Source organism: Mycobacterium sp. MMS18-G62, from assembly GCF_053877835.1.
Window position 1 is genome coordinate 911,019 of record NZ_CM132662.1, and the last position, 55,400, is coordinate 966,418.

The 55,400-nt window shown below is 65.3% G+C and carries 58 protein-coding genes (1 of these 58 only partly in view); 28 read left to right on the forward strand and 30 right to left on the reverse strand.

The genetic code is table 11. The annotated features are described in order from the left end of the window. Positions 1–5: 5 nt before the first annotated feature. A complete protein-coding gene (locus ACWW36_RS04460; protein WP_456142359.1) occupies positions 6–698 on the reverse strand; it encodes a GAF and ANTAR domain-containing protein in 693 nt (230 codons plus the stop codon). Positions 699–910: 212 nt separating this feature from the next. Between ACWW36_RS04460 and ACWW36_RS04465 the strand changes: the two genes are divergently transcribed. From ACWW36_RS04465 to ACWW36_RS04480, 4 genes are all read left to right on the forward strand, one after another. Then, positions 911–2,128: an acetyl-CoA acetyltransferase gene (locus ACWW36_RS04465; protein ID WP_456140394.1), complete on the forward strand. Its 1,218-nt coding sequence runs from the start codon at positions 911–913 to the stop codon at positions 2,126–2,128. Continuing rightward, the gene (locus ACWW36_RS04470; RefSeq protein WP_456140395.1) at positions 2,128–3,639 is read left to right on the forward strand and encodes a carotenoid oxygenase family protein; all 1,512 of its coding nucleotides are present in this window, start codon (positions 2,128–2,130) and stop codon (positions 3,637–3,639) included. Before ACWW36_RS04465 ends, ACWW36_RS04470 begins: the two co-directional genes overlap by 1 nt. A 63-nt stretch (positions 3,640–3,702) precedes the next feature. Continuing rightward, a complete protein-coding gene (locus tag ACWW36_RS04475) occupies positions 3,703–4,560 on the forward strand; it encodes a winged helix-turn-helix transcriptional regulator (protein ID WP_456142360.1) in 858 nt (285 codons plus the stop codon). A 161-nt stretch (positions 4,561–4,721) separates the two neighbouring features. Continuing rightward, complete coding sequence (locus tag ACWW36_RS04480; protein WP_456140396.1) at positions 4,722–5,171, forward strand: Hsp20/alpha crystallin family protein; 450 nt, start codon at positions 4,722–4,724, stop codon at positions 5,169–5,171. A gap of 58 nt (positions 5,172–5,229) precedes the next feature. Here the strand turns inward: ACWW36_RS04480 and ACWW36_RS04485 are convergent, their stop codons facing one another. Together ACWW36_RS04485 and ACWW36_RS04490 are read right to left on the reverse strand one after the other, a co-directional pair. After that, positions 5,230–5,826 (reverse strand): GNAT family N-acetyltransferase, encoded by a 597-nt coding sequence (locus ACWW36_RS04485; protein ID WP_456140397.1) that lies wholly within the window; start codon positions 5,824–5,826, stop codon positions 5,230–5,232. Next, a complete protein-coding gene (locus ACWW36_RS04490; protein ID WP_456140398.1) occupies positions 5,823–6,257 on the reverse strand; it encodes a hypothetical protein in 435 nt (144 codons plus the stop codon). The genes ACWW36_RS04485 and ACWW36_RS04490 overlap by 4 nt, the downstream gene beginning before the upstream one ends. A 63-nt stretch (positions 6,258–6,320) precedes the next feature. Here ACWW36_RS04490 and ACWW36_RS04495 point away from each other — a divergent pair, with 63 nt between their 5' ends. Continuing rightward, complete coding sequence (locus tag ACWW36_RS04495) at positions 6,321–6,767, forward strand: cupin domain-containing protein (RefSeq protein ID WP_456140399.1); 447 nt, start codon at positions 6,321–6,323, stop codon at positions 6,765–6,767. Here ACWW36_RS04495 and ACWW36_RS04500 read toward each other — a convergent pair. Continuing rightward, positions 6,757–7,485, reverse strand: coding sequence for a 3-keto-5-aminohexanoate cleavage protein (locus tag ACWW36_RS04500; RefSeq protein WP_456140400.1), 729 nt, complete (start codon positions 7,483–7,485; stop codon positions 6,757–6,759). The genes ACWW36_RS04495 and ACWW36_RS04500 overlap by 11 nt on opposite strands. A gap of 51 nt (positions 7,486–7,536) precedes the next feature. On the opposite strand from ACWW36_RS04500, the gene ACWW36_RS04505 reads away from it, so the two are divergent. Then, positions 7,537–9,252 (forward strand): NAD-binding protein, encoded by a 1,716-nt coding sequence (locus ACWW36_RS04505; protein WP_456140401.1) that lies wholly within the window; start codon positions 7,537–7,539, stop codon positions 9,250–9,252. Here ACWW36_RS04505 and ACWW36_RS04510 read toward each other — a convergent pair. Further along, positions 9,227–10,000 (reverse strand): VOC family protein, encoded by a 774-nt coding sequence (locus ACWW36_RS04510; RefSeq protein WP_456140402.1) that lies wholly within the window; start codon positions 9,998–10,000, stop codon positions 9,227–9,229. The genes ACWW36_RS04505 and ACWW36_RS04510 overlap by 26 nt on opposite strands. A gap of 88 nt (positions 10,001–10,088) precedes the next feature. Between ACWW36_RS04510 and ACWW36_RS04515 the strand changes: the two genes are divergently transcribed. Next, complete coding sequence (locus ACWW36_RS04515) at positions 10,089–10,463, forward strand: nuclear transport factor 2 family protein (RefSeq protein WP_456140403.1); 375 nt, start codon at positions 10,089–10,091, stop codon at positions 10,461–10,463. Here the strand turns inward: ACWW36_RS04515 and ACWW36_RS04520 are convergent. The 13 genes from ACWW36_RS04520 to ACWW36_RS04580 form a co-directional block, all read right to left on the reverse strand. Continuing rightward, a complete protein-coding gene (locus tag ACWW36_RS04520) occupies positions 10,460–11,362 on the reverse strand; it encodes an amidohydrolase family protein (protein ID WP_456140404.1) in 903 nt (300 codons plus the stop codon). The two genes, ACWW36_RS04515 and ACWW36_RS04520, sit on opposite strands and share 4 nt — an antisense overlap. An 85-nt stretch (positions 11,363–11,447) precedes the next feature. Then, positions 11,448–12,872: an aldehyde dehydrogenase family protein gene (locus tag ACWW36_RS04525; protein WP_456140405.1), complete on the reverse strand. Its 1,425-nt coding sequence runs from the start codon at positions 12,870–12,872 to the stop codon at positions 11,448–11,450. Between the two features lie 14 nt (positions 12,873–12,886). Then, the gene (locus tag ACWW36_RS04530; RefSeq protein WP_456140406.1) at positions 12,887–14,593 is read right to left on the reverse strand and encodes a thiamine pyrophosphate-binding protein; all 1,707 of its coding nucleotides are present in this window, start codon (positions 14,591–14,593) and stop codon (positions 12,887–12,889) included. A gap of 14 nt (positions 14,594–14,607) precedes the next feature. Then, entirely contained in the window at positions 14,608–15,561 is a 954-nt protein-coding gene (locus tag ACWW36_RS04535; RefSeq protein WP_456140407.1) for an acyl-CoA dehydrogenase family protein, read from the reverse strand. Then, positions 15,561–16,772 (reverse strand): acyl-CoA dehydrogenase family protein, encoded by a 1,212-nt coding sequence (locus ACWW36_RS04540; protein WP_456140408.1) that lies wholly within the window; start codon positions 16,770–16,772, stop codon positions 15,561–15,563. Before ACWW36_RS04540 ends, ACWW36_RS04535 begins: the two co-directional genes overlap by 1 nt. A 32-nt stretch (positions 16,773–16,804) precedes the next feature. Then, positions 16,805–17,587, reverse strand: a complete 783-nt coding sequence (locus tag ACWW36_RS04545; RefSeq protein ID WP_456140409.1) for an enoyl-CoA hydratase/isomerase family protein — start codon at positions 17,585–17,587, stop codon at positions 16,805–16,807. Then, complete coding sequence (locus tag ACWW36_RS04550; protein ID WP_456140410.1) at positions 17,584–18,504, reverse strand: acyl-CoA dehydrogenase family protein; 921 nt, start codon at positions 18,502–18,504, stop codon at positions 17,584–17,586. Before ACWW36_RS04550 ends, ACWW36_RS04545 begins: the two co-directional genes overlap by 4 nt. Then, positions 18,501–19,652 (reverse strand): acyl-CoA dehydrogenase family protein, encoded by a 1,152-nt coding sequence (locus tag ACWW36_RS04555; protein ID WP_456142361.1) that lies wholly within the window; start codon positions 19,650–19,652, stop codon positions 18,501–18,503. Before ACWW36_RS04555 ends, ACWW36_RS04550 begins: the two co-directional genes overlap by 4 nt. A gap of 2 nt (positions 19,653–19,654) precedes the next feature. Beyond that, on the reverse strand, positions 19,655–20,818 hold the full coding sequence (locus ACWW36_RS04560; RefSeq protein ID WP_456140411.1) for a CaiB/BaiF CoA transferase family protein: 1,164 nt from the start codon (positions 20,816–20,818) through the stop codon (positions 19,655–19,657). After that, positions 20,811–21,734, reverse strand: coding sequence for an SDR family NAD(P)-dependent oxidoreductase (locus ACWW36_RS04565; protein ID WP_456140412.1), 924 nt, complete (start codon positions 21,732–21,734; stop codon positions 20,811–20,813). The genes ACWW36_RS04560 and ACWW36_RS04565 overlap by 8 nt, the downstream gene beginning before the upstream one ends. A gap of 43 nt (positions 21,735–21,777) precedes the next feature. Then, on the reverse strand, positions 21,778–23,625 hold the full coding sequence (locus tag ACWW36_RS04570) for a flavin-containing monooxygenase (RefSeq protein ID WP_456140413.1): 1,848 nt from the start codon (positions 23,623–23,625) through the stop codon (positions 21,778–21,780). A 2-nt stretch (positions 23,626–23,627) separates the two neighbouring features. Further along, on the reverse strand, positions 23,628–24,989 hold the full coding sequence (locus ACWW36_RS04575) for an aromatic ring-hydroxylating oxygenase subunit alpha (RefSeq protein WP_456140414.1): 1,362 nt from the start codon (positions 24,987–24,989) through the stop codon (positions 23,628–23,630). Further along, positions 24,986–25,843, reverse strand: a complete 858-nt coding sequence (locus ACWW36_RS04580) for an SDR family NAD(P)-dependent oxidoreductase (protein WP_456142362.1) — start codon at positions 25,841–25,843, stop codon at positions 24,986–24,988. The genes ACWW36_RS04575 and ACWW36_RS04580 overlap by 4 nt, the downstream gene beginning before the upstream one ends. Before the next feature lie 145 nt (positions 25,844–25,988). On the opposite strand from ACWW36_RS04580, the gene ACWW36_RS04585 reads away from it, so the two are divergent. The 17 genes from ACWW36_RS04585 (at position 25,989) to ACWW36_RS04665 (ending at position 40,831) form a co-directional block, all read left to right on the forward strand. Next, a complete protein-coding gene (locus ACWW36_RS04585; protein WP_456140415.1) occupies positions 25,989–27,590 on the forward strand; it encodes a Vgb family protein in 1,602 nt (533 codons plus the stop codon). Further along, on the forward strand, positions 27,587–28,324 hold the full coding sequence (locus tag ACWW36_RS04590; protein WP_456140416.1) for a GntR family transcriptional regulator: 738 nt from the start codon (positions 27,587–27,589) through the stop codon (positions 28,322–28,324). The genes ACWW36_RS04585 and ACWW36_RS04590 overlap by 4 nt, the downstream gene beginning before the upstream one ends. An 8-nt stretch (positions 28,325–28,332) precedes the next feature. Then, complete coding sequence (locus ACWW36_RS04595) at positions 28,333–29,886, forward strand: AMP-binding protein (protein ID WP_456140417.1); 1,554 nt, start codon at positions 28,333–28,335, stop codon at positions 29,884–29,886. A gap of 1 nt (position 29,887) precedes the next feature. Further along, positions 29,888–30,661, forward strand: a complete 774-nt coding sequence (locus ACWW36_RS04600; protein WP_456140418.1) for an SDR family NAD(P)-dependent oxidoreductase — start codon at positions 29,888–29,890, stop codon at positions 30,659–30,661. Next, positions 30,658–32,130 carry an acyl-CoA synthetase gene (locus ACWW36_RS04605; protein ID WP_456140419.1) on the forward strand — a complete coding sequence of 491 codons (1,473 nt, stop codon included), beginning with the start codon at positions 30,658–30,660 and terminating at the stop codon, positions 32,128–32,130. Before ACWW36_RS04600 ends, ACWW36_RS04605 begins: the two co-directional genes overlap by 4 nt. Positions 32,131–32,148: 18 nt before the next feature. Next, positions 32,149–32,580, forward strand: coding sequence for a VOC family protein (locus ACWW36_RS04610; protein ID WP_456140420.1), 432 nt, complete (start codon positions 32,149–32,151; stop codon positions 32,578–32,580). Then, positions 32,580–33,242, forward strand: coding sequence for an NAD(P)H-binding protein (locus tag ACWW36_RS04615; RefSeq protein ID WP_456140421.1), 663 nt, complete (start codon positions 32,580–32,582; stop codon positions 33,240–33,242). The genes ACWW36_RS04610 and ACWW36_RS04615 overlap by 1 nt, the downstream gene beginning before the upstream one ends. A gap of 30 nt (positions 33,243–33,272) precedes the next feature. Further along, positions 33,273–33,875 carry a TetR/AcrR family transcriptional regulator gene (locus tag ACWW36_RS04620; RefSeq protein ID WP_456140422.1) on the forward strand — a complete coding sequence of 201 codons (603 nt, stop codon included), beginning with the start codon at positions 33,273–33,275 and terminating at the stop codon, positions 33,873–33,875. A gap of 110 nt (positions 33,876–33,985) precedes the next feature. Beyond that, entirely contained in the window at positions 33,986–34,633 is a 648-nt protein-coding gene (locus ACWW36_RS04625; RefSeq protein WP_456142363.1) for a hypothetical protein, read from the forward strand. Positions 34,634–34,691: 58 nt separating this feature from the next. After that, positions 34,692–35,294, forward strand: a complete 603-nt coding sequence (locus tag ACWW36_RS04630) for a TetR family transcriptional regulator (protein WP_456140423.1) — start codon at positions 34,692–34,694, stop codon at positions 35,292–35,294. A gap of 143 nt (positions 35,295–35,437) precedes the next feature. Then, positions 35,438–36,970, forward strand: a complete 1,533-nt coding sequence (locus tag ACWW36_RS04635) for a MorD protein (protein ID WP_456140424.1) — start codon at positions 35,438–35,440, stop codon at positions 36,968–36,970. Continuing rightward, positions 36,967–37,767 carry an AAA family ATPase gene (locus ACWW36_RS04640; protein WP_456140425.1) on the forward strand — a complete coding sequence of 267 codons (801 nt, stop codon included), beginning with the start codon at positions 36,967–36,969 and terminating at the stop codon, positions 37,765–37,767. Before ACWW36_RS04635 ends, ACWW36_RS04640 begins: the two co-directional genes overlap by 4 nt. Positions 37,768–37,782: 15 nt before the next feature. Continuing rightward, positions 37,783–37,911, forward strand: coding sequence for a hypothetical protein (locus ACWW36_RS04645; protein WP_255397307.1), 129 nt, complete (start codon positions 37,783–37,785; stop codon positions 37,909–37,911). Between the two features lie 80 nt (positions 37,912–37,991). Further along, on the forward strand, positions 37,992–38,597 hold the full coding sequence (locus tag ACWW36_RS04650; RefSeq protein WP_456142364.1) for a hypothetical protein: 606 nt from the start codon (positions 37,992–37,994) through the stop codon (positions 38,595–38,597). Positions 38,598–38,616: 19 nt separating this feature from the next. Continuing rightward, the gene (locus ACWW36_RS04655; RefSeq protein ID WP_456140426.1) at positions 38,617–39,036 is read left to right on the forward strand and encodes a hypothetical protein; all 420 of its coding nucleotides are present in this window, start codon (positions 38,617–38,619) and stop codon (positions 39,034–39,036) included. Then, positions 39,033–40,262: a cytochrome P450 gene (locus ACWW36_RS04660; RefSeq protein ID WP_456140427.1), complete on the forward strand. Its 1,230-nt coding sequence runs from the start codon at positions 39,033–39,035 to the stop codon at positions 40,260–40,262. Before ACWW36_RS04655 ends, ACWW36_RS04660 begins: the two co-directional genes overlap by 4 nt. 2 nt (positions 40,263–40,264) lie before the next feature. After that, positions 40,265–40,831 (forward strand): isomerase, encoded by a 567-nt coding sequence (locus ACWW36_RS04665; protein WP_456140428.1) that lies wholly within the window; start codon positions 40,265–40,267, stop codon positions 40,829–40,831. A gap of 89 nt (positions 40,832–40,920) precedes the next feature. Here ACWW36_RS04665 and ACWW36_RS04670 read toward each other — a convergent pair whose 3' ends face one another. From ACWW36_RS04670 to ACWW36_RS04695, 6 genes are read right to left on the reverse strand one after another with little or no spacing between them, the layout of a single operon-like run. Continuing rightward, positions 40,921–41,358: a type II toxin-antitoxin system Rv0910 family toxin gene (locus tag ACWW36_RS04670; RefSeq protein ID WP_456140429.1), complete on the reverse strand. Its 438-nt coding sequence runs from the start codon at positions 41,356–41,358 to the stop codon at positions 40,921–40,923. A gap of 3 nt (positions 41,359–41,361) precedes the next feature. Further along, positions 41,362–41,541, reverse strand: a complete 180-nt coding sequence (locus ACWW36_RS04675; RefSeq protein ID WP_456140430.1) for an antitoxin — start codon at positions 41,539–41,541, stop codon at positions 41,362–41,364. A gap of 9 nt (positions 41,542–41,550) precedes the next feature. Continuing rightward, entirely contained in the window at positions 41,551–43,932 is a 2,382-nt protein-coding gene (locus ACWW36_RS04680) for a cation-translocating P-type ATPase (protein WP_456140431.1), read from the reverse strand. Continuing rightward, a complete protein-coding gene (locus ACWW36_RS04685; protein ID WP_456140432.1) occupies positions 43,929–45,482 on the reverse strand; it encodes a serine hydrolase in 1,554 nt (517 codons plus the stop codon). The genes ACWW36_RS04680 and ACWW36_RS04685 overlap by 4 nt, the downstream gene beginning before the upstream one ends. Positions 45,483–45,521: 39 nt before the next feature. Continuing rightward, a complete protein-coding gene (locus ACWW36_RS04690; protein WP_456140433.1) occupies positions 45,522–46,643 on the reverse strand; it encodes an MBL fold metallo-hydrolase in 1,122 nt (373 codons plus the stop codon). Further along, entirely contained in the window at positions 46,643–47,374 is a 732-nt protein-coding gene (locus ACWW36_RS04695) for an enoyl-CoA hydratase (RefSeq protein ID WP_456140434.1), read from the reverse strand. Before ACWW36_RS04695 ends, ACWW36_RS04690 begins: the two co-directional genes overlap by 1 nt. Before the next feature lie 25 nt (positions 47,375–47,399). Here ACWW36_RS04695 and ACWW36_RS04700 point away from each other — a divergent pair, with 25 nt between their 5' ends. From ACWW36_RS04700 to ACWW36_RS04710, 3 genes are read left to right on the forward strand one after another with little or no spacing between them, the layout of a single operon-like run. Continuing rightward, positions 47,400–48,869 (forward strand): carboxyl transferase domain-containing protein, encoded by a 1,470-nt coding sequence (locus ACWW36_RS04700; protein WP_456140435.1) that lies wholly within the window; start codon positions 47,400–47,402, stop codon positions 48,867–48,869. Next, the gene (locus tag ACWW36_RS04705) at positions 48,866–49,558 is read left to right on the forward strand and encodes an alpha/beta hydrolase (RefSeq protein WP_456140436.1); all 693 of its coding nucleotides are present in this window, start codon (positions 48,866–48,868) and stop codon (positions 49,556–49,558) included. Before ACWW36_RS04700 ends, ACWW36_RS04705 begins: the two co-directional genes overlap by 4 nt. Positions 49,559–49,573: 15 nt before the next feature. Next, complete coding sequence (locus ACWW36_RS04710) at positions 49,574–50,266, forward strand: hypothetical protein (RefSeq protein WP_456140437.1); 693 nt, start codon at positions 49,574–49,576, stop codon at positions 50,264–50,266. On the opposite strand, the gene ACWW36_RS04715 is transcribed toward ACWW36_RS04710, so the two are convergent. From ACWW36_RS04715 to ACWW36_RS04730, 4 genes are all read right to left on the reverse strand, one after another. Further along, positions 50,263–51,648: a 13E12 repeat family protein gene (locus tag ACWW36_RS04715; RefSeq protein ID WP_456140438.1), complete on the reverse strand. Its 1,386-nt coding sequence runs from the start codon at positions 51,646–51,648 to the stop codon at positions 50,263–50,265. The two genes, ACWW36_RS04710 and ACWW36_RS04715, sit on opposite strands and share 4 nt — an antisense overlap. 85 nt (positions 51,649–51,733) lie before the next feature. After that, a complete protein-coding gene (locus ACWW36_RS04720) occupies positions 51,734–51,982 on the reverse strand; it encodes a hypothetical protein (protein WP_456140439.1) in 249 nt (82 codons plus the stop codon). Positions 51,983–51,985: 3 nt separating this feature from the next. Next, complete coding sequence (locus ACWW36_RS04725) at positions 51,986–52,435, reverse strand: hypothetical protein (RefSeq protein WP_456140440.1); 450 nt, start codon at positions 52,433–52,435, stop codon at positions 51,986–51,988. Between the two features lie 9 nt (positions 52,436–52,444). Then, positions 52,445–52,987, reverse strand: coding sequence for a TetR/AcrR family transcriptional regulator (locus tag ACWW36_RS04730; protein WP_456140441.1), 543 nt, complete (start codon positions 52,985–52,987; stop codon positions 52,445–52,447). A gap of 101 nt (positions 52,988–53,088) precedes the next feature. Between ACWW36_RS04730 and ACWW36_RS04735 the strand changes: the two genes are divergently transcribed. Further along, entirely contained in the window at positions 53,089–54,213 is a 1,125-nt protein-coding gene (locus tag ACWW36_RS04735; protein WP_456140442.1) for an FAD-dependent oxidoreductase, read from the forward strand. Here the strand turns inward: ACWW36_RS04735 and ACWW36_RS04740 are convergent. Continuing rightward, complete coding sequence (locus ACWW36_RS04740) at positions 54,191–54,595, reverse strand: hypothetical protein (RefSeq protein ID WP_456140443.1); 405 nt, start codon at positions 54,593–54,595, stop codon at positions 54,191–54,193. The two genes, ACWW36_RS04735 and ACWW36_RS04740, sit on opposite strands and share 23 nt — an antisense overlap. 105 nt (positions 54,596–54,700) lie before the next feature. Beyond that, positions 54,701–55,400, reverse strand: partial view of an AMP-binding protein gene (locus ACWW36_RS04745; RefSeq protein WP_456140444.1) — the final stretch only. 929 nt of this gene lie beyond the right edge of the window; only the last 700 of its 1,629 coding nucleotides appear in the window; the start codon falls outside the window, past its right edge — the gene reads right to left on this strand; the stop codon is at positions 54,701–54,703.

The window sequence follows — 55,400 nt, forward strand, 5'->3', positions numbered from 1 at the left end:
AATTTTCAGGACTCACCGCGAGTGTCGATGACACGCTGCGCGATATCGATCAATCGTGTGTTGCTGTCCTGCGAAAGCTGGCGCAACATCTCGAACGCCCGCACGTCGTCAACCCCGTAGCGCTCCATGATGATGCCCTTGGCCTGCCCGATACGGTCCCGCGTCGACAGGGCCGATTCCAGTTGCTCCCCCTGGCGGCTGGCTAGAATTGCCGCGGCCGCATGCGCGGCCAGGACCGAGCCGATCGTCTCCGCTTCGGCGTTCCACACATTCGGCGTGAACCCGAACAGGTTCAGCGCACCTGCGGTTCGCTCAGCGGTATAGAGCTTGAACGACAGCCCGCTCAGTACGCCGATCTCCACGACCGCCTGTGAGTAGGCCGGCCAGCGCGACTCATTGCGGAAGTCATCGGTGCGCACGATGGTGTCGTCCAGCGCCGCCTGCATGCACGGACCTTCGTTGAAGGTGACCTGCAGCTCATCTAGCTCGTATGGCAAATCCGTCGTGCCAGCAAGCGATTCGAATTTTCCGCCCTTGCTGAGAAGCAAGACGCCCGCGGTATCGACTCCCGGTATCAATTCCACCGCCGCCTTCGTCACTTCTGACAGCACGTCTGGAACGCTTCGTGGCATTGCCGCGGACCGCGCCAGCTCAGCCATGCGCAGTGCCAGATCGTGGGTGTGTTGACGGTCCGTCATGACCGAAGACTTCCCGCTGCCCTTCGCCCGCACACCAAATTCGGATTCAGCGTTTGTCATTGGTCGTTTAAGGCAATGCCCCGGTAGGCGAGCACGGTGGTCGACCATCGCGCCCGCTGAGGTCTCGTCGGTTCAGACCAGGAGCCGGCGGGGCCGACCCCTATTGCGAATCCCGCCAAGTCACTCTCTTAGTTGTAGTACCGTCCCCGTTCATGGGCACTGCGAACGCATGGATCCTCGGCGGCTATCAAAGCGACTTCGCACGCAACTTGAGCAGGGAGGGCCGTGACTTCGCCGACCTGACCGCCGAAGTCGTGGATGCGACACTCGCGGCGGCCAAGCTCGGCGCCGCGGACATCGACGTGATCCACGTCGCCAATGCGTTTGGCGAAATGTTCACTCGCCAAGGCCATCTCGGCGCGATGCCGGCCAGCGTCAACGACGGGTTCTGGGATACGCCCGCTTCCCGCCACGAGGCCGCGTGTGCATCCGGCAGCGTTGCGACACTCGCGGCGATCGCTGACCTGCGGTCCGGCGCTTATCGCACCGCGCTGGTCGTCGGCGTCGAACTCGAGAAGACCGTGCCGGGTGACACCGCCGCGCAACACCTCGGCGCGGCCGCCTGGACCGGCCACGAAGGCGCCGAGGCCACGTTCATGTGGCCCTACATGTTCGACCGGGTCGCCAACGAATACGACCGCCGCTACGGAATCGACGAGTCCCATCTACGAGCCATCGCTGCGCTGAACTTCGCCAACGCGCGGTCCAATCCCAACGCGCAGACCCGCGGATGGACCGTGCCAGATCCGCTCGGCACCGACGACGAGACCAACCCGGTGATCGAAGGCAAGCTGCGCCGGTTCGACTGCAGTCAGATGACCGACGGCGGCGCCGGCCTCGTCCTTGTCAGCGACGACTACCTGCGCGACCACCCAGGAGTACAACCGATCGGCCGCATAGACGGATGGGGCCACCGCACCGTCGGACTCGGACTGCAGCAGAAACTCGACCGCTCCGCCGATGACCCCTACGTGATGCCCCACGTGCGCACGGCGGTGCTCGACGCGTTCGACCGCGCGCGGGTGACGCTCGACAACGTCGACGGCTTCGAAGTGCACGACTGCTTCACGCCCAGCGAGTACCTGGCCATCGACCACATCGGGCTGACCGGACCCGGCGAATCGTGGAAAGCCATCGAGAACAACGAAATCGAGATCGGAGGCCGCCTGCCGATCAACCCAAGCGGCGGCCTCATCGGCGGCGGCCATCCCGTCGGCGCCTCGGGGGTGCGGATGCTCGTCGACGCCGCAAAACAGGTCAGCGGCAACGCAGGCGACTATCAAGTCGAAGGCGCAAAGACGTTCGGCACACTCAACTTCGGGGGAAGCACCGCGACCACCGTCAGCTTCATTGTGAGCGGAGCCATCTGATGAGTGTCGAAATCGTCGGCAAGTTCCTGTCCACGTTGCCAGAAGACGACGACCACCCGTACCGGACCGGCCCCTGGCGTCCGCAGACCACCGAGTGGGACGCCGACGACCTGACTGCCGTCGAAGGCGAGGTACCAAACGATCTCGACGGTGTGTACCTGCGCAACACCGAAAACCCGCTGCATCCCGCGCTCAAGGCATATCACCCGTTCGACGGGGACGGCATGGTGCACGTCGTCGGTTTCCGCGACGGAAAAGCGTTCTACCGCAACAGGTTCATCCGCACCGACGGCTTACTGGCCGAGAACGAGGCGGGCGGGCCACTGTGGCCCGGCCTCGCCGAGCCCGTCGATCTGGCCAAGCGCGACCACGGTTGGGGCGCACGCGGCTTGATGAAGGATGCGTCGAGCACCGACGTGATCGTGCACCGCGGCACCGCTTTGACGAGCTTCTACCAGTGCGGCGACCTGTACCGGCTCGACCCGTACACCGCAGACACTCAGGGCAAGGAATCCTGGAACGGCGCTTTCCCTTTCGACTGGGGCGTGTCGGCGCACCCCAAGGTCGACGAAAAGACCGGCGAGCTGCTGTTCTTCAACTACAGCAAGCAGGCACCGTACATGCATTACGGCGTCGTCGACGCGAACAACGATCTGGTGCATTACGTCGACGTGCCGCTACCGGGTCCGCGACTGCCGCACGACATGGCCTTCACCGAAAACTACGTGGTTCTCAACGACTTTCCGTTGTTCTGGGAGCCGTCCTACCTCGAGCGCAACGCCCACGTCGCACGGTTTCACCGCGACATGCCGTCACGCTTCGCGGTCATCCCGCGGCGCGGGTCCGACATCACGTGGTTCGAAGCCGAGCCGACGTTCGTGCTGCACTTCACCAACGCCTACGAGGACGGCGACGAGATCGTGCTCGACGGCTTCTTCCAGGGCGACCCCGAACCGGCCGACAACGGCATGGGTAACAAGTGGGAACGCGCCTTCAGATTCCTTGCGCTGGACCGGATGCAGGCCCGGCTGCACCGCTGGCGGTTCAACCTGGCCACCGGCGGCGTGTCCGAAGAACAGCTCTCCGACAGCATCACCGAATTCGGCATGATCAACGGCGGCTACGCCGGGACCAAGTACCGGTACACCTACGCCGCCACGGGTAAACCGTCCTGGTTTCTGTTCGACGGGCTGGTCAAACACGACGTGCAGACGGGACACGAGGAACGGTTCACGTTCGGCGACGGGGTTTACGGCAGCGAGACCGCGATGGCGCCCAGGGTCGGCGGCACCGCCGAGGACGACGGCTATCTGGTCACGCTCACCACCGACATGAACTCCGACGCCTCATACTGCCTGGTGTTCGATGCCGCGCGGGTCGCCGACGGGCCGGTGTGCAAATTGGCACTGCCCGAGCGCATCTCGAGCGGCACTCATTCGACCTGGGCAGCGGGTTCGGAGCTGCGACGCTGGCACCAGGCCGACACCGCTGCGGGCGCGATCGGGCTGTAGGTGGAGCAGTCAGGCTCTCGCCCAACGGAATTGGCGGCGGGAGATGTCAACGCCGTCGGCCGGATGCTCGGCCTGCTCGGCGACGAGTGGACACTGCTTGTCGTCCAGCAGGCGTTGTTGGGCGCGGCCAGGTATGCCGAGTTCAAGGACAGCTTGCCGATCTCGCACTCGGTGCTGACCCGCCGGTTGCAGTCGTTGACGAATGACGGACTGTTGGAAAGGCGTGTCTACCAGACGAATCCGACGCGCTTGGAGTACCTGGTCACTGGTCGCGGTCGTTCGCTGTGGCCGGTACTGCTGTCGATTTGGGAGTGGGAACGGCATTGGGTTCCCGATCACGCCGAGCGTCTGCCGGCCATGTGCCACATCGCGTGCGGTGGCGAGTTTGTCCCGCTGGTGATGTGCCGCTCTTGTGGCGAGGCCGCCAGCGAGAAGGACGTGGTCGCGCGTTGGGGCCCGAGCGGTTCGTGGCCGCGGTCGGTGCCGGCGGCCTCGACGCGACGGCGGTCGCGCGGCGATTTGCGCGACGCACCCGCAGGGCTGTTCCCGCAGACGATGAGCGTGATGGGGAACCGTTGGGCGTTCGCACTATTGGTCGCCTCGTTCGTCGGTGTCAGCCGGTTCACCGACTTCCAGACACAACTCGGCGCGCCGCCCGGCTCGATCGCCGACCGGCTGTCGATCTTCACCGCCAACGGTGTGTTGGCCGCGGCGGACAGCCGATACCGGCTCACCGAGAAGGGCCGGGCGCTCTTCCCGGTGTTGGTCTCGGCACTGGAGTGGGCGCAACGGTGGTTCCAGGCACCGGAGGGGCCGGCGGTGATCCTCGACCACGTGGGCTGCGGCAGTCGATTCGGGCCGGTGCTGGTGTGCGACCAGTGCACCCAACCGCTGCGCGGAACGGACATCCGCCGAGCGTGAGCTTGAGTGCGAATCTGCCGCCAGATTTCGACAAAAAATTCACATTCGGCCGGAAAAATCTGCTAGCACTCTCATAGTGAGAGTGCTAACATCGCAGGTGCACAGTGATTTAGCTGCCCGCCAGGGTGGCGGGCTCTGAGTGACATAGGAGGTGGATTGCTGTGCTTCGCTTCGATCCGTTCAGTGACCTCGATTCCTGGACCCGGGGCTTGCTGAGCAGCCAATCAGGATCAAATCGCACCCCGCGGTTCATGCCGATGGATCTATGCAAGATCGACGATCATTACGTCTTGACCGCTGACCTGCCCGGCGTCGATCCCGGATCGGTCGATGTCAACGTCGACAACGGCACCTTGACCATCTCGGCGCATCGCACCGCCCGCTCCGAGGACGCCGTGCAGTGGCTGGCCAACGAGAGGTTCTTCGGCAGCTACCGCCGTCAGCTGTCCCTCGGTGAGGGCATCGACTCGTCCGCCATCTCGGCGACGTATGAGAACGGCGTGCTGACCGTGACCATTCCGATGGCCGAACGCGCCAAGCCGCGCAAGATCGACGTCGCCCACGGCGGGCAACAGAGATCCATCCAACCCACGACTGTCGATTCCGAGTAGGTAGCCGCAAGCGTGAACTTGTGCGCGGCTTGCGTCCACAGCTCGCGCACAAGTTCACTTACTCGTTGCGGGACAACCGGAATCGCAGACTATTGCGGACAGCCGGCCACTCGATGTCGAGTATCGAGTACACGACGGTGTCGCGCCGCGACCCGTCGGGCAACACCTGGTGGCTGCGCAGCACGCCGTCCAGTTTCGCGCCGAGCCGCTCGATGGCCGCGCGGCTGGCGAAGTTGAAAAAGTGAGTGCGGAATTCAACTGCCACACAGGCTAACTCGTCGAAGGCATGACCCAGCATCAGCAGCTTCGTCTCGCTGTTGACACCACTTCGCCGAGCAGCTTTGACGTACCACGTATTACCGATCTCGAGCCGCCGGTTGGCGGCGTCGACATTCAAATAGCTCGACGATCCCACCACCGTCCCGTCGAGGCGGCGCACCATGAACGTCAGGCCCTCGTTGGGCTTCTGCGCCGCCAGCCGAGTGTCCACCCAGCGCTCAACGGCCCCGGCCTTCGGCGCGTGTGTGAACCAGAGATCGCCCAGCTCCCCGTCGGCGGCCGCGGCCGCGATCTCCGGAATGTGCTCGCGGGTAAGCGGTTCCAGCGTGACCCATCGCTCGCCGGCCAACCTGACCTGTTCGACGAAACCGCTCATGATGCGCGAGCCACCGCGGCCCACGCCGCCACCATCGTCCACACCGACAGCAGCACCGAGACGGCCGCGAACACCACGCCGAGATAGAGGCCGTAGCCCGCGGCGACCGGCGGGTAGACGTAGAGCCGGTAGTACCACATCGTCAGCACGACGAGCAGCACCGAGATAGCCAAGGCCGTCGTCGCGGCCAGTCGTGCCGACAGACCACGCGCGGCCATCGCGCCCGCGACGATCAGCATCGACGCCAGCAAGACGATCAGCTGCCCCACCCCGAAACCCGGCGGCGGCACGGGCATGGTGCCGACGATGCCCCCGATCGCGTTGGCGTGTCCTCCCCCTTGGGCCTTGCTTGTCAACCACGGCAGCCAGGCACTGACGGCCAGGATCGCCGCGCACAACACGACCAGCCAACCGGGACGCAGGCGTGCCATGCGATGAGAGTATCGGGTGAGATCTCTACTGTTGAGTTGCCAAACCGATCGAGGGGGAACGTGATGAGCGAACTTCCGGACTGGGCGCGCCGGCTCGAGCTGTCCCCGCATCCGGAGGGCGGCTGGTTCAAGGAGACGTGGCGGAGCGGGCTGACGATGCCTCAATCCGCGCTGCCGCCGGACTACACCGGCCCGCGCAGCGCCGGAACGGCAATCCTGTTCCTGCTCATGCCCGGTCAGCAATCGGCGTGGCATACCGTGCGCAGCGCGGAACTCTGGCTCTACCATTCGGGTGGTCCGCTGCTGCTGCAGGTCGGACCCGAACAGGACGGCGCCACAACGCATCTGCTCGGTGCCGACATCATCGCCGGCGAACAACCGCAATTCGTTGTGCCACCCGGCCATTGGCAACGAGCGCGTCCCCGAGACGACGACCCGTGCCTGGTCAGCTGTGTCGTGGTGCCAGGATTCGACTACGCCGATTTCGCGCTGGCGGCGCCTACAGACTGAGCAACTGCACCGCAGCGGACACCAGCGCCGCGTTGTCCGGAGCAGTGGACCCGTCAGGCAGCCGCAGCGTGTCCTCCAAGCCGATGCGGGTCTGCACGCCCCGCGTCCCGGCGTGTTGCAGCAGCGGCCAACAACTTTCGTCCAAACCATGCAGCAGCACAGGCGCGGGCGAGCCGGCCGTCAGCACCTGGCTCAGCAGGTCGTCGGCGGTCGCAATATCACCGTCGCCGGACAGTTCGATCATCACCCGCATGCAGTGCTGCGCGATCTCGGAAGCCGCCCACGACTCGGCCGCCTCCGTGTGGAAAATGCCGCACTCGACGCCGATGCCTTTACTCAACAGCAGCCGGGCCAGCTCCTCCGAGCCCGGTTCGTGCCAGTTCACCGATGCGAAGTCAGGCAATACGGTCCACCCGTCGACGGCCCGCAGACGCGCCTCGGCGTCCGAGAGCGCCCAAAAACCCGTCGTCACGCCGAGCGGCAGGCCGGGAGCCGCGTGCCGCACAGCCGACACCGCGGCGTCCACGTGCTGCGGAAGCAGCGAGTCGACACCGTCGGCGGTCTTGGGATGCATATGCACCGCCTTGGCGCCGGCGCCATGTGCGGCCAGGGCCTCTGCGGCCAGCTGCTCGGGCGTCACAGGCAGCTTCGGATGTGCCTCCGGCGTCCGTGCGCCGTTGATACAGGCCTTCAGGTAGATCTTGGGACTGCTGGGCATGCTTGTATCTTCACCCTTCGTGGCCGAGGTTTCCGCGCTAGCGTGCTGAGCATGCAGGGGCACACCATCGTCTGCGGCGACGATGCGTTGGCGATACGGATCGTCGAGGAGCTGAACAACGCCGGCATCAGCGTTGTGAAGCTCACCGCCGCCGATGAACTGGCGGAGGCCGGTATTGCGCGCGCCAATGCGATCATCTGCGTCGGCGACGACGATGCCATCAATCTCGAAATCGCGCTGCTGGCAAGGAAAGCCAACCCGCACGTTCGGGTGGTCGCCCGGCTCGCCAACAGTGTATTGCGTGAGGCAGTTGCGGACGCCAACGGACCGGGAGCGATCCTCGACGTCGCCGACCTCGCGGCGCCGTCGGTGGTCGAGGACTGCCTGGCGCGCACCACCCACGCCTTCGACGCGGCCGGCATCAAGTTCGTAGTCTCCGGCGCCGACGCGCCCCACGACGCGACACTGCGGGAGATCTACGGCGACCTGGCCCCGGTCGCGGTCATCCGCGGCGAAAACTCGGCGTCCCCAGGTGAGGTGATGGCCTGCCCCGGCCGCGATCTTCGGGTGCACGCCGGCGACTGGACCGCGATGATCGGCACCGCCGATGAGCTGGCCGTCCGCGGCATCAAAGTTCCTCGGCCGAGGTCGCACGAGCGGGCGCGCCGCACTCCGCTGCGGCGCGTAGGCGACGCCCTGCGAACAGTGCGCGACGACATCAATCCGATGTTCCACCGCGCGTTGGTCGTCGCCTTGGCCCTGCTGATCGGCTCGACGGTGTTGCTGCGCTTCGCCTACCAGTTGCCGGGGATGACCTGGGTGGACGCGTTGTATTTCTCCACCGAGACGATCGCGACCGTCGGGTACGGCGACTTCAACTTCATCGACCAGCCGACGTGGCTGCGACTGTGGGGCGTCGTGATGATGTTCGCCGGCGTCATCACCGTGGCGATTCTGGTGGCATTCATCGCCGATCTGCTGTTGTCGCGCCGATTCGCCCATTCCGCCGGACGCCGACGTGTACGCCACTTGCGCAACCACATCGTGGTCGTCGGGCTCGGCTCGTTCGGCGTCCGCGTGGTCAGCGACCTGCGGGCCGCCGGATACGACGTCGCGGTCATCGAGCGCAACGAAAACAACCGCTTCCTGTCCACGGCGGACCAACTCGACGTCCCGGTGATCTTCGGTGACGCCACCCTGCACCAGACGCTGGAATCCGCCAGGGTCGACGAAGCCCGAGCGATCGCGGTGCTGACCCAGGACGACATGGTCAACATCGAGACCGGCATCGTGCTGCGCGAGATGCTGGGGCCACGCGTGATGCCGGAGGTCGTCCGGCCGCACGTGCCGATCGTGCTGCGGATATACGACCGGGTGCTCGGCGCGGCCGTCGCGCAGCGGTTCGGCTTCGACTTCGTCCGCTCGACGGTCGAGCTGACAACGCCATGGTTCATCGGCGCGGCGATGGGGCTGGAGGTGATCACGACGTTTTCGGTCGGCCAGCGCTCCTTCATGGTCGGCGGCGTATGGGTGGAGCCAGGCAGCGAACTCGACGGGCGGCGCATGTTCGAGCTGTCGACGCAAACTCGCGTCATCGTGATCACCCACAGCGACGGCAAGGTCACGTTGCACCCGCGCCGCGACGCAACCTTGACCGCGGGTGACACCGCCTACCTGGTAGGCCCATACCGGGAACTGCTGGACATGCTGCGCAAGGGGCGACCTGCCCGGCAGCGTGACGTCACTGGGCCAGCGAAGACAGGTTGAAACCCGCGCCCGTCGGATCCGCCACGGCGGCGAGCCGGCCGTACGGGGTGTCCTCTGCGTTACGGATCACGGTGCCGCCGTTGTCCTTGATCAACTGCACCGTCTTGTCCACGTCGTCTGCGCCGAGGAAGAAGAACCAGTTCGACGGGACGCCTTCAGGAAGGTCCCGCGTGCCGTCCATCACTCCGAGCAACGCCTCGCCGCCGAAAAGAGCTGTGCTGTAGTGGAATTCGTCGGTGTCGGACACGGTCTCGGTGTTCCAGCCGAACACCTCGCGGTAGAAGTCGAGCGCCTTGTTGTAGTCGCGGGTGGTGAGCTGGTGGTAGACCGGCGCGCCTGCCTCGCCGACGACCTCGAAGCCCTGGTGGCCGATGGGCTGCCACAGTCCGAAGAACGCACCGGTGGGATCGGTGAGCAACGCCATCCAGCCCTTGTCCTTGACTTCCATCGGTTCGATACAACTGACGGCTCCCGCTGCAGTGGCTGCGGCCAGGGTGGCCTTGACGTCGGCGGTGTGGAAGTAGGTGGTCCAGCCGTCGGGGCTGTTGTATTGCGGGTCGTTGTACATCAGCCCGGCCACCGGTCGGCCGTCCTTGGATGCGTTGACGTAGCCGCCGTACTCGGGTCCGGCGGATTCGAAGGTCCAGCCGAAGACCGCGCCGTAGAAGTCTTGGGCGCGGTCGAGGTCGGACGTCGCCAGGTCGATCCAGGTGGGAGCACCGAGGGGTGCGCCTTCACGAGTGGCCACGATGGTCTCCTTCAGGTGATGGTGGTGGGTAGGTCACCGATTCTGACTGCCGAGGCGTACGAAAATCATCGCGCAGTAGCGTGAGCCCATGACACGCTCCGCCGACGAACTGGTGACCGAGTTCTGCACGCTGTGGGCCGCGCCCGATCCCGACGAGCTGGCCGATTACTTCACCGACGACGCCGTCTACCACAACATTCCGATGGATCCGGTCCAGGGACGCGGGGCCATCAAGGAGTTCATCGCGGGCTTTCTCGCCGCATTCGACGGCATCGATTTCAACGTGCACCGGCAGGTCAGCGACGGCGCTGTGGTGATGAATGAGCGCACCGACGTGATGCGCCGTAAGGACGGCGGCCAGATCGCGCTCCCGGTGATGGGCGTCTTCGAGGTGCGAGACGGCCGGATCGCGGCCTGGCGTGACTACTTCGACATGGCGACCATCGCGAACGCGTTCCGCTAGGCCGTTGGCTTGACGCCGAGCACCCGCAGCGCGTTGTCCTTGAAGATCAGCGGCGCGACGGCCGGATCCATGTCGAGGGTCTCGAAATCACGGCGCCACCGGTCCATCTTGATGTACGGATAGTCCGTTCCGAACAGGACTTTGGTGCGCAGCTGCCGGTTGGCGGCGTGCACCAGTTGCGGCGGGAAGTACTTGGGGCTCCAGCCCGACAGGTCGAGGTAAACGTTTGATTTGTGCGTGGCGATCGAGATCTGCGAATCCACCCACGGCACCGCCGGATGGGCCATCACGATCGTCAGTTCGGGAAAGTCGGCGGCGACGTCGTCGAGCAACATCGGGTCGGAATATCGCAGTTTGATGCCGTGACCGCCCGGCAGTCCGGAACCGATGCCGGTCTGCCCGGTGTGGAACAGCGCGGGCACCTTGGCCTCGGTGATCGCCTCGTAGATCGGATAGAAGCGCCGGTCGTTGGGCTCGAAGGCCTGCATGCTGGGGTGGAATTTGAAACCCTTCACGCCGTATTCGCGGACCAGCTCGTGGACGCGGTGCACCGCACGTCGCTCATGCCATGGGTCGACGCTGCCGAACGGGATCAGCACGTCGTTGTTGCGGACCGCGCCCGCGACGAGGTCCTCGATCGAGTTGGGTATGTGGCGCATTCCGGTACGCGCGTCGATGGTGAAGACCACCGCAGCGGCGTTGTGCCGCCGGTACTCGTCTGCCAGCGCGTCCACGCTCGACAGCGCGCCGGGTGCCATCTTGAAGTACTTGCCGACGGCGTCGACCAATACGTCGTCGTAGGCCTTGCGGCCGTGGCCGTCGACCTCCACGTGGGTGTGGATGTCGATCGCCGCGATGCGCTTGAAATCGATTCCGTATTCGTACTTTTCGCTGGGCATCCCACGAGTCTTGCGCCGAGAGTACGGTTTATGACGTAATACAGCCGATTTCCATCAATTTCCGTAGTCTCGGCGAGTCAGCGTCCTACTGCGGCGCGTAGCCCAACGCGGCTTTGGTTTCCAGGTATTCGTCGAAGGCGAACTGACCCCATTCGCGTCCGTTGCCGCTGCGCTTGTAACCGCCGAAAGGCGCATTCATGTCGAATGCGTGATTGATCGCCACCGATCCGGCGCGGATCCGACGGGCGATGTCGCGCGCCTTGTCGAGATCGGCGGCCGAAACATACCCGGCCAAGCCGTATTCGGTGTCGTTGGCAATCTCCAGCGCCTGCTCGAGGTCGTCGTAGCCGAGGATGCACAGCACCGGGCCGAAGATCTCCTCGCGAGCGATGGTCATGTCGTTCGTGACGTGGGCGAAGACCGTTGGCTTGACGTAATAGCCCGCGTCCAGGCTGTCGGGTCGGCCCTTGCCGCCGACGACGACCGTGGCGCCCTCGTCGATGCCCTTCTGGATCAGCCCCTGGATCTTGTCGAACTGCGCTTTGGACGCGACGGGCCCGATTGCGGACTTGTCGTCGGGGTCGCCTATCTTGACTGCTCCCGCGGTCTCTCTGGCTATCGCGATGGCCTCGTCCATCCGCGAGTTCGGCACCAGCATGCGCGACGGGGCGTTACAGCTCTGCCCGCTGTTCATCATCATCACCGACACGCCCGCGGCCACGCTCTTGGCGAAGGCCTCGTCGTCCAGCACGATGTTGGGACTCTTACCGCCGAGCTCCTGGCTTACCCGCTTCACCGTCGGGGCTGCGTTGCGGGCGACCTCGACACCCGCGCGGGTCGACCCCGTGAAGGACACCATGTCGATGTCGGGGTGGCTCGAGATCGCCGCGCCGACGCCTGGGCCGTCGCCGAACACCATGTTGTACACGCCCGCGGGAACGCCTGCGGCGTCGACGATTTCGGTGAAGATCTGCGCGGAGTAGGGCGCCACCTCCGATGGCTTGAGCACCATCGTGCAGCCGGTCGCCAACGCCGGGTACACCTTGACAGCAATCTGGTTGATCGGCCAGTTCCATGGGGTGATCAGCCCGCAGACACCGATCGGCTCCTTCACGACCAGGGTGGAGCCGTGCTGCTCCTCGAACTCGAAGTTCTTGAGCACGTCGATGGCCGTCGCCAGATGCCCCAGTCCGAGGTTGACCTGAGGACCCGCCGCCAGTGAGGGCGGTGCGCCCATCTCCTCGGTCACCGCGTCGGCGAGATCACCGGCGCGCTTTTGGTATTCGGCAAGCATCGCTTGCAGCACATCGAGGCGCTCCTCGCGGCTGGTCTGCGACCAGGAAGCGAACGCCCGGCGAGCGGCCTGCACCGCCAGGTCGACGTCTGCGGACGAACCGATCGCGATCCTGCCGGAAACTTGTTCGGTGGTCGGATCGTCGACATCCAGCGTGTTGGGCCGCAACGGCTCGACCCACCGGCCGTCGATATAGAACTTGAGATATTCGCGCATTGCTCTAGCCTTCCCTACTGCGTGCCCTCGGCGTACCAGGTTCTGAATTCGTCGTATTTCGGCATCTCCTCGGAGTTGGCCTTCGGGTCGATGCAGACGTGCACAACGGCGGTCTTGCCGCTGGCGTAGGCCCGCTCGATGGCGGGTCCGATCTCGTCGTCCTTCTCGACGTATTCGCCGTGGCAGCCGAAGCCCTCGGCGATCTTGTCGAACCGGACGTCCTTGCTCCAGTGCACACCCGGCTGCGGTGACGGCTGCTCGAACGTGCGCTTGTACACACCGACTTCTAGGCCCCACTGGTGGTCGACACCGACCACGCACACCAGCGGCAGGTTCTCCCGAGCCGCCGTCTCGAGTTCGGCGATGTGGAACAGGAACGCCGAGTCGCTCGTCAACAGCATCACCGGACGCTTACCGCCGTCCGCCACCGAAGCGCCGACGGCGTATGGCAGCCCGGTGCCGAGGTGGCCGAAGTTCTGATTCCAGATCACGTCGTGCGGCTTGGCCTGCGAGTAAGTCCACTGGAAGATCACGGTGGCCCCGCCGTCGCGCACAAGGATGCCGTCCTTCGGGAACGCCTTGGTGGCTTCGACGACGAAGCGGGCCGGGTGGACCGGAGTTCGTCCGCTGGGTGCGTTCTCGGCGAGCTGGGCCAGCTCCTCGGCGTCCTTCTTGATCAGCACGTCGAGATCGATTGCCGGTTGACGCGGACTTTCACGGAGGGCCTCGACGAGTTGAGGGACGACGCCACGCAAATCTCCGACCAGCGGCACGTCGATGGGCCGGTTGACTCCGATGGCGACGGGATCCTGCTCGACGTAGATCCACTTGCGAATGTCGTTGCGTTCGGCCCAGTGTCGGGTCCTGCCGTAGTGGACGGGTTCGCCCAGTTCGGTGCCCAGCGCGACGCACAGGTCCGACTTCACCACGGCCTCAACCGCCGACGGTGAGAACCCGTACGCGAACGTGCGATCTTCCAGACCGGGGATGAACGACGTCCCGCCCGAGGTCTGGATGACGGGGCAGGCCATCAGCTCGGCGAGCTCCTTGACGGCGGCGCCGGTGCGTGAGGTGTGCACACCGTGGCCCACGAGAAGGATCGGGCTCTCGGCTCGACGGATCAGCTCGGCGGCCTCGGCGATCTCACGCGCACCGGCGCCCTGGTTGACGAGACGATACCTGCTGGGCGGCAGGGGTTCCGGCACGTCGAGCTCCTCGAGGATGACGTGCGACGGGTACTCGATGTAGGACGGTCCCGGCGTGCCGGACATCGCGCGGCGGATGGCTTCGCGGACGATCTCGTCGGTCTGATCGGCGTACTCGATCGACGAGCTGTACTTGACCGACGGCGTGAAAAGCCCTTCCTGCTGGACAAATTGGATGCGGCCGCGCCGCACCCGTCGCTCCGTGATGCGGGCCCGCTGGCCGCCGAGAAAGATCACCGGCGAGTTCTCCACTAGCGCACACATCATCGCGCCCGCGATGTTGGCGACTCCAGGGCCGAGTGTGCCGATGCACAGACCGGGCTTACCCGTCATACGCGATGCCGCCTCCGCCATGAAGCCTGCGCTCAGCTCGTGGTGGGGTGCTACCACCGACCAGCCGCGCGAATCTGCTTCGGTGAACATGTGCACGAAGTTCGGGTCGGGAATGCCGAACAACGTGTTGACGCCCTCGGCCTCGAACAGGTCGAGAATGCGTTTGTAGACGGGGATACCCATTTGTCGAAACTCCTCTATAGGTAGCGTTTAGCTAGTTCTTTACGGTGGGCTGCGGGCGATCCGAACAGCGAGCGGTTGAGCACGGCGCGTTTGAGATAGACATGGATGCCGCTCTCCCACGTGTATCCAATGCCGCCGTGCAGCTGCATGGCCTTGCCCGCAATGTCGACGGCGGCGCTACAGCAGAAGGACTTCGCCATCGATGCGGCGACACCGCCGTCGCGGGCGTCGTCCGCGACGGCTTCCACTGCGGCGCCGACGAGTTGGCGGGAGACAGCGATCGCCACCTGCATGTCGGCGCAGGCATGTTTGACGGCCTGGAAGGATCCGATGGGCCTTCCGAACTGGTGGCGCACCTTCGCGTATGCGACGGTCGCGGAAAGCATTGCCTCACATAGCCCGAGGCTGTCGCAGGCGATGGCGACCGCGGCCCGGTCCAGCAGGCGACGAACCACGGCTTCGGGGTCTCCGTCGAATCGGAGTATCTCTGATACGTCGCCCGCCGTGACGGTGGCAAGCCGTCGTGTTTCATCGACAACCGGCTTAGCTGTCGCGGTCGCAGCGGTCAGCTCGACACCCTCGCCGGTGATCACGAGCACGCGGTCGGCGCCCTCGGCATCGGGCACGAAGTCCATCGATTCCAGCGCAACGGCTGCCCTCACGGTGCCGGAGGCCACATCGCTCAGAAGGCGATCACGAGTGTCACTGGGCTGCAGCGCTTTCAGCGTTCCCACTGCCAGCACGGCGCTTCCCAAGTAGCTCGTGGAGCTGGCGGCGCGTCCCATCTCCTCACAGATGACGGCCACTTCGGCGAATGTGGCACCCGCTCCGCCGAGATGCTCCGGCACTTCCAGCCCCACCCACCCGGCGTCGACGAGCGTCGGCCAGTCGACGGCGCGGTCCTTGGCGAGCAGGTCACCGGCAACCGATCTCAGTTCGTCGTGAAATTCGTCGAATTCGTGTGCCATCAGGCGACGCTCGGCTCTCGGGGCAGTCCCAGCCCGCGCTCGGCGATGATCGTCCGCTGGATCTCGCTCGAACCACCGGGGATCGTCCACTCCCATGAGCCGATGAAGTCGAGCACCCAGGCGCCGGATTCCCAGCCGCTCGACATCGGCTTGGCCAGTTGGCTGTGTGCCGTCAACCCGCCTATCTCCGAACCGAAATCGGTCAGCCGCTGCAGCAGCTCGCTGTAGTAGAGCTTGACGATCGACGCATCGGCCGGTCCGGCGGCTCCCCGTTCGGTGCGCTCGACCACCTCACGCGCCAACCCACGCAGGCCGGTGATCTCGGTGTCGAATTGCGCGAGCCTGTCGAGGACGACGGGGTCGTCGAGAGGGCAGCTCTGCACCAGCCAGCGAAAGCCCGCGTTTCCAAGCCGCTCCGCCAGCTCGAGCATCGTCATGCCGCGTTCGGCGCCCAGGGTGGCTTGGGCCACTTGCCATCCCGCGTTCTCGGCGCCGACGAGATTGGAGGCGGGGATCTGGACGTCGTTGAGGAAGATCTCGCAGAAGTGCGAGTCCCCGATCGCATTGCGGATGGGTCGCACCTCGACGCCCGGCGTGGTCATGTCCAGCAGGAAGTACGAGATGCCTTTGCGTTTGGGGGCATCGGGATCGGTGCGGGCCAGCAGCAGGCACCAGTCGGCGTGCTTTCCGCCGCTGGCCCACAGCTTCTGGCCGTTGACGACGTAGGAGTCACCGACCCGGAGTGCGGATGTGCGCAGACTGGCGAGGTCCGATCCGGCCTCGGGTTCGGAGAACCCCTGCACCCAGATCTCGCCGTCGAGGATGGCCGGAAGGTGCCGCCTGCGTTGCTCTTCGGTGCCCGCCGCGAGCAGGGTTGACGCGGCGTGGTGAATGCCGACGAATGCGAGCACGAGCCGCGGCGCATCGTGTGCGGCCAACTCCTGATAGAGCACGATCTGCTCGGGCACGGAGAGGCCGCCGCCCCATTCACGAGGCCAGTGCGGAACCGCGAAGCCTGCGCTGTGCAGTTCGGCGAACCATGCCTTCTGGAAGCGGACGAATTCCTCGTCGCTCGCACCGGTCTGTTGTTGGCGCCAGTCGGCGGGCACGTGTTCCTCGCACCAGGCGCGGACGGTGGCGCGAAACTCATCGAGGTCGGTTGGCGGCCCAACGTGAGCTTGTGTGCGAGATTCGGGTGAATTATCGTGCATATCTTCACGTTCGGCGGTTCGCCTACTCGGGGTCATGAGCGCTTCGACTTCCGCTGGAACTCGAGGAGTCGCTGTCGGTGGTCGTCGGATTTCATCGTGGCTTGTTCGGCGGCGAAGCCGGCCTGCAAGGGGCCGCCGAGCACTTGCGACAGATACATGTTGACGACGCGCTTGGTGCCCTGCAGCGCCTCGCTCGGCTGGGCGGCGAGGCGTTGTGCGAGCCGCAGCGCCTCGGCGGCCAGCTCGTCGAGTGCGACGGTGCGACTGGCAAGGCCGAGTTCGACGGCGGTGTCGGCTGGAATCCGATCGCCTGTGTAGAGGTACTCACGCGACCTCATGATCGGTGTCAGCAGCGGCCAGAACGCGGCGCCACCGTCGCCGGCGACCAGCCCCACACCGACGTGTGGGTCAGCCAGATATGCGGTATCCGCGATCAGCATGATGTCGCTGAGCAGCGCGACGCTGCACCCAAGTCCGACGGCGGGACCGTTGACCGCCGCGATGATGGGCAGCGGAAAGCGCAGCATCTCCTCGATGATCTGTGCGCCCTCGCGAATGCTCTCGTCGCGCGCGACGGGATCGTCGAGAAACGAAGTGATCCAGTTCAAGTCGCCGCCGGCGCAGAAGGCGCGCCCGGCACCTGTCAGGACGACGACCTTGGCCTCTTTGTCAGCGGCCAACTGCCGCCACACGTTGGCCAGCGCCCAGTGCAGGTTCTCGTTGACGCAATTGAGTTCGGCGGCACGGTTGATCAGCACCGTGCGCACCGGGCCGTCGGCCTCGACGGTCAGCTCGTCGGGTAGGTCGTATTTCATGACGAGAACAGTCCCGTCAGCCCGCGCCCGCCCACCCGCCGGGTCAGGAGATCGCGCGTGGCGGACAGCCCGAACGGCAACCGCCGCAACGGCTGCGAGTACCGCGACAGCCACGACAGCGTCGTCTCGTCGCAGAAGCCGACGGCGCCGTGCAGCTGGTGACACACCCGGAACACGACCTCGGCGGCCTCGATGGCCGACATCCGCAGGGCCAGTGCATCGTCGACGGCTTCGGGCCGGTTCGTGCCGATGCTCCACAGCGCGTACTTGGCCAGGATGTCGAGGCCGCTGCGTTCGACCTCGGCGTCGGTCAGCTGGAACTGGACACCTTGAAACGCCGACAGCGGCTGACCGAACTGCTTGCGCAGGCTCACGTGGGCGATCGTCAATTCGATTGCGCGGTCGAGCATGCCGAGAAGGGTCCAGCACGGCAGCACGAGGCCGAGCGCGACATCGTTTACCCCGTTGTCGTCGATGGCCGACAGTTCGAGCTCGGCCACGAACCCGGGGCTCGCCGCACCCTGGCCGACTACTCTGGTGCGCGCGCCATCCAAAGAGACCGCGGCCCAAGCAGACTCGAGCCCGACCACCACACCGGACGGACGGTTGGCGGCCACCACGATCAGGCCGTCGACGGCCAGATCGGCTGGCTTCGCGAGCCGCTCCGCCACCGGATATGGCAGGGCCCAGTAGCCCGCGCTGCGGCACAGGGCCGCGGCGGCCTCGAGCCCGTCGGCATCGGTTCGGGGGTCGAGCTCCCACCCACCGAGCTCGCTCAACACCGGACCAACGAGGGACTCACGCACATCGGGTTTGGCTTCGGCCTGCTGCACCAGCTGGTCGCCCCCCGCGGCTTCAAAGGCCCGAAGTGCCTGCTTGCCATACTCTTTGGCGTCGGCGCTGAGATCAAGAATCATTTTGCGGCCGCCAACAAGGCTCGCGACAGCAGGATGCGCTGCATCTCGATGCTTCCCGACGACACCGTCGAGGCCTGCGAATACCGCCAGTGGTCCTCGACTTCGCCCAGGAACCACTTGGCTCGCGGCGCGTCGTGGGAAACCTCTGCGGCGATATCCATCAGCACTTCCGCGCTGTCCTGATCCAGCTTGGTGACGGCGATCCGGTACGCGGCGGCATCACCGGGTTGGATACGCCCGCTGCTCTGCAGATCGACCACCCGGTACGCCATCAGCCGCGCGCGACGGCAATGTGTGAGCATGCGGACCCAACGCCCCCGCAGGTCGGACGGCAGGTCGTCCCAGCGGTCGCCAAGGACCGCGGGCGCTGCGGCAAGAAGTCGTTCGCAGCGGGCGTATCGCGCGATGCCGACACGCTCGAACGACATCACGTCCTGCACGATCGACCATCCCTGATCGACGGTGCCGAGCACGTCGGCCTCGGTGACTCGCAGGTCGTCGAAGAAGACCTCGTTCAGGTGGTGCGGTCCCATCATGCACCGGATCGGCCGCACCTGGATCGCCGGATCATCCATGGGTACAAGGAAAATTGTCAGGCCCTGTTGCTTCTTCTCACCTTTCGAGGTGCGGGCGAGCAGGAAGCACCACTGCGCCATCGTGGCGTAGGACGTCCAGATCTTCTGACCACTGACCAGCCAACCGTCGCCGTCGCGTCGGGCGGCTGTGCGCAGTGACGCGAGGTCCGATCCTGCTTCCGGCTCGGAAAAGCCTTGGCACCAAATGACTTCGCCGCGCGCGATGGGCGGCAGGTGTTTGCGTTGTTGTTCTTCTGTGCCGTGGCGCATGATGATCGGCCCGACCCAGTTGACGCCCATGTACTGAGCCCCGCGGGGCTCGTGATGCGCCCACATCTCTTCGCGCACCACCGTCTGCTCCCACACCGATGCGCCGCCGCCGCCGAATTCTTCCGGCCACGCCAGACACAGCAGGTTGCGGTCAGCCAGGGTACGGCAGAACTGCTGGGCGATCTCGAGGTCGGCGGGATTGTCCGTGAATGCACCCAAATAGTGCTCGGGCACATGGGTTTTCACCAATTCGCGCAGTTCACGGCGAAGCCCGTTGGCCTGCTGACCCATTTCGAAGTCCATGCTCACACCGACTCCGCAGCTTCTACATCGGCAAGTCCGAGGTCGCCGAGCACCTGCTCGGTATCCTCGCCCAGCAGCGGCGCGGGACCGGCGACTCGTCCGGGCGTACGTGAAAACCACGTCGGCACACCCGGGAAACGCACTGGACCGTGTTGCGTGTCCACCGTCTCGAAAAGGCCGACGGCGTTCAGGTGTGGATGGTCGAACAACTCGTCGGGCGTGTTGAGCGGTGCGGCAGGGATCTGAAGTTCACGGAACAGCGCCAGCCACTCCGCGGTGGTGCGCTCCTTCATCGTCTCGGCCACCAGCCCGTACACGGCGTCGATGTCGCGGGCGCGTAGTTCCAGCGTGGCGTAAAGGTCGCTGGCCCATGGTGGCCGCACCGCGTCGATGAACGCGTTCCAGTGCTTGTCGTTGTAGATCAGCGCGGCGATATAGCCGTCGCTGGTGCGATACGGCTTGCGGTTCGGCGCGACCGTACGCGGATAGACGGCCGGACCGAGCGGGGGATCGAACATCGCCCCGTTAGCATGCTCTACCAGCATGAACGATGCCATGGTTTCGAACATGCTGACCTCGACTTCTTGGCCCTCACCGGTGCGTTCGCGGTGGAAAAGCGCCATCATCGTGGCGTAGAGCGCGGTCAGCCCGGCAACCTTGTCGGCCATGATGGTGCCGACGTAGTTCGCCTCACCGGTCAGCTGTTGCTGCACTGCGGGAATCCCGCACTCCGCCTGGATCGTGTCGTCGTAGGCGGGCAGATCCCGATCCGGTCCGCGCCTGCCGTAGCCGTAGCAGTTCGTGTAGATGATGCGTGGGTTGAGTGCGGCGACTTGTTCGTATGCGAAGCCCAGTTTGGCGACCGCCTTGGCCCGCATCGAGTGGATGAAGACATCGGCCTCCAGCACCAGCGCCCGCAGGGCGGTCTTGCCAATCTCGGAGCGCAGGTCCAGCACGACGCTGCGCTTGCCGCGGTTCACGTTCACAAAGACGCCGCTCATCCCCGGAGCGGGCCCGACCGAGATATAGCGGGTGTTGTCCCCCTCGGGCGGCTCGATTTTGATGACGTCGGCGCCCATGTCGGCCATGATCTGCGTGCAATAGGGCCCCATCACCATCGCGGTGAGGTCGACAACCAGCACGCCGGAAAGCGGGCCGCTACCCATGGTGCGCTCCCTGTTTTGCCATCTCGAAGCTGTAGCCGATGTGATCGCCGTGACCGTCCGGTACAACGGGGAAAACCACGGGTTTCGAGAAGTCCCGGATGGCGTCGATTTGATCGCCGACGTCTTCGATAGACCACTCGGTCCGGTAGACCCCTGGCGTTTCGGCGACCACCGCTCTGGCAACACGGCCGGCCAGTGCTACGAGCATTTCGCCTGTGATCGAACAGGTTTCGTGAGCAAGCCAGCCCACGACCGGGGCCACCAACTCCGGTCCCATAGGCGGGTAGGCGGAGGTGTCGATGCCCTCGGCCATCCGCGTCACCGCGGCCGGAACGATGACATTGCTTTTCACGCCCTCGGCCGCGCCTTCGAGGGCCACGACGTTGGACAGGCCGATGATGCCGGCCTTCGCGACGGCGTAGTTGGCGACACCCTGGTTGCCGTAGAGCCCGCCGATCGACGACGTCAGGACCACACGGCCGTAGCCGGCCGCGCACATGAGCGGGAATGCCGGTCGCACGACGTGGAATGCGCCGCGCAGATGAACATCGACGACGGCGTCGAAGTCTTCGTACGTCATGTCCTTCAGCGAAGCCTGACGCACATTGCCCGCGTTGTGAATCAGGATGTCGATGCGGCCGTAGCGGTTCAGCGCCTCATCGATGATCGCCTTGCCGCCCTCGGGGGTCGCCACTGATTCGGTACTCGCGACCGCCTCGCCACCCGCGGCGGCGATTTCGCGAACCACTTCGTCTGCGGGCCCGGCGTCGACGCCTTCTCCGCTGATGCCGACGCCTGGATCGTTGACGACGACCTTGGCGCCTCGCGACGCGAGCAGGAGGGCGTACGCGCGCCCGAGTCCCCGACCGCCGCCAGTGACGACGGCTACCCGATCATCGAATCTCAGCTCGTTCATCGGCTCGCGGCAACAACCGTGCGCTCGGCGCGGGGGATGGGCGTCATCTGCCTAGCACCAACCCATCGAGGTCGCCTTTTTCGCGCCACTGGATCAGCAAGTCGTCGAACGCGTAGAACCCCGGCGAGTACGGCTCGCCGAGGAAAGAGCGGATTCCCTCTCCACCGCCACCGCCTTCGTTGTTGTAGTAGCCCGGTGTACAGGAAACCTCGAACGCCGAGTTGTCAATCGCCAGTTCGCGAATGGTGTTGACCCAATTGTCTTGGCCCTCTTGGCTCGGTTCGACGGTCGTCACGCCCCGGCGCTGCGCCTCGGCTACGACGTAGGCGATGTGCTTGGCCTGCTGCTCGAACATCGCGGTGGTGTTGGCCGAAACACCGCCCTGAATGAAGCCGGTGTGAAACTGGTTGGGGAAACCGCGGCTGGTCATCCCGTGCAACGTCTTGTACCCGTCGCGCCAGTGATCGAAGAGCGACAGACCGTCGCGGCCTTCGATGACATCCATCGCATAACGACGGCTGATCTCGGTGGAGATTTCAAAACCGCTCGCGAAGATGACGCAATCGACCTCGTACTCAACGCCGTTGGCGACGATGCCGTTCTCTGTCAGCTGTTCCACGCCCTTGGTCGCGGACACGTCGACCAGCGTGACATTGGGACGGTTGAAGGTCGGCAGATACTCGTCGCTCGAGCACGGCCGCTTGCACAGGAAGCGGTAATAGGGCTTGAGCGCCTCAGCCGTTTCGGGGTCTTTGACGACGGCGGCGATGCGGCGGCGCAGCCGCTCCATGATCTTGTAGTCTTCCTCTTCGCGGATCGCCATGATCTGCTCGATACTCAACGACGCGGGATCCTCGCTCGCCGCGATCCGCGCAGTCATGTTGCGGCCCAGCTCAGTCCAGAAGTCGCAGACCTGGTCCGGCGCGTCGAAGACCACACCTTCGAACGGTGACCACCGATGGAAGTTGCGCTTGCGTTCCTCCTGCCAACCCCGCTGCAGCGACTTTGCCCACTGCGGGTCCGTCGGCGTGTTTCCACGCTCGTCGACAGATGACGGCGTGCGCTGGAACACGTACAGGTGCTTCGCATCTCGACCGAGATGCGGGACCAGCTGCACACCGGTGGCGCCGGTCCCGACGAGCGCGACACGCTTATCCGCCAGCTTGTGCAGTCCTCCGCTGGCGTCCCCGCCGGTGTAGTTGTAGTCCCAGCGCGCCGAGTGAAAGACGTGTCCCTTGAAGTCCTTGATCCCGGGGATCCCTGGCAGCTTCGGGCGGTTGTACGAACCTGGCGTCATGACCACGAAGCGGGCACGGATGTCGTCACCGCGATTGGTGCTCAAGCGCCAGCGTTTGATCGATTCGTCCCAGCGCACCGTCCGTACCTGGGTGGACAGGATTGCGCCGTCGTACAGCCCGAAATGCTTGGCGATGCGCCGGCAGTGGTCGTAAATTTCGGCACCGTCCGCGAACTTCTTCGACGGCATGAAGTTGAGTTCTTCCAGCATCGGGATGTAGCAGTAGGCGTCGTTGTCGCACTGGATTCCCGGGAAGCGGTTCCAGTACCAGACGCCGCCGAAGTCGCCGCCCATTTCGATGACGTGCACGTCGTCGACACCGGCCTTCTTGAGGTGCGCGCCCGCCAGCAGTCCTGCGATCCCACCGCCGAGAACCGCGACCTCGATGTCCTCGTTGATCGGTGCGCGAGGCGTCACGGGCGTGTACGGGTCGACCTCTGCGAACTCCGCGAAATCGCCCTTGGCCTCTAGATATTGCTTCGATCCTTCTACGCGCAACCGCTTGTCCCGCTCGTGCAGGTACTTGTCCCGCAGCGCGTCGATGTCGATGTCATCTGGCGTCTGCGTCGGCCCGCACGTGTCAAACAACGTCATATCTAGAGCTCTCTCGGTTCGCCGGTGCCCATGTACTTGGACAATTGGTAGTGAAGGTTGACCGTGCTGCGCTCGCGGTACGGGTTGGGTTTGGTGCCCGGAAAACCGAGCGACTTCATGCCCTGCTGTACTGCGGCCATGTTGGAGAAGTCCTGCGGCAGCACCGACAGCCAGCGTGGGTCACCCACCGGGGTATAGACCCATTCAGTCTGCGGCTCTTCGCCTTTCGGAAAGAGTTCGTAGACCGCGACCTCGAAGATGCACTTGTTCGGGTCATAACTCGGATCGGGTCGGGCGCTGTAGCAGAGCGCGCTCGTCAGCCCCTGGCCGATCTGGAAGTTCGGGAAGATCTGCCACGCGGTGCCGCTCTGCCCGAGTATGTCGGCCGGGATCGTCGGCCACACCACCCCGCGCGCTTCGTCGTCGCGGCGCGCAGAGGACAGCCAATGTTCGAGCACCTTGTCGGCGGGCGTGCCCTCCGGCAGCTCGTCGACCAGCCGCTTGGCGGCGTTTACCAGCGTCTGCGTGGTGGTGGCGTTGGTCTCCTCCATCGTGTACACCTGCATCTCGGCGGTGGAGATACGCGGATCACCCGTCCCCAGGCGGATTTTCGACTTGGTCTCCTCCAGATCGTCCGGCGCGTCGTAGCCGATGTTGCTGTGCTTGCCCTGCGCCTTGGCCCAGCCCTTGAACTCGCCGAACTTGTTGAACTCCGGATGCGTGGTGAACACGTGGTAGGTCTCGTTGAAGGCCTCCATCGCGACCTTCCAGTTGCAGTCGAAGTACAGCCACTTGCGCCACTTGTAGCGCATGTTCTCCAACCCGAACGGATCGAGGATCTTCGCGGCGGGAAAGAGGAAGTCCGCCAAGGGTTCACAGTCGGGATCCATGTTGATCCACAACCAGCCGCCCCAGGTATCGACCCTTACGGAGGCAAGGTGGGTGTTCTGCGGCGTCAGTGCACCCTTCCAGTCGTCCTGTTCGCGAACGTGCGTGCACGCCCCGTCCAGGCCGTACGTCCAGCCGTGAAACCCGCATACGAAAGACTTGCGCGCGCGGCCACATGCGTTCTTCGCGCCCTCGGGCGTATCAATGAGGCGACGGCCGCGGTGCATGCAGACGTTGTGGTGTGCCTTGAATTCATTTGGCCCCGTGCGGACCACGAGGATGGAGTCGTCAAGGATGTCGTACGTCAGGTAGTTGCCGACGTCCGGTATTTCCTCGACCCGGCCGACCTGCTGCCACACCCTGCGCCACAGCTTGTCCCGTTCCGCGCGGGCGTAATCCTCCGAGACGTAAGCCTCAACGCCGATTGTCATCGGTTGCGAGAGTTCTTCCGTCGCTTGGATTTCCGTATCGGTCATGCGTCCTCCTCAAACCGACTGATGGCTGCCCGAAACGATTCGTCCTTCAGGAACAGCGAGGTGTTGTCGGCGCCGAGATGGCTCCACTTGAGGTTCAGGCCGCCGTCGACGAGCAGCGTCTGCCCAGTGATGTAGCTCGAAAGGTCCGACAGCAGAAACAGGATGGCGCCGGCCTGCTCTTCTGGCCGTGCGCGCCGTCCCATCGCGATCGCCTGGCGGTCACGCTCAGGATCCTCGTCTGTGTAGGTCCGCGACGCCGCGGTCTCGGTCACCCCCGGTGCGACGACGTTGACGCGGATGTTGTCCAGCGCAAGTTCGACGGCCATCGTGCGGGTCATCGCCACGACGGCGGCCTTGGCCGTGCCGTAGGCGATGTGGAACGGCGCGGTGTTCATGCCGCTGATCGACGATATCGACACGATCGAGCCGGGATTGCCGTTCCTGCGCACCTCGGCGGCGACGGCCTGGCTCATGAAGAACGCGGTCTCCAGGTTCTGCGTGAACAGTGCACGCCAGTCGTCGCGAGTCACGCGGGTCGACGGCATCCAGGTGGAGGGGTCGGCGCCGCCGGCGACATTGACGAGGCCGTAGAGGATCCCCTCGGTCCGCCGCACCTCGTCGATGACGGCCGCGATGCCGTCGTCGGTGGACGCGTCGGCCGCGACCGTGACGACCGACAGCCCTTTGTCGATCAGGGGGCCGACGTGTTGGTCGAGGTTGTCCTGGCTGCGGCTGACGGCGACGACCGTCGCGCCCGCGGTAGCGGCCATCTGCGTCGCCGTGGTGCCGATGCCTCCGCCCCCGGCGCCCGATACCACGACGATTCGGCCGTCCAACCTCAGCAGATCGTTCATCGGGTCGCCGATTTGTCCGGACAAGAAATAGTGCTCTGCATATTGCAGAACACTATTCCGCAGGCATTATCGGCTCGTCAAGGCCGAGTACTCTGCAGCTGGAGCCTATTGTCTGGACTTAATCAGCTTGCTAACGTCCGAGATCATGACTGCCTCCGTGCTCCAGTCCCGGTACCCGGCCGCAAACCCGTCCGTCGCCGAGGGCTGGCGGCTGGAGCGGCTGACCGCAGCCAGTCGCCTGTTCGGCGCGAACGGGTTGCGGACCGGGCCCGACGGACGCGTCTACGTCGCGCAGGTGACCGGCAGCCAGATCAGCGCACTGGACCTGGCGACCGGACAGTTGGACACCGTGAGCCCCAAGGGCGGCGACATCATCGCGCCCGATGACGTCGCATTCGACCGGAGCGGAAATCTCTACGCGACCGAGGTGATGGACGGTCGAGTCAGTGTGCGCGACACCGCGGGGCACACCCGCGTGCTGCGCGACGACCTTCCCTGCGCGAACGGCATCACCGTGTATGCCGGCCGGTTGTTCATCGGCGAGTGTCGCGACGGCGGCCGGTTGATGGAGCTCGACCTCACCGGCGGCGCGCCGCGGATCCTCGCCGAGAACCTGCCGTCACCCAATGCGATGGAGGTCGGCCCCGACGGCCTGCTGTACTTCCCGCTGATGACCGCCAACGAGATCTGGCGCATCGATCCGAACGGTGGTGAGCCGCAACGTGTTGCGGGAGATCTCGGTGTGCCCGACTCGGTGAAGTTCGACGCAGAGGGCTGCATCGTGTCGACGCAGGTGGCCAGCGGGCAGGTGCTACGCATCGATCCGCGCTCGGGCTCGCAAACCGTTCTGGCGCAGCTCAATCCGGGACTGGACAACCTGACCTTCGTGGGCGACCGGTTGTTCGTCTCGAACTTCACCGGCGAAATCACCGAGATACTCGGCGGTGGTGAAACTCGTGCCGTGCTGGCGGGCGGGTTGAACTGGCCGCTGGATCTCGCGGTCGGCGACGACGGTGTCGTGTACGTCGCCGACGGCACCTACTTCTACGCCGTCGGTGACGACGGGACGCTGCGGACCGTGGGCATGCTGTTCTGGCCCGGATACCCCGGCTTCCTGCGCGGCCTTGCCGTCGCAGGCGCCGGCGAGTTCGTCGTCACGACCTCGGGCGGCCAAGTCAGCCGGTACCGGCCTGCCGCTGCCGAAAGTGAGGTGCTCGCAGACGGTTTCGACCAGTTGTACGGTGTCGCAATCGGCGCCGACCGGGTGGTGTTCGCGGAACTCGGCACGGGCCGGGTGCTGTCGGTTCGCTCGGGTGATGTCGACGTGCTCGCGTCCGGCCTGCACGACCCGGTGGGTGTGGCGATCGGCCCCGACGGTGCGCCGCTCGTCGCGGAGTCTGGCGCCGGTCGCGTCGCGCGGCTGACGTACACGGGCGCTGAGACCGTGGTCGACGGGCTGCAGCGCCCACAGGGCATCCTCGTCGCCGACGGCACCCTCTACATCGTCGACGCCGGAGCCAAGGAAGTGATCGCGGTCGATCTGGACACCAAGGCTCGCACCACGATCGCGTCGGGGCTGCCGGTGGGTCCCCCGCCAGGGGTGGAACCCAAGCCGCTCAAGGGCATGCCACCGTTCTCGGGCCCGCAGGGACCGTTCGCCGGCATCACGGTCGGGCGCGACGGCACACTCTACGTATCGGCCGACGGCGACGGCAGCGTACTGGCGTTGCGCAGGATTCAGACATGACGGTCAGCCCGGCCGACCACCGGTACCTTCAGGTCGCGCGCACGCTTCGGAAGGAGATCGTCGACGGCGTCTACCCGGTCGGTTCGCAGCTGCCGACCGAGCACGAGCTGTGTGAGCGGTTCGCGGTCAGCCGCTACACCGTTCGGGAGGCACTGCGGCGGCTGCGCGAGGACAACCTCGTCGCGTCGAGGCCGCGAGCCGGCACGCTCGTGGTGCCCAGGCCCGCGACGAATTCCTATGCACAGGACGTGATGTCGATCAACGACCTGCTGGCGTTCGCGTCCGGCGCGCAGTTCGAGATCGAATCTAACGCGATGGTGACGATCGACGATGATCTCGCCGCCCGCACCGGCCTGACGGTCGGCACAGAGTGGTTGGCCGTACGCGGCTACCGGCGAGCCGACGGCACCTCCGCACCCGTCTGCCGAACCGAGTACTACATCAACCGCGCGTTCGCCGCGGTGGGGCGGCTGCTGCACCGTCACTCCGGCGCGATCTTCCCATTGATCGAGGACTTGTTCGGCGTGAGCATTGTGGAGGTGCATCAGGAAATCTCTGCGATCGTCACGTCGGGTGAGCTGGCCGCGGGCCTCGGGGTCGACGCCGGTACTGCCGCGCTGGCGATGCAACGCACCTACAGAACGTCCGACGGTGAAGTTGCGCAGGTCACCGTCAACACGCATCCCGCGTCGCGATACCGGCATTCGATGACAATGCGCAGGGTCAAGGGCTAGGTCTGACCATGAGGGTCGACGAGCAGCGAGCGGCCGACGCCTACCGGCGTGGGCTATGGGTCCGCACCACGCTCGCCGACTCATTGCGCGACGCTGCGACGAGCACGCCGGAACGAATCCTGCTGGTGGACGGTGACGTTCGGCTCGACTGCCAGAACCTTCATCAGCAAGCGACCGTGCTGGCACACACCCTGCTGGCACGGATGCCCGCCGGAAGCGTGGTGTCCTTCATGCTGCCGAATTGGCATGAGGCCGCCGTCATCTACCTCGGCGCGACGCTGGCGGGCATGGTGGTCAATCCCATCCTGCCGTCGCTGCGCGACCATGAGCTGCAATTCATCTTGTCCGATGCCGACAGCCGGATGATCTTCGTGCCGTCGGTCTTCGGCAAGCACGACTATGTCGCGATGATGGATCGGGTCACTACCGCGACGGCGTCACCGCCGGAGGTCGTGGTTCTGCGCGGTCCGGCGGGCCGCCATACGCCATACCCGGCGCTGTTCACCGAACCGGGTTCAGCCGGCCTGCCGGTGCTCGACCCCGACTCTGTGCGGATGATTCTGTACACGTCGGGAACCACGGGACGGCCGAAAGGTGTGTTGCATACCCATAACTCGATCCACGCGCTGATCCGTCAGCTCGGAGAGCACTGGCTCGTGTCTCCCGGCGACAAGTTCCTGGTGCCGTCGCCAATCGCACACATCGGCGGCTCGATCTACGCGTTCGAGTGCCCGCTGCTGCTAGGCACCACGGCGGTCCTGATGGAACGCTGGGACGCCGACGCCGTCGCACTGATGCAGGCCGAGCGATGCACACACATGGCCGGCGCCACACCGTTTCTGACTGGTCTCCTGGCGGCGGCAGGGCAGGCAGGCACACGGTTGCCCGACCTGAAAGTGTTCATCTGCGGCGGCGCATCGGTACCGCCGTCGCTGATCCGCCAAGCCGCTGAGTATTTCGAGCAAGCCGCGGTGACACGGGTATACGGCTCGACCGAGGTTCCCGTCACGACCGTGGGGGCACTGGACGACGTCGACCACGCGGCGGACACCGATGGCCGCGCGGGCATCGCTGAGATCGCGCTGGTCAACGGGGAGATACGGGCGCGCGGCCCGCAGATGCTGGTCGGGTACCTGCATCCGGAGGACGAACGCGAATCGTTCGATGCCGAAGGCTATTTCCGCACAGGCGACCTCGGGCAGTGGGTGGACCGTCAGTATCTCGTCGTGACGGGCCGGGCCAAGGACATCATCATCCGCAACGGCGAGAACATCTCCCCGAAAGAGGTCGAGGACATTCTCGTCGGCAACCTCGGCATCGCGGAGATCGCGATCGTGGGGTTGCCCGACGAACGCACAGGCGAGCGCGCATGCGCCGTTCTTGTCGTGGCCGGCCAGCCCGCCCCTGACGTCGATGCGCTACGCGAAGTGTTGCAGGCACACGGCGTGGCCAAGTTCAAGGTCCCCGAGCAGGTGGTGGTGTGGGATGCCTTGCCGAAGAACGACGCCGGAAAGGTTTTGAAGCATCAGATCCGGGCGGCGCTGACGAAAGTGGATGTGTGAGATGCAAATAGCGGTCGTGACGGGCGCAAGCAGCGGCATCGGTTTCGGATGCGCGACGAAGCTCGCACAGATGGGGATGGCGGTCGTCGGCACGGGCCGCGACGAAGCCAGACTGTCCGAGCTGGAGAAGGCCATCGACGACCCAGACCGCGTCGCAACGGTCGCCGTCGATCTGACCGCGGACGATGCCCCCCAACGCATCGTCGACACCGCGGTCCAGCGATGGGGCCGCATCGACTTCCTGATCAACAACGCCGGCGTCGGAAGCCCCAAGCCTCTGCACGAGACCGACGACGAAAGCCTCGACTATTTCCTGGGTTTGATGCTGCGCGCGCCCTTCCGGTTGGCGCGTGACGTGCTGCCGCATATGCAGTCGGGCTCGGCGATCATCAATGTGACGTCGACGTTCGCGGTGGTCGGTGGACTACGCGGCGGCGCATATTCCGCGGCCAAGGGCGGCCTGACCGCGCTGACGACGCATATCGCCTGCCAGTACGGACCGCAGGGAATCCGTTGCAACGCAGTGGCGCCCGGCGTGACTGTCACCCCGATGGTGGCTACCCGCCTCGAGGACGAGCGGTTCCGCAAGATCAACACCGAGATGACGCCGTATCCGCGGCTGGGCACGGTCGACGACATCGCAAGCACAGTGGCGTTCCTGTGCTCCGACAGTGCCAGCTTCATCAACGGCCAGACGATCGTCGTCGACGGCGGCTGGAGTTCGACCAAGTACCTGTCGGACTTCGCGCTCACATCGGAGTGGGTTACCCGTTGAACCTGTTCTCCCTGCTCGACCAGGCCGCCCGCCGTTTCGGCAATCGCGGTGCGCTGTATCTCGGTGAACGCCAACGCAATACATGGACCGAACTGCGGGACAGGGTCTTGCGGCTGGCCTCCTCGATCAGTGCGCTAGGCCCGCCCGCCGCGCGCATCGCCGTCGCGAGCGAGAACTGTCCGGAGATCGTCGAGCTGATGTTCGCGATCTGGGCTGCCGAGGCGGTGTTCGTCCCGATCAACTACAAGCTGCATCCGCGTGAGATGGAGCAGATCCTCGACGACGCCGGTGTGACGCAAGTATTTGCCTCGACGAAGATCGCGGCGCGGCTCGAGCCGCTGACCCAGGTGCCGATCGAGGCCATCGGTTCGGATGTCTACGAAAGCCGTGTCGGCGCAACGGCGTTGACGCCGCCGGCGAACACCGACCCCGCGACGTTGGCGTGGCTGTTCTACACCAGCGGAACGACTGGCCGTTCGAAGGGCGCGATGCTGTCGCACCGCAACCTGATGGCGATGACCGTCTCTCATCTCGCGGATTTCGATGCGCCCGACGAGAATTGCAGCCTCATCCATGGCGCACCCATGTCTCATGGCTCGGGCCTGTACGTCCCACCGTATGTGCTCCGCGGCGCCAGGCAGGTGGTGCCGGCGTCGGGCGGGTTCGAGCCCGACGAGTTCCTCGACCTCTGCGAATACCACCCCGGCTGCAGCGCGTTCCTCGCCCCGACAATGGTGCAGCGTCTGGTGCAGACCGGGCGGCAGCGCCCTCGCAACCTCAAGACGGTGGTGTACGGCGGCGGCCCGATGTACGTCGACAGCTTGAAGAAGGCGATGGCGGCGTTCGGGCCGATCTTCGTCCAGCTCTACGGCCAGGGTGAAGCACCGATGACCATCACCGGTCTCCGCCGAGCCGACCACGTCGACGCGGACGATGCCGTTCTGGGATCCGTGGGATACGCGAGGTCCGGCGTCGATGTGGCGGTGCGACGCGACGACGGCACACCGGCCGCGATCGACGAGATCGGTGAAATCGTCTGCAGGGGCGACGTCGTGATGTCTGGCTATTGGAAGAACCCCAGCGCCACCGCGGCGACGTTGAAGGACGGCTGGTTGCACACCGGCGACATGGGCTCGTTCGACGCCGGGGGGTACCTGACGCTGCGAGATCGCTCCAAGGACGTGGTGATCAGCGGCGGAAGCAACATCTACCCGCGCGAGGTGGAAGAGGTGCTGATCGAGCATCCCGGCGTTTCTGAGGCGTGCGTGGTGGGCGCGCCCGACGAGGAATGGGGCGAGGTCGTCGTCGCGTTCATCGTCGGCACGGCGTCGGCGGCGGAGCTCGACGCTCACTTGCTGGACCGCATCGCGCGCTTCAAGCGGCCCAAACGCTACGAGTTCATCGACGACGTGCCGAAGAACAGCTACGGCAAGGTGCTCAAACGGGAACTGCGCGCTCGCCTGCAATGACGTCCGTAGCATTGCGACATGAGCGTTCTCGACTCTCCGATTCCGCGTTTCCATCTGGCCATGCCCGTCGACAACCTCACCGCCGCTCGGCAGTTTTACGGGGAGGTGCTCGGCCTACAACAGGGGCGCAGCGCCGAGACGTGGATCGACTGGAACCTTCACGGCCATCAGATCGTCACCCATCTGGCACCCAGTGGCGCCCAGTCGATCCACAACCCGGTCGACGGGCACGACGTGCCTGTCCCCCACTTCGGGCTGATCCTGACGATTCCCGAGTTCCACAAGCTCGCCGATAGGCTCCGGGCGGCGGATGTCGGCTTCGTCATCGAGCCGTACGTACGCTTCGAGGGCGAGGTCGGAGAGCAGTGGACGATGTTCCTGCTCGACCCTGCGGGAAACGCCTTGGAGTTCAAGGCGTTTGCCGATGACTCACAGGTATTCGCGGCCTGATGCGCGTCGTCATCGCCGGCGGGCACGGCAAGATCGCCTTGATCCTCGAACGGCTACTTTCCGAGCGCGGCGATTCGGTCGCCGGCTTCATCCGCAATCCGGACCATGCGTCAGACCTGTCTGCGGCCGGTGCGGAGGCATTGGTCGTCGACCTGGAGAACGCCTCGGTCGACGAAGTCGCATCACACCTCGACGGCGCCGATGCCGTCGTCTTCGCCGCCGGCGCGGGCCCGGGCAGCGGAGCCGCGCGCAAACAGACCGTCGACCGCGACGCCGCAATCCTGCTGGCCGACGCCGCCGAAGCAGCGAAAGTCAGCCGCTACGTGATGGTTTCGTCGACAGGCGCCGACGCTAACGCCGTGGACGGCAAGGATCCGGTCTTCACCGTGTATTTGCGCGCGAAGGGTGCAGCCGACGACAACGTCCGCGGCCGCCCCGCACTCGATACGACGATTGTGCGGCCCGGCCACCTCACCAACGAACCGGGGACCGGCCTGGTCGAGATCGCGGATCAGACATTGCGGGGCAGTATCCCCCGCGAAGACGTAGCAGCTGTCTTGCTGGCTGTACTCGACGCCCCCGCCACCGCCGGTCACACGTTCGAGGTGATCTCCGGTGACACCCCGATCACCGACGCTGTCACCGCAACAACCCGCGGATGATCTCGGCGTAGTGCCGCTATCGTCAGAGCCATGGCAGTGGTGGACAAGCCGTCGGCACGCGAGGCCAAACGCCTGCAGACCCGCGAGCGGCTGATGGGAGCGGCGATCGCAGAGTTCAAACGGTCAGGCATGACCGACGCCGATGTCAGCGCGATCGTCACCGCCGCCGGAGTCGCCCACGGCACCTTCTTCTTCCACTTTCCGACCAAAGAACATGTGCTGCTGGAACTCGAACGCCGCGAAGAGGAGCGGATCGCCAAACAACTCGACCGCTACGTGAGCACCAAGCGCGGTGACCTCTCATCGACCTTGAACGAAGCGGTCCGTCTCGTGGTCGGCCTGGAGCGTCGCCTCGGCGCCGTGCTTTTCAAGGACTTTCTCGCACTACACTTTTCGCAGACACGGCCCACCGACGAAAGCAAGGAACACCCCGTCATCGTCACGGTTGCGCAGGAAATCGAGCGTGCCCAACAACACGGTGACGTCGCCGCAGACGTAAACCCCATGAACAGCGCGGTGTTCTTTCTGCTGGGTCTCTATGCGCTCTTGACCACCACGCACGACTGGCCGACTCAGGGCGCGATGCTCGACGATTACGTAGCCAGGACGCTGCGAGGTATTGAAGCCGGCTAGTTGATTGACTATAGTCAGTTTCCTCCAGCGCACGCATTGCAGCTGGTCGGTTGGAGGAGCTCTTGAACCTGCCCACAGTGAACGTCACCGGCAGCGGGCTGGACGAACACATGGAGCGGTCGCGGCTTGCGCAGCGGCAGGCCGACAAGTGGCTGATTTCAGGCAGCCTGCTGATCGGCACCGCAGCGCTGGGCGTGTTCGGGCTTCCACTGTTCCTTCGGGGAGTCTGGTTGCTGCGCAAGGCGCAGCGCGACGGCCTGACGGTCCGGCCGATGCTGGTCACACTGCTCGGCTATCTGGTCATCATCGACGCCGCAATCAACACCGTCGGGTGGGCACTCGACCTGGTGGCCAACCACACCCTGCTTGCCCGAGTCTTGTTGAACGGCTGGGGAAATATGTTCGACGCCGGCTACTTCTGGCACTACAACGAACTCTGGCTCGGCGGCGCGGCCGGTCCTGGCGAAAAGGCGTTGGAAGTCGGGTTGATCCTCACTGTCTTCACCATGCGCATCGCGGCGGCGATCGGCTTCCTCCAGATGAAGCGGTGGGGCCATCAGTGGATGCTCATCACCTGCTGGATGGGCGTGCTGATCTGGTGCGTCTACGTGTTCAACATGACGATGTTCGCCGACGTGCGCTTCGCCGGCGTGGTGCTGCCGGTCGTCGGATGGTGGCTCTACGACATCTTCTACATCACGCCGTTTCTCGCCATTCCCTACCTGCACACCGTCAACAGGGAGATCTTCTCCGACTGACTTTCGATGACTCGACTCATTGACTTAAGTCAGTAACTGCTGCTAGAAATAGCAGACCATGACGCCACAGGTCAGGCCGTCGGCGCGCGAAGCACGCCGGCTACAGACGCGGGAGCGCATCCTCGGTGCGGCCGTCGCCGAGTTCAAGCGCTCTGGCATGGCGGGCGCCGATGTAAACGCGATCGTGACCGCTGCAGGCGTGGCGCACGGGACCTTCTTCTTCCACTTTCCGAGTAAGGAACATGTGCTCCTGGAGTTGGAGTGTCGCGAAGAGGCGCGCATCGCAGGAGAATTCGCCCACTTCCTAGAAACCGAACACGACCTGGTCGCCGCGTTGACGGAGGTCGTCCGCCTGGTGACCGGCCTCGAGCACCGCTTCGGGCCTGTGCTTTTCAAAGAACTTCTGGCATTGCACTTCTCACCGTCGCGGCCACACCAGGACGAGTGGACCGACCATCCGGTGATCGTCCTCCTCGTACGGGAGATCGAGCGGGCGCGAGGCGACGGTGAAGTACATCCCGAAATGGACGCCTTCTACAGCGCGACATTCTTCCTTCTCGGCATCTACGGCGTGCTGACCACGACGGGCAATACCGAAACCCGCGACACGATGCTGGCCAAGTTGGTCGCCACGGCCGTGCGCGGCCTGGAAATCCGATGACACACAACCCATTCGACAAGGAGGTCTGGAAGTGGATTGGATCTGGGAGATACTTCGCTACGTCGCGGCTTGGGGCGGCACCGGCCTGATCATCTGGTTCTGGTACTGGATGTTCTCCAACATCGGCACATTCTGAGCGGCGAATGTCTGAACTCTCCGGTGCGCACGCCATGGCGATCGAACGCAGTTGCGCCGTGACCGCTGTCGCCTTGAGCGGAAAGGGGCGCGAAGGCGTGCGCCTGGTGACCGGCGAGCGCCGGGAGTTCAGCTTGAACTCGACGCTGGACTTCGTGCACGTCCCCTATCCGCCGCTTGGGCACGGCTGGACGCGTCGGACGTTGACATGCGGCGTCGCCTTCCAATGCTCACCGTCAAAGGACCGGCTCATCGAGTACCGGTTGAACGAGTTGTCGGCACGTGAACTCCGCGCACTCACGCTCGTCGAAGCCGGCGTAGCCCTCGGATGGCTCGCGTCGACGTGGCCCGGGCTGCTGGCCGAGGTGCGGCGGGTGTTACCACATCTCGATATGGCGCAGGGCGACATGGACGCCAAGGAAATGCTCAACCGTGCCGTCGCACTGGCGGGCACTGGACGATCCCTGGACGTTCATCCCCTGCTCGGCAGATTGCCGTTGGCATACACGGCCCCGCAGGGGCTGTCCGACAAGCTACGACGCAGCTTCGGCAGGATGCCTTGGACCACAACGCAAAAGCGGCTTCCTCGGCCATACTCCGTGCCCGTCGGTGGCGACGGTGGCGTCCGTAACCCCAACCTGCCACCACCGAGCCGCCCGCAAGACAACGATCTCGACCTCACGCCGGAGCACCGGCCCGGCATTCCGTATCCGGAGTGGAACGCGTGGACGAAGAGCTTCTTGCCCGACCACGTCGCGGTTCTCGAGCGAGCACACACCACTGGCACACACCAGCCGGCACCGGTCTCTGCCGATCTCCGGAAATGGTTCTCCGAGCACACCCATCGCGCCATAAAGGGCCGGCTCGAAGACGGTTCGGATCTGGACGTCGAGCAGTACGTCACCCACTACATCGACCTGACGACCGGCGAGGCGATCGAGCCACGCATCTTCCGTGAACTGCTGCCCAGCAGCCGCGACGTCACCACCGCACTGCTCCTCGACGGCAGTTCGTCGTTGGGCGTTCACGGCGGCAGGATATTCAAACTCGAACTGGCTTGTGCCGATGCACTTTCGCGCGCGATGACGCTGGCCCGTGAACGACACGCAATCTTCGTGTTCACCGGCAACACCCGGCACCGGGTCGAGGTGACCTGCCTCAAGGACTTCGCGGATCGCCGGTTCGTGCCACCGAGCCGCCTCGGTTTGGCCACCGCCGGATACACGCGGCTCGGTGCACCGCTGCGCCACATGACAAGTCGACTTCTGGCGCAGCCGTCGGAGCGGCGTCTGCTCATCGTGATCGGCGACGGGCTGATCTCCGACGAAGGTTACGAGGGTCGGTACGCCTGGGCCGACGCCGCCCACGCGGTCGAGGAGGCCAACGACGCCGGCGTCTCGATGTACTACGTCGGCGTCGGGCCGACTCGCGTCGACCCACTGCCCGAAGTGTTCGGACCTCGCCGGTCCCAACGCATCCGGCGCGTGGAAGAACTTCCGCGCGTGTTGGCCCACGTACATCGGGAGCTGGTGACCGCATGACCGATACCTATTACTCGAACGGCAACGAAGTCCAGTTGTTCGAACAGGCTTATCATCAGCGACTGCCCGTGATGCTCACAGGCCCGACGGGGTGCGGCAAGACCCGCCTGGTCGAGCACATGGGTCTGCTCCTGCGACGGCCCGTGGTCACGATCAGCTGTCATGACGATCTCACCAGTTCCGACCTCGTCGGCCGGTTCATGGTCACTGGCGGTGACGTGGTGTGGACTGACGGGCCGCTCACCCGAGCGGTCAAGGCCGGCGCGATTTGTTATCTGGACGAGGTCGTGGAGGCACGCCACGATTCGTTGGCCATCCTGCATTCGCTGACAGACCATCGCCGTGCGCTGTACCTGGACCGCGCGGGCGAGGTCGTCCACGCGCCAGAGACATTCATGCTCGTGTGTTCCTACAACCCCGCCTACCGCAGCTCGCTGAAGGAGCTCAAACCGTCGTTCCGTCAACGCTTCGTCACACTTCCGATGAGGTACCTGCCACCCGACCGCGAGGCCGACGTGATCGTCGCCGAAGCACGCATCGAGCGGCCGACTGCAAAGCGACTTGTCCAGTGCGCCAACGCCATCCGAACTGCCGACGAGGCGTTCCACTTCGAGCCGCCCTCGACCCGCGTCTTGGTGACAGCGGCGCAGCTGATCGCCGCCGGTGCAAGCGAACTGGATGCGGCGCAGGCCTGCATCCTCGCACCGCTGTCCACCGACGGTGCAATCACCGACGGCTTACGTGAAGTGGCGGTGGCCAGCCTGGCCGCCGCCGACAGCTCGAGCGCGCCACGCTAGGAAGGAGTTCTCGATATGGATCAAAAGGAGCGCAAGCGCAAGAGGGCGCTCATCGTCCTGCAAATCGTCATCTACGGCTACCTGCTGACGATGTTCGGAATCCAGCTCTACATGTCCTTCGCCCGCGGCTGGTGGGACTTGTGACCACTACCGACCACGGCTCCGTCAGCCTCGAGGACCACCACGACGAGTCGCGGCTGGCTCAGCGCCGGGCTGACAAGTGGATGATCGCCGGCGCCGCACTGATGGGCATGTGGGCGCCCGGTCTCCTCGGCTTTCCCATCTTCATGCGCGGCGTGTGGTTACAGCGCCAAGCCTTGCGGGCAGGCCTGTCGGTTAGGCCGATGATCGTCACTCTCATCGGCTATCTGGTCTTGATCGACGGAATGCTCAACAGCCTGGGCTGGGCCCTGGATCTGGTCGCCAACCACACGTTGATCAACCGGGTGCTGATGGTCGGCTGGGGCAACATGTTCGACGCCGGCTACTTCTGGCACTACAACGAGCTGTGGGTCGGCGGCGCCGCAGGCCCGGGCGAGAAGGCCTACGTCGCGGGCTTGATCTTCACGGTGTTCTCGATGCGCGTAGCCGCCGCCATCGGATTTCTCCAGATGAAGCGGTGGGGGCATCAGTGGATGATCGTCACCTGCTGGATGGGCATCGTGATCTGGTCGGCATACGTGTTCAACATGACGATGTTCGCCGATGTGCGTTACGCAGGGGTCGTGTTCCCCGTGATCGGCTGGTGGCTCTACGACATCTTCTACATCACCCCATTCCTGGCGATTCCGTATCTGCACACGGTGAACCGCGAAATCTTCTCGGACTGAACAGGTTTAAGGAGCGACTGTGACAACACCCGCCGACGAAAAGGCACCGGCCGAAGATCTGCCGCCGGGCACCACGCCGTACTACGCCAACATGCACAAGTGGATCAAACGTGCCGTACTGGTGTGCCTGGTCGCCCTGGTCATCGAAGGGGCGTTCACGTTGCCGTTCATGGCGATCTACTACGGCTACCCGACGTTGAGCCTCACCCAGATCTGCAGCGAATTACTCAAGATCCGTTACTCCGACGACACGTTGGAGTGCAAGTACCCCTATCCGCCGTTCGGGCCGCCCGAGGGCGCCGAAGGCAAGGACACCGCCCAGGACCAATGGGGCATTCAGCCGGTCCCGAAGTACCACCGCCTCGGGTTCCGCGAACTGGTGCGCATCCACGAAGAACGTGAGGCGCGTCAAGCGGCCCAACAGAAAGGTGCTTCGTGACGAAGTCGCTCGAGGAACATGCGCAAAACTGGGATCTTCGCCACGACGATTTCAGAGACAACGATTTTCTGTATGACGTCTATGAGGTGATGCGGCGGAATGCGCCGTTCGCGCATACCGACACACCGTTTCTCAGTGCCACGCCCGGCGGCGCATGGGTCGCGACCCGATATGAAGAGTGCTACAAGATCCTGCAGGACTGGGAGCACTTCTCCAGCAACCCGACACCCGAAGGGGCCGAGCAGCTCGCCGGCGACCTTGTCATTACGCTGGACCCTCCGCGACAGCAGAAATTCCGCAAGGTCCTCAACCCATACTTCTCACCGGCGCGAATGAAGGCGTTGCAGCCGCAGATCCGTGCCGAGACCGATGAACTGATCGACACGTTCATCGAACAGGGGGCCGGCGACCTCGCGCAGGTGGCATGGCGACAGCCTGGCATCGTCTTTTTCAAATACCTCCTGGGTATGCCGATCGACGATGTGCCGTTGTGTATCGAATTGACCGATACTGCGTTGAACGGCGACACCGACGAAGCCCGGATGGCCGCCTGGGGTGGACTGTTTCAGCACCTTCACGATGCGGTGACCGCACGCACCACCCAGCCGCCGCGTGACGACATGATCGACGTCCTACTGAACGCCGAGATCGACGGCGAGAAGCTGCCGTTCCAAGACGTCGTCGCCAATGCGATGCTGTTGGTCCAGGCCGGTCTCGAGACGACGGCAAGCGCAATGTCGTTCGCTTTCCACTATCTCGGAACGCATCCCGCGGAACGCGACCGGCTCATCGGCGAACCCGAGATCCTGCCCAGGGCCGTTGAAGAATTCATTCGCTTCGCAGGATCGATTCACGGCATCCCTCGAACCGTCGCCAAGGACGTCGAGCTGAGCGGGCACACCTTCTGCCCCGGTGAATCGGTCATCGTCAACTACGCCTCCGCGAACCGTGACCCCCACGAGTTCACTGACCCAGATCGCTGCGTCCTCGATCGAAAAGCGAATCGCCATCTCGGATTCGGGGCGGGCGTACACCGCTGCCTCGGCTCCAACCTCGCGCGCCTGGAGTTCCACATCGGTGTCGAGCAGGTTCTCTCGCGACTGCCCGACTTCGCTATGGCACCCGATGCCCAAGCCGCGTTTCACGGAAACTCTGTCACACGCGGATACCGCGAGATTCCAGTGGTATTCACCGCGGGCAAGCGATCAACCTGTGGTTACCTCTAACGATGCCGTACAAGATCGACCCGCACGTCCTGCACAAGGTCGCCAAGCAGGTCGTCGGTCTATCCCTTGAAGGCGGCGAGCTCATAACGCACGCCACCGAGTTGCTCTCCGACGAATATCCCGACCTTATCGATCCGAGGCCGGGGAGATGGGTGGGCAGCAAGGCGGGCGGCATCCTGGGGAAGGTCCGCTTCCTCTACTTCAGCCCGCGCGAGTACATCGTCATATTCGGGTCTCCCACTGGCACACAAGGCTTTTCGGGACGCTACAAACACGTCGAGATCCACAAGTTCCTGATCGCCGGCCAGATCGACTCGTATGACTTGGAGTCCGATGAATTGCTGCCGATGACGCTGCGTCCAGGCGAACACACCTGCCTCGAGAAGGGCCGCGCAAGAGGCCTCACCATTCACCCTGGCTCGTGGCACATCGAGTACGGCCGGGGAGCCGTCGCGACTACGTTGCCGTTCGCGATGGTGGATACGTTGTTGGTGTCACTGGAATTCGAGTCGGTCCGCCGCTCGACAGTCGAGTTCACGAAGTTGGTGACGAGGCGATTTCGCCGCTGAGGCTCAAGCGCGAGCAGACGCAAAAGTCCCGATTTTCACGGCGTGTCGGGTACTTTTGCGTCTGCTCGCGCTGGCCCAACTCGCGCTGATTAGGCCGGGGCGAAGACCGACTTGAAGCGGTTCAGCGACTCCCTGATGTCGCCCTTGAGCGCACCGGCGACGACCATGCCGATCGGGCCGAACAATGCGGGCCCACCGAGGTGCACGTCGAACGTGACCGTCGCCCCTTCAGCGGCGGGCTTGACCTTCCCGATCAGCTTGACCTTGACGCCGCCCTTCCCGTCGCCGTTGAGCGTCATCGCCTCCGGCGGGTTGTAGTGGACGATGGTCCATCTGACCCGGTTGGGCATGCCCTTGACCTCGACGATGGACTCGATGACCGTGCCCTTCTCGAGGGTCTCGGGCAGCTTGCTACGCCAGACCCGGTGAATGCTCAGCCATTCCTTGTACCGGGACAGGTCTGAGGCGCACTCCCACGCCTCCTCCGGCGGCAGCGGAACGTCGACGGAGACGGAAAGTTTGGCCATCGGTCAGTTTTGCGGAGGCGTCTTGTCCACGGCCTTCTTGGCGGCGTCCTGCACCTTGTCGACTTGCTGGGTGTACTTGCCCTGCGTCTTCTGGTCGACGATGTCGCCGGCCTTGTCGATCGCGCTGTCGACCGCGCCCTTGTTCTTCGAGGCCAGGTCTTTCAGTTTGTCCAGAAATCCCATGGCCTTACCCTACAACTGCCTCCAGAGACGTCGCCGTTCTCCGAGAATCCGTCCCTGCACCCACCAGATCACCTCGATAATCGCCGCTCCGGCCAGGCCGATGCCCAGCGCTATCGACGTCATCGCCACGTTCGAGGTGTCCAGCATGAACGTTTTCTGCGCCACCGGTATCGCAAAGATCACGACGTAAGCAAGGCCGGACATCGCGACCAACGCGACCCGCCACCACTGGTACGGCCGTGCCACGACGGCGAGCACCCAGATCGCGGTCACGAGCAACGTGATCAGCGCCGCCGTTGACGCCTGCGTCTGTTCTGCCGCGCTGGCCTCGCGGCCCTGGTAAGCGGCCAGGTATGAGATGAACGTGGCGGTGCCGACCACGAGCCCCGACGGCAGTGCCGATGTCATCACCCGCCGCACGAAACCGGGCTGAGCCCGCTCGTTGTTGGGCGCCAGCGACAAGATGAATGCCGGGATGCCGATGGTGAACCACGCTGCGATCGTGACGTGGATCGGCTGGAACGGAAACAGCAGCGGATTCGTGTGGAAGAGCTTGGACGCCAGGCCCGCAAGCCCCACCAGGATCGCCAGCAGCACCGAGTACACGGTTTTGGTGAGGAACAGGTTGGAGACTCGTTCGATGTTGCCGATCACCCGGCGCCCCTCGCCGACAACGTACGGCAGGGTGGCGAATTTGTTGTCCAGCAACACAATCTGAGCCACCGCGCGTGACGCCGAACTGCCCGAGCCCATCGCCACCCCGATGTCGGCGTCCTTCAGCGCCAGCACGTCGTTGACACCGTCGCCGGTCATCGCCACGGTGTGCCCGCGGGATTGCAGCGCATGCACCATGGCGCGCTTCTGATCGGGCCGCACCCGGCCGAACGTCGTGTACTCGTCGAGGGTGGCAGCCAACTGTTCTTGGTCGTCTGGCAGCTGCCGAGCGTCCAATGTCTGGCCTTCCAGACCCAGCGTTCCCGCCACGGCGCCCACCGACACGGCGTTGTCGCCTGAAATCACCTTGACCGAGACGTTCTGCGCGGCAAAGTAATCCAGGGTGTCGCGCGCATCTGGCCGGATGCGCTGTTCGAGCACGACCAGCGCCACCGGGGTGACGGCGCCAGGTGCGTCGGGATCGTCGACAGGCAGATCGCTCGACCCGAGAAGCAGTACCCGCAGGCCCAACGCTCCGATCTGCTCGGCCTGTTGGGCGGCCGCCGATCCGGGTTCGAGCAGCACGTCCGGGGCGCCGATCACCCAGTTGCCGTGCTCACCGTAGGAGGCGCCGCTCCATTTCGTGGCCGACTTGAACGCCGCAACCGCTGTGGACGTCCATCCGGGTGGCATCTTGTACGCCTCGGCGATAGCCTGCATGCTCGCGTTCGGTCTCTCATCGTCGGCGGCGAGCTGCGCGAGGATGTCACCGACGGCGCCCTCGTCGAGCCGCTTGAGATCCGAGACGCGCATACCGTTTTCGGTCAGCGTGCCGGTCTTGTCGGCGCACACCACGTCGACGCGGGCGAGTCCCTCGATGGCAGGCAGCTCGTTGACCAGACACTGCCGCCGCCCGAGGCGGATGACGCCGACGGCGAACGCGAGCGACGTCATCAGCACCAGTCCCTCGGGCACCATCGGCACCAGCGCACCGACCATCGCAAGCACGGCGCGGCGCCATCCGACGTCGGTGGTGAACAGCTGCGTGTAGATGGTCAGCAGACCGGCGGGGATCAGCAGGTAGGTGATGAATTGCAGGATCTTGTTGATGCCGCTGCGCAATTCGGACTTCACCAGCGTGTACTTGCTGGCTTCCTCGGCGAGCTTGGCGGCGTAGGCGTCGCGGCCGACCTTGGTGGCGCGGTAAGCGCCGCTGCCCGCGACCACGAAGCTGCCCGACATCACGGCGTCGCCCGCGTCCTTGTCGATCGAGTCGGCCTCGCCCGTCAACAGTGACTCGTCGACCTCGAGATTGCTTTCCTCGACGACCTCACCGTCGACGACGATCTGATCACCGGGGCCGAGTTCGATGATGTCGTCGAGAACCACCTCGGCGGGCGATCGCGGCTTTGTCCCGGATTGCCTGCGCACCAAGGGTTTCGCCTGCCCGACGATGGCCAGCTTGTCCAGCGTCTGCTTGGCGCGCAGCTCCTGGACGATGCCGATCGCACTGTTGGCGATGATCAGTATGCCGAACGCGCCGTTGATGATCGAGCCCGTGGACAACACGATCACCAGCAACACACCGAGGATGGCGTTGATGCGGGTGAACACGTTCGCGCGGACGATCTCGGATACGCTGCGTGCCGCGCGGGTCGGAACGTCGTTGGTCTTGCCTTCGGCTACCCGTTGGGCGACTTCGGTATCGGAGAGTCCGGACGTGACGAGCGTGGTCATCGAGTGAATGTCCCTTTGCCGAAGGTGTCGTAGTACTCCAGCGTGAGTTTGTCGCCATCGAATGTCGCCTTCGAAATCGTTCCAGGAGGCGCATTTTCGGTGACGAAGCTGAACGTGAAGGTGTTGCCGTCCCAATGGGTGAGCGGGACGGTGAGCTTAGGGCCTAACGCCAGCTGCAGCGTCGCATCCTTCTCGGTGATCCGGGCGGGGCCCCAGTAGTCGTTGTTGTAGGTGCCGACGTAGGACGCCAGCGGCGCGGCGGGCGCCGGAGCGGGCGGTGGCTTTTGGCCCACAAGCGAACCCGTCGGCTGTTCCATCTTCGTGAAGACGTCGCTGTAGAGCTTGTACCAATCCTCGTGCACGTCACCGAACTGGACGAGGTCGGTGAATTCGGCCGTAAGCGTTTCCGGCACGCCAGACGGTGTCGCGTTGGTCAGCACGACAATCGCCACGTCCGCCGACGGCAGGATGACGAAATTGGTTCCGGCGCCCAATTCGAACGCCCCGGAGTGACTAAGTTCCATCCGCGCCGCCGACGTCGGGGCCACGTTGAAGCCGTAGCCGTAGAAGCCCGAGCGCATCGCAGGCTCGGTGGCCCGACTCGACACGATCTGCGGCGTGACGGCAGGCAACAGCGCGTTCGAGTCGACGATCTGCTTGCCGTCGTGGCTGCCGTTCGCCAGCACCATTGCAAGCCAACGCGTCATGTCGTTCACCGAGGAACTGACCCCGCCCGCGGGAGCTTCGGGGTCGGGTTCGCGGACGTAGCGCGGTTCATAGCGGCCGTCGACGTGGATGTGTCCGACCGCGCGGTCCTTTCGGGTTTGGTAGTCGGCGAACCGGTAGCTCGTCGACGCCATGCCCAGCGGCTTGAAAATCACGTCGTCGGCGAGGTCTTCCCACGGCTTGCCCGCACTCACCGCGACCGCCTCCGCACCGGCCGTCAACCCGAAGTTGGTGTAGGCGTAGGAGATTCGGAACGGATCCAGCGGTAACTGCCGAAGGTGTTCGAGCACATAGCGCCGGTCATAACCGAGGTCTTCGAGCATGTCGCCGGCATGGTCGGGCAGGCCGGAGCGGTGTGCGAACATGTCGCCCACACTGACCATGTTCGTGACGACCGGGTCGGACAGCGCGAACCACGGCAGCTTGGAGGCGATCGGCGTGTCCCAGCCGATCGCGTTCACGCCGACCTGGTGCGCGACGACTGTCGCACTCAGCGGCTTGGACAACGATGCGAGCTGAAAAACGGTGTCCGGGTCGACCTTTTCGCCGCTGCGCACATCGCGCACCCCGAACCCCTTGGCGTACACGGTCTTTCCGCCGTGCACCACCGCGACCGCCATGCCGGGAATGCCCGACTTCTTCATCAGATCGTCGGCCATACCGTCGAGTTTGCGCACCGCGTTGTCGACGGCGTTCTCGGGCAGCGGCATCGCGGGAACCAGCGGTGGCGGGACGTCAGACTGCGGCGGCGCCGCCTGCTTGTCCGAGCTGCAGCCCGCGATCAGCAGCAATGCAACGACCGCGACCCGGGCCAGTGTGCTCATGACGTGCACCGTAACCCGCCCACTGCGCGGTTGTTGTTCTTACAGCTGCCACCACGCTTCGGAATCCCGGGCCGTCTCAGGATCGACGCGCTCACCGGGCTTGGGTATCACTACTCGTACTTGCGCTGGGTCTGCCGCGGCAAGAAGCCGTTCAACCGGTTCGGCCCACGGATGTGGCGCCAACCGGAATGTGGCCCAGTGAATCGGCACCAACAACCCGGAACCCGCCTCGGCGATGTCGAGATGCGCGCGGACCGCTTCTTCGGGGTTCATGTGGATGTCCGGCCACGCCGGGTGATAGGCACCGACCGGCAGCAGCGTCAGGTCGAAAGGCCCGTGATCCGCACCGATTTCGCTGAAGCTGTTGGAGTAGCCGGTGTCGCCGCCGAAGAAGGCCTTGTGGTTCGGGCCGGCGATCACCCATGACGCCCACAGCGTGGTGTCGCGGGTGAACAGCCGACCGGAGAAGTGGCGGGCCGGGGTGCACACCAATGTCAGATCGCCGATCTGATGGCTTTCGTTCCAGTCGAGTTCGACGACGCGGCTGTCAGGGATACCCCACTTGCGCAGGTGCGCGCCGACGCCGAGCGGCACCACGAACGGTGCGCGCTGCGCGCGGGCAAGGCCGATGATCGTGTCGACGTCGAGGTGGTCGTAGTGGTCGTGGCTGATCACCACGGCGTCGACCGCGGGCAGCGCCTCGAGCGGCAGCGGCACCTCGTGCATGCGCTGCGGCCCGACGGTCCGCGACGGCGAGCATCGTTGACTCCAGATCGGGTCGGCCAGCACCCGGTACCCGTCGACCTCGATGAGCGCCGTCGAGTGGCCGTACCAGCTCACCGCGAGCCGCGCCGGGGCGGCGTCGGGCGGCGAAGGCACCGCGAGCGGGATCGGGCCGGGTGGACGTCCGATGGCGTGGATGCCGATCAATTCGCGGATCAACATCCGGCGTTCCTCGGCGTCGAGCTTGGCCCCCGACGGCGGGTCCATGTTGACGAACGCACCGTCCCGAAAGTGTGGTGACCGCCGGGCCGCCGCCGCGATTTCGGCCGGCGATGCCCCCAGCGACGCGGGCGTGCCGCGCAGCGCACCCAAGACCCAGCCCCCGGCCAGCAACGAGGCCGTGCCGAAGCCCAGGCGCAGCGCGCCACGCACCACCATCAGACTCCTTGAAAGTTCGGTGGCCGCTTCTCAACCCTCGCGACCTGTGCCTCGATGACGTCTTGACTACCCCACGCCCTATCAAACAACTCTTTGTGGGCCGGTCCTTGTTCCTCGTAAGCGCCGTCGTCGTTGAGCACCCGCTTGGCATGCCGCAGCGTCAGCGGCGCCAGCCCGGAGATCTCTTGAGCCCATTCCTGGGCGTCGGCGAGGGTGCCGATGCGATTGGCCATTCCGGTCTGCAGCGCGACGTCGGCGGTGAGCTTCTCGGCGGCCAGCAGCATCGCCCGCGTGCGACCATACCCGGCCAGCGACGTCAATCGCCGGATGCTCCAGTTGTCCAGGGCCAGACCGTATTTGGCGATCGGAAACTGAAAGTAGGCCTCGGGCGCGACGACGCGAAGGTCGCAGATCATCGCCAGTTGCACACCCGCACCGATGGCCGGCCCGTTGATCGCCGCGATGACGGGCACCGGCGTCGCATCGATGGCCTTGTTCAGCGCGATCGCCTTATCGGGGAAGTCGGCGGCGAACACGTCGCCGGACAGGTCGGCACCGGCGCAGAAGACGGTGCCCTGTCCGGTGAGCACGATGGCCCGGATGTCCTGTTCGGCCGCGTGCTCGACGGCCTCGCGCAGGCCGTCGACGAGCTCGCTGTTGAGCGCGTTGCGGCGTTCCTGGCGCTGCATTTCAAGCGTTATCACGTGGCCGTCGCGGGTCACACCAATCATGCCGCCACCCTATTAGCCTCGACATGTGAGCCGGATCGGTGCCCTCCAGCTACGTGACGCCGTGCTGGACGAGGGGTCGTATCTGAGTTGGGACACCGAACCGCTCGACGTGGCAATCGGCAGCGAGTATCGCCGCGAGCTGGCCGCCGCAGCCGAGGCCACCGGCCTCGACGAGTCGGTGATAACGGGCGAGGGCACGGTGTTCGGCCGCCGCGTCGCGCTCGTGGCATGCGAGTTCGACTTCCTGGCCGGATCGATCGGTGTGGCCGCCGCTGAGCGGATCACCGCCGCCGTCGAGCGCGCCACCGCAGAGCGGCTGCCGCTGCTGGCCTCACCGAGTTCCGGCGGCACCCGCATGCAGGAGGGCACCGTCGCATTCCTGCAGATGGTCAAGATCGCGGCGGCCGTCGAGCTGCATAAGCGCGCGCACCTGCCGTACCTGGTCTACCTGCGCCATCCGACAACCGGCGGGGTGTTCGCGTCGTGGGGCTCGCTCGGCCACGTGACCGCTGCGGAACCCGGCGCACTCATCGGATTCCTCGGCCCGCGGGTCTACGAGCATCTCTACGGCGAGCCGTTTCCCGCGGGCATCCAGACAGCGGAGAACCTGCACCGGCATGGCGTCATCGATGGCGTGGTGCCGCTCGAGGCAGTTCGCTCAACGCTGAATCGTGCGTTGAAGGTCGTCGCCGACCCGCCGGCACCACCGCCACCGATGCCCGAGCTGGGGCCGCTTCCCGACGTGCCTGCGTGGGAGTCGGTGGAGGCGTCGCGTCGGCCGGACCGGCCCGGCGTGGGCTATCTGTTGCGGCACGGTACGACCGAGCGGGTGCTGCTGTCGGGGACCGAGCGAGGCGAGGCGGCGACGACGGTGTTGGCGCTGGCCCGATTCGGCGGTCAGCCCGCTGTCGTGCTCGGTCAGCAGCGTGTCGTCGGAGGCTTGGTGGGTCCGGCGGCACTGCGGGAAGCCCGCCGTGGCATGGCGCTTGCCGCCGGATTGAAGCTGCCGCTGGTTCTTGTCATCGACACGGCCGGCCCGGCGTTGTCGGCCGAAGCCGAGCAGGGTGGCCTGGCCGGTGAAATCGCCCGCTGCCTGGCCGAACTCGTCACGCTGGACACCCCCACTGTGTCGGTGTTGCTCGGTCAGGGCAGCGGAGGGCCCGCGCTGGCGATGGTCCCTGCCGACCGTGTGCTGGCAGCGTTGCACGGATGGCTGGCGCCGCTTCCACCCGAAGGCGCGAGCGCGATCGTGTTCCGCGATGTCGATCATGCAGCGGAACTCGCTGCGGCCCAAGGCATTCGATCGGCCGACCTGCTGCGGCACGGCATCGTCGACGCGATCGTCCCTGAATCTCCCGACGCGGCAGACGAGCCGATGGAGTTCACCCAGCGGTTGTCGGCCACGATCGCGAACGAGCTACATCAATTGGGTTCGGTGCCGGCCGATCAGCGGTTGGCGGCGAGGCTTTCGCGCTATCGGCGAATCGGACTGTGAACCCGACGCTGCTGTTCGTGCACAGCCCGGTGGTCGGGCCGACGACATGGGCGGATACCGCGAACATACTGCAGCGCAACGGTTTTCGGTGTGCGGTGCCCGATCTGACGACTGTGGTCTCCGCGGGCCCGCCGTTTCACCAGCGGCTTGCGGCGGCGGCCGCACGAGGTGTCAGCGACGGCAGGTCGGTGGTGCTGATCGGTCACAGTGCGGCAGGCGCATTGGTGCCCGCGATCGCCGAGGCCGTCATCGGACCCGTGCGGGCCGTGTTCGTCGACGCGCAGCTGCCGCGTCCGGGGCTCAGCTGGTTCGACACTGCGCCGCAGCCGCTGCGGGAGCAGTTGCGCGGTATGGCCGATGACGGAGTGTTGCCTCCGTGGAACGAGTGGTTTCCGCCGGGCGCGCTCGAGGAGTTGGTGCCCGACGCGGCGCAGCGGCGCAAATTCCTTGCCGAGATCCCGCGGCTGCCCCTGGCCTTCTTCGAGGAGCCGGCGCCGGTGACCCGTCGGCTGGGCCGGCGGTGGGCCTACTTGCGGTTCAGCACGGCCTACGACGATGCGGCGGACGAGGCGGAGCGGCGTGGCTGGTGGGTGGCTCGACGCAACTGGGACCACCTGCGGATGCTGACCGATCCGGAGGCGGTCGCCGACCTCATCGCGCACGCGATTTCCGCGACTGCTTCGTCGTGATGGCATGCTGGCGTTGTGGCGCCAATCTTTGACTTCGCGGGCCACTTCTGGTGGCTGATCTTCCCGTTCATGGGGGCGATCGGCGGAGCGGTGCGTGCAGTCGCCGTGGCCAATGAGCGACGGGCCCAGCGTCGGCTCGAGCGGTATCGCATCAAGCAGCAGACCAAGGTCGCGCTGGCGGAAGCGTCGGGCCGGGCCCGCATCAACAAGGAGGGCTACCGGCGAGAGATGGCGAAGGTGCTCGAGAGGCACGACAGCACCGACGCGCGCTGGCTCGACTACGAGATCGACATCGCCAAATTGCTGGACTTCCCGCTGATGACCGACATGCGTGATCCGCTGACCATCTCCTTCCACAAAGCCAGGAGCCGAGCGGACATGCTGCGTCCGGAAACCGTCGACGACATCCTCGGGGACAGGGACGCCCAGCTCGAATACCGCGACGCAGTAGGCGAATACGTCGCCGCGTTCGACGTCGCCGAGTCGGAGGCGATCCGCCGCCGGCGCAGCGACTTCTCCGCCGAGGCGCAGGAACGGCTGGAACGGGCCCAGCATCTGCTTCGGCTGGCGTCCGACAGCGGGGCGACGCCACAGGAGCGGCAGAACGCCTACGCGCGCGCGAAGAAGGAACTCGACGGGCTTGTCGTGTTGCCCCCGGCCACGCGCGCCAGCATCGAGCGCAAGATCGCCGGCGAGATCGAGGCTTAGGAGTCACTCTCCTCGTCGTCTTCTTCTGGGAGTAGGTATTTCTCGGGGTGGTGGTAGTTGTTGACCCGGGTTTGGCCGGTGTCCAGGTGGGGTGGTGGGATCCATTCGGTGCGGCCGTCGGTGCGTTTTCGGGTGCTCCAGCCGCTGTGTTCGATGAGGCGGTTGTCGCCGCCGCAGGCCAGGGTCGTGGTGTTGATGTTGGTGTGGCCGTTGGCCGCGTTCCAGCCCTCGACGTGGTGGACCTGGCACCAGTAGCCCGGTGCGGTGCAGCCGGGTCGGGTGCAGCCCCGCTCCAGGGCGTGCAGCACGATGCGCTGGCCAGGGGTGGCGAAGCGTTTGGCGCGCCCGCAGTAGAGCTGTTGAGGATCGTGGTTGTCGTAGATCACCAGGTAGTGATGCGACTGGGACGCCAGCCGGATCACGTCGCGCATGGGCAGCAGGGTGCCCCCGGCGGTGACACCACATCCGGCTCCAGCTTCGAGATCTTGCAGGGTGGTGGTGACGATGATCGTGCACGGCAGGCCGTTCAGATCACCGAGCTTTCCCGACGCCAGCACCGCACGGCCCATCGCCTTGAGGGCGTCGTGGCGGCGCTGACCCGGCGTACGCACATCGCGTCGGACGAGCTCCTGGGAGGGCTCGCCGTCGACGCACGGGTGTTCGTCGTCGGGGTTGCACATCCCGGGCGCACCCAATTTGGCCATGATCGGCTCGAAGGTGGCTGCGCATTCGGCATCCAGGAGCCCATGCACTTCGGTCAGCCCGTCGAGGCCCTGTTTACCGATCGTGAAGAAACGCCGCCGGGCCCGTTCGGCCTCATCGGGCAGATCGCCGTCCTGGTTGAGCAGCAAGGCCAACCGGTCAGCGGCCTGACCGAACTGCTCGGGCCCCACCCCGGCGGCGATATCGGCCAGGTGGGCTTCGGCGGCCTGTCGCGTCGGGTCGTCGATACCGGCGGGCAGCGTGTGAAAGAACTTCTCGATCTTGGCAAGGTGTTCGGCCCCGATGTCCCCGCGCGCCTGAGCGGCCGCCACAGTCGGCAACACTGGTGGCAGCGGCTCACCGGTCATCGCGGTGCGCGGCCCCAACAGCTCGGCACGGTTGATGCGCTGCTTGGCGTCCTTGATGCTGATGCGCAACGCCGTCGCTAGCAGGTCGGCGAGGTTCTTGCCGCCCAACGCTTTCGGATCGGCCTCGGCCGCGAGCCGAGCGATGAGCTGATGCTCGCCAGCGGCATGGCGGCGCGAGAGCACTTCGCGGCGGTGCAGCACTGCCAGCAGTTCGGTATGGCTTAGCGCGTCCAGCGACAGCGCGGCCACCTTCTCGTTGACGGCCTCCCACTCGTCGTAGGCCGCCAGCACGGCGTCGCGATCCGAACCCATACATCGAACACTAGTGCGAACCACCGACAAGATCCGGAGTTATCCACAGGCGAAACCAAAGTGACGCAAGTGAATTGAGCGACACCTAGCCGCCGAGCTCGTTCACCGCCGAGTCGAGAAGCGCCGCCTGCTCGGCCAAGTCGTGCTCGGACGGAGCGTCGCCCAAACGCTTCGCCAGATCGTCGCGGGCGACGATCTCCAGCGCACCGCGATACTCCTCGGAGGCAAGCTGGCCCGCGCCGATGACCTCCGTCCGGCCTTCAATCAACACCAGGACAGCGTCGGCGTTTTCGGCCGCCAACAGCCGGCGCACATCGTCGGTCGAAATCGTCATGCCTCAGCTATACCCCGCCAGCGCCACGAGCATCGCCCCGCACGTGATCAGGTCGAGCGGCAGCCGCAACAGGCTGCGGCGGGTCCAGCGCACCGCGGCGGCCTCGTCGACGGTGGCGGGGTCGGCCTTTTCGAACGCGACTGCCTTGGGCACGAAGTCGACCAGCGACCACACCCGCAGCACCGCGTGGCTAACCAAGGCGACCAGCAGGGCGGCCCGCACCTCGGCGTGACCCCACGCCGCGACGAGTGTGACGACGAGCAGCACCTCGAAGACCGCGTGTGCAGGCAACCAGAACCGTGCGCGGGCGATGCCGCCGTTGCGGGACTGGATGATGCCGGGGCGCTTTGGCCAGAACGGGTCGACGACGAGAAACTCGTACAGGCCTCCCCCGAGCGTGGCGCAGGCGGCGAGCGTCGTGGTGGCGATCAGGACGAGAGTCGGAGTCCACATCACCGCCGATTATTGCGGGCCGTCCAGATAGCGCTGCACGGTCGGCCCCAACCACGCCACCACATCCTGGCGCGACATCGCCACGATCGGCGGTAGCCGCAGGACGTAACGGCACAGTGCCAGCCCCAGCACCTGTGTGGCGATCAACCCGGCGCGGCGGGGCGCATCGTCGGGGTTCACTGAGACGACGACCGGCCGCAGCTGCGAGCTGAAGATCTTCCGCATACGTTGCGCCGCTTCGTCATTCGTCATGCTCGAGCGCAGCAGCACAACGAGCGCCTCGTCGCGCTCCCACCGTTCGAGGAAATGTGCGACGAGCCGGGCGCCAACTTCATCCCTGGCCACGTCGGACAAATCCGGCAGCTGCAGATCGAACTCGGCCGCCGCGGCGAACAGCTGGTTCTTGTTGCCGAAGTACCGCATCACCATCGACGGATCGATGTTGGCGTCCGCCGCGATCGCCCGGATCGTCGCACGCTCGAAGCCGGCCTTGGCGAACTGCTCCCGCGCGGCCGCCAAAATGACGGCCTTCGTCCGATCGGACTTCTTCATGCCAACAAGTGTAGGCCAACAGGTGTTGACTTTTCTAGGCCGACGCGCCACCATGGGAAATGCCAACGTGTGTTGGCATTTAGGTTTGAATGGAGACGCTGATGTACGACACCGATGTCCTCGTCGTCGGAGCAGGGCCGACGGGGCTCACCCTCGCCGCCTCGCTGCTCTCCCGCGGTATCGCGGCGACCGTGGTCGACCAACAGCCGGCTGGTGCCAACACGTCGCGCGCCGCCGTCATCAACGCCCGCACACTGGAGGTGCTGGAGAGCCTTGACGTGGCGCGGCGCCTGGTCAAGGAGGGCGTGCAGGCTCCGCGATTCACGATCCGCGACCGCGGCCATACCCTGATCCCGGTCGACTTCTCCGTGTTGCCGACGGCCTTTCCGTACAGCTTGATGCTGCCGCAGTGCGACACCGAGCGCATCCTGCTCGACCGGCTTATCGAGATGGGCGGCAACGTGATTCGGCCCATGACGCTGACTGCGATCAGCCAAGACGTCGACGGAGTGACCGCGAGGTTCGACGACGGCGAGCAGATGCGTGCGCACTACGCGGTCGGCGCCGACGGCATTCGCAGCGCCGTGCGCGAGCAGGCCGGCATCGGATTTCATGGCGGTCAGTACGCGGAGTCGTTCACCCTTGCGGATGTCCGACTGACCGGCGACGCTCCTGTCGACGAGGTCATCCTGTTCTGGGCGACGGCCGGGCTGACGGTGGTGGCTCCCCTGCCCGGCGGCATCCACCGCATCGTCGCGCCCGTCTCCGATGCACCCGAACATCCATCGGTGCCGTTCGTCCAGCAGATCCTCGACAGCCGGGTCGGTGCAGGCCGGATGGTCGTCACCGATCTGGTGTGGGGCTCTCGCTTCCGGATTCACCACCGCGTCGCGGACACGTATCGCGCAGGCCGGCTACTGCTGGCCGGCGACGCAGCGCATGTACACAGCCCCGCAGGTGGACAGGGGATGAACCTCGGTATCCAGGACGCCGTCGCGCTGGCCGACGCGCTCGCGTCAGGGTCCGATTCGGCGCTCGACGCCTACAGCCTCGCTCGCCGGCCGATCGCGCAGCAGGTGGTCAGCCTGACCGACCGGCTGACGCGGTTGGCGACGCTGCCGCGGGCCGCACGCCCCATCCGCAACGGCGCGATCACGATGGCGGGACATGTTCCCGCGGTTCGCCGTTCGTTGGCGTGGCGCCTCAGCGGGCTGGTGTACCGCTGATCAATTCCGCGCCGCGGCGGGTGCGGAACCACAGCACCGCGACGGCGAGTGTCGCCTCGATCGCCGAGATCGCCGTCGCCAGCGCCATGATCGACGACGGTTGCCCCACCGCCACGGCGCCGGCGACATGGTGATGCGACGGCGCCGGGAGGTGCACGGCGATCATCGCGAGGTTCATCAGCGCGACGAGGCACCACACGCCCGGCGTTCCGCGCCGCCACAGGTCGCGTGCGCAGTACAGGCAGGCGATGATCATCCCCACCATCAGCACGCCCATCGCGACGTTGGCGGCGTGGCCCAGCATGATCGCATGCAGACCGGCCGAAACCGCCGCCAGCAGCGCACACGTCCGACGCCCAACGACGACGGCCGTGGCGGACATTTCACTCCTCACACAGGTACTGACTCGTCGAACGGCCGATATTCATCCCTGCCACTCGAGATGTTCAATCTTCCCAGCAATGAGGCCTCCCGGCAGCCCGAACCGTTACCGGTCTGAGGCGTCGAGGCCCAGCAGCTGGACGGTTTCCTCGCGCATCTCGACCTTGCGGACCTTGCCGGTCACCGTCATCGGGAATTCGTCGACGACGTGGACGTAGCGGGGAATCTTGTAGTGAGCCAGCTTGCCCGCCGCGAACGTGCGAACGGCGTTGGCATCCAGCGGTTCCCGGCCCGGCTTCATGCGGATCCAGGCGCAGATCTCTTCGCCGTATTTCTCGTCGGGCACGCCGATGACTTGTGCGTCTTCGATATCCGGATGGGTGTAGAGAAATTCCTCGACCCCGCGTGGATAGACGTTTTCACCACCGCGGATCACCAGATCCTTGATGCGGCCGACCACGTTGCAGTAGCCGTCCTCACGCATCACTGCGAGATCGCCGGTGTGCATCCAGCCGTCCGCGTCGATCGCCTCGCGCGTCTTTTCTTCGTCGCGCCAGTAGCCCAGCATCACCGAATAGCCGCGCGTGCAGAACTCGCCCGGTTGGCCCCGTTCGACGATGTCGCCGGTCTCCTGATCGACGATCTTGATCTCGACATGCGGATGCGCCCGACCGATCGACGCGGTGCGCCGCTCCAGGTCGTCGTCGATGAGTGTCTGGCAGGAGACCGGCGACGTCTCCGTCATGCCGTACGCGATGGCGACTTCATCCATATTCATCTCATTGATGGTGCGCTTCATGACCTCA

What these genes read in the sequence shown, in the direction of transcription:
- ACWW36_RS04590 (WP_456140416.1), top strand. Translation starts at nt 27,587, where the DNA reads ATGACGGTCAGCCCGGCCGACCACCGGTACCTTCAGGTCGCGCGCACG.
- ACWW36_RS04545 (WP_456140409.1), bottom strand. Translation starts at nt 17,587, where the DNA reads ATGAAATACGACCTACCCGACGAGCTGACCGTCGAGGCCGACGGCCCG.
- ACWW36_RS04565 (WP_456140412.1), bottom strand. Translation starts at nt 21,734, where the DNA reads ATGAACGAGCTGAGATTCGATGATCGGGTAGCCGTCGTCACTGGCGGC.
- ACWW36_RS04490 (WP_456140398.1), bottom strand. Translation starts at nt 6,257, where the DNA reads ATGGCACGCCTGCGTCCCGGTTGGCTGGTCGTGTTGTGCGCGGCGATC.
- ACWW36_RS04470 (WP_456140395.1), top strand. Translation starts at nt 2,128, where the DNA reads ATGAGTGTCGAAATCGTCGGCAAGTTCCTGTCCACGTTGCCAGAAGAC.
- ACWW36_RS04685 (WP_456140432.1), bottom strand. Translation starts at nt 45,482, where the DNA reads ATGAGCACACTGGCCCGGGTCGCGGTCGTTGCATTGCTGCTGATCGCG.
- ACWW36_RS04725 (WP_456140440.1), bottom strand. Translation starts at nt 52,435, where the DNA reads ATGTGGACTCCGACTCTCGTCCTGATCGCCACCACGACGCTCGCCGCC.
- ACWW36_RS04495 (WP_456140399.1), top strand. Translation starts at nt 6,321, where the DNA reads ATGAGCGAACTTCCGGACTGGGCGCGCCGGCTCGAGCTGTCCCCGCAT.
- ACWW36_RS04515 (WP_456140403.1), top strand. Translation starts at nt 10,089, where the DNA reads ATGACACGCTCCGCCGACGAACTGGTGACCGAGTTCTGCACGCTGTGG.
- ACWW36_RS04595 (WP_456140417.1), top strand. Translation starts at nt 28,333, where the DNA reads ATGAGGGTCGACGAGCAGCGAGCGGCCGACGCCTACCGGCGTGGGCTA.
- ACWW36_RS04555 (WP_456142361.1), bottom strand. Translation starts at nt 19,652, where the DNA reads ATGGACTTCGAAATGGGTCAGCAGGCCAACGGGCTTCGCCGTGAACTG.
- ACWW36_RS04460 (WP_456142359.1), bottom strand. Translation starts at nt 698, where the DNA reads ATGACGGACCGTCAACACACCCACGATCTGGCACTGCGCATGGCTGAG.
- ACWW36_RS04585 (WP_456140415.1), top strand. Translation starts at nt 25,989, where the DNA reads ATGACTGCCTCCGTGCTCCAGTCCCGGTACCCGGCCGCAAACCCGTCC.
- ACWW36_RS04540 (WP_456140408.1), bottom strand. Translation starts at nt 16,772, where the DNA reads ATGCACGATAATTCACCCGAATCTCGCACACAAGCTCACGTTGGGCCG.
- ACWW36_RS04610 (WP_456140420.1), top strand. Translation starts at nt 32,149, where the DNA reads ATGAGCGTTCTCGACTCTCCGATTCCGCGTTTCCATCTGGCCATGCCC.
- ACWW36_RS04735 (WP_456140442.1), top strand. Translation starts at nt 53,089, where the DNA reads ATGTACGACACCGATGTCCTCGTCGTCGGAGCAGGGCCGACGGGGCTC.
- ACWW36_RS04530 (WP_456140406.1), bottom strand. Translation starts at nt 14,593, where the DNA reads ATGGGTATCCCCGTCTACAAACGCATTCTCGACCTGTTCGAGGCCGAG.
- ACWW36_RS04720 (WP_456140439.1), bottom strand. Translation starts at nt 51,982, where the DNA reads ATGACGATTTCGACCGACGATGTGCGCCGGCTGTTGGCGGCCGAAAAC.
- ACWW36_RS04635 (WP_456140424.1), top strand. Translation starts at nt 35,438, where the DNA reads ATGTCTGAACTCTCCGGTGCGCACGCCATGGCGATCGAACGCAGTTGC.
- ACWW36_RS04475 (WP_456142360.1), top strand. Translation starts at nt 3,703, where the DNA reads ATGCTCGGCCTGCTCGGCGACGAGTGGACACTGCTTGTCGTCCAGCAG.
- ACWW36_RS04525 (WP_456140405.1), bottom strand. Translation starts at nt 12,872, where the DNA reads ATGCGCGAATATCTCAAGTTCTATATCGACGGCCGGTGGGTCGAGCCG.
- ACWW36_RS04560 (WP_456140411.1), bottom strand. Translation starts at nt 20,818, where the DNA reads ATGGGTAGCGGCCCGCTTTCCGGCGTGCTGGTTGTCGACCTCACCGCG.
- ACWW36_RS04550 (WP_456140410.1), bottom strand. Translation starts at nt 18,504, where the DNA reads ATGATTCTTGATCTCAGCGCCGACGCCAAAGAGTATGGCAAGCAGGCA.
- ACWW36_RS04665 (WP_456140428.1), top strand. Translation starts at nt 40,265, where the DNA reads ATGCCGTACAAGATCGACCCGCACGTCCTGCACAAGGTCGCCAAGCAG.
- ACWW36_RS04640 (WP_456140425.1), top strand. Translation starts at nt 36,967, where the DNA reads ATGACCGATACCTATTACTCGAACGGCAACGAAGTCCAGTTGTTCGAA.
- ACWW36_RS04645 (WP_255397307.1), top strand. Translation starts at nt 37,783, where the DNA reads ATGGATCAAAAGGAGCGCAAGCGCAAGAGGGCGCTCATCGTCCTGCAA.
- ACWW36_RS04715 (WP_456140438.1), bottom strand. Translation starts at nt 51,648, where the DNA reads ATGGGTTCGGATCGCGACGCCGTGCTGGCGGCCTACGACGAGTGGGAG.
- ACWW36_RS04615 (WP_456140421.1), top strand. Translation starts at nt 32,580, where the DNA reads ATGCGCGTCGTCATCGCCGGCGGGCACGGCAAGATCGCCTTGATCCTC.
- ACWW36_RS04535 (WP_456140407.1), bottom strand. Translation starts at nt 15,561, where the DNA reads ATGGCACACGAATTCGACGAATTTCACGACGAACTGAGATCGGTTGCC.
- ACWW36_RS04580 (WP_456142362.1), bottom strand. Translation starts at nt 25,843, where the DNA reads ATGAACGATCTGCTGAGGTTGGACGGCCGAATCGTCGTGGTATCGGGC.
- ACWW36_RS04695 (WP_456140434.1), bottom strand. Translation starts at nt 47,374, where the DNA reads ATGATTGGTGTGACCCGCGACGGCCACGTGATAACGCTTGAAATGCAG.
- ACWW36_RS04620 (WP_456140422.1), top strand. Translation starts at nt 33,273, where the DNA reads ATGGCAGTGGTGGACAAGCCGTCGGCACGCGAGGCCAAACGCCTGCAG.
- ACWW36_RS04570 (WP_456140413.1), bottom strand. Translation starts at nt 23,625, where the DNA reads ATGACGTTGTTTGACACGTGCGGGCCGACGCAGACGCCAGATGACATC.
- ACWW36_RS04690 (WP_456140433.1), bottom strand. Translation starts at nt 46,643, where the DNA reads ATGGTGGTGCGTGGCGCGCTGCGCCTGGGCTTCGGCACGGCCTCGTTG.
- ACWW36_RS04675 (WP_456140430.1), bottom strand. Translation starts at nt 41,541, where the DNA reads ATGGGATTTCTGGACAAACTGAAAGACCTGGCCTCGAAGAACAAGGGC.
- ACWW36_RS04740 (WP_456140443.1), bottom strand. Translation starts at nt 54,595, where the DNA reads ATGTCCGCCACGGCCGTCGTCGTTGGGCGTCGGACGTGTGCGCTGCTG.
- ACWW36_RS04465 (WP_456140394.1), top strand. Translation starts at nt 911, where the DNA reads ATGGGCACTGCGAACGCATGGATCCTCGGCGGCTATCAAAGCGACTTC.
- ACWW36_RS04500 (WP_456140400.1), bottom strand. Translation starts at nt 7,485, where the DNA reads ATGCCCAGCAGTCCCAAGATCTACCTGAAGGCCTGTATCAACGGCGCA.
- ACWW36_RS04625 (WP_456142363.1), top strand. Translation starts at nt 33,986, where the DNA reads ATGGAGCGGTCGCGGCTTGCGCAGCGGCAGGCCGACAAGTGGCTGATT.
- ACWW36_RS04520 (WP_456140404.1), bottom strand. Translation starts at nt 11,362, where the DNA reads ATGCCCAGCGAAAAGTACGAATACGGAATCGATTTCAAGCGCATCGCG.
- ACWW36_RS04730 (WP_456140441.1), bottom strand. Translation starts at nt 52,987, where the DNA reads ATGAAGAAGTCCGATCGGACGAAGGCCGTCATTTTGGCGGCCGCGCGG.
- ACWW36_RS04670 (WP_456140429.1), bottom strand. Translation starts at nt 41,358, where the DNA reads ATGGCCAAACTTTCCGTCTCCGTCGACGTTCCGCTGCCGCCGGAGGAG.
- ACWW36_RS04575 (WP_456140414.1), bottom strand. Translation starts at nt 24,989, where the DNA reads ATGACCGATACGGAAATCCAAGCGACGGAAGAACTCTCGCAACCGATG.
- ACWW36_RS04630 (WP_456140423.1), top strand. Translation starts at nt 34,692, where the DNA reads ATGACGCCACAGGTCAGGCCGTCGGCGCGCGAAGCACGCCGGCTACAG.
- ACWW36_RS04680 (WP_456140431.1), bottom strand. Translation starts at nt 43,932, where the DNA reads ATGACCACGCTCGTCACGTCCGGACTCTCCGATACCGAAGTCGCCCAA.
- ACWW36_RS04505 (WP_456140401.1), top strand. Translation starts at nt 7,537, where the DNA reads ATGCAGGGGCACACCATCGTCTGCGGCGACGATGCGTTGGCGATACGG.
- ACWW36_RS04485 (WP_456140397.1), bottom strand. Translation starts at nt 5,826, where the DNA reads ATGAGCGGTTTCGTCGAACAGGTCAGGTTGGCCGGCGAGCGATGGGTC.
- ACWW36_RS04650 (WP_456142364.1), top strand. Translation starts at nt 37,992, where the DNA reads ATGATCGCCGGCGCCGCACTGATGGGCATGTGGGCGCCCGGTCTCCTC.
- ACWW36_RS04600 (WP_456140418.1), top strand. Translation starts at nt 29,888, where the DNA reads ATGCAAATAGCGGTCGTGACGGGCGCAAGCAGCGGCATCGGTTTCGGA.